This window comes from Streptomyces sp. NPDC024017 (genome assembly GCF_040638895.1).
In the GTDB taxonomy this organism is placed as follows: Bacteria; Actinomycetota; Actinomycetes; order Streptomycetales; family Streptomycetaceae; genus Streptomyces.
Map to the genome: position 1 here is coordinate 517,474 of NZ_JBEZYZ010000004.1, position 55,678 is coordinate 573,151.

51 protein-coding genes, 2 tRNA genes and 1 pseudogene (2 of these 54 running past the window's edge) are annotated in these 55,678 nt (G+C 71.4%); 27 read left to right on the forward strand and 27 right to left on the reverse strand.

The annotated features are described in order from the left end of the window. The 3 genes in view from AB0G20_RS13700 to AB0G20_RS13710 are tightly spaced (each overlapping or abutting the next) and all read left to right on the forward strand, a layout consistent with a single transcriptional unit that may run on beyond the window. Positions 1–669: the end of an amidohydrolase family protein gene (locus AB0G20_RS13700; RefSeq protein WP_361300598.1), read on the forward strand. 693 nt of this gene lie to the left of the window's left edge; the window shows 669 of its 1,362 coding nt (coding positions 694–1,362); its start codon lies off the left edge, out of view; its stop codon occupies positions 667–669. Continuing rightward, on the forward strand, positions 666–1,547 hold the full coding sequence (locus tag AB0G20_RS13705; protein WP_361300601.1) for a cupin domain-containing protein: 882 nt from the start codon (positions 666–668) through the stop codon (positions 1,545–1,547). Before AB0G20_RS13700 ends, AB0G20_RS13705 begins: the two co-directional genes overlap by 4 nt. Continuing rightward, a complete protein-coding gene (locus AB0G20_RS13710; RefSeq protein ID WP_361300604.1) occupies positions 1,544–2,233 on the forward strand; it encodes an SDR family oxidoreductase in 690 nt (229 codons plus the stop codon). The genes AB0G20_RS13705 and AB0G20_RS13710 overlap by 4 nt, the downstream gene beginning before the upstream one ends. A gap of 48 nt (positions 2,234–2,281) precedes the next feature. Here AB0G20_RS13710 and AB0G20_RS13715 read toward each other — a convergent pair whose 3' ends face one another. The 4 genes from AB0G20_RS13715 to AB0G20_RS13730 are packed head-to-tail and all read right to left on the reverse strand — an operon-like array spanning position 2,282 to position 4,061. Continuing rightward, positions 2,282–2,929, reverse strand: a complete 648-nt coding sequence (locus AB0G20_RS13715) for an endonuclease (protein ID WP_361300607.1) — start codon at positions 2,927–2,929, stop codon at positions 2,282–2,284. Between the two features lie 3 nt (positions 2,930–2,932). Beyond that, a complete protein-coding gene (locus AB0G20_RS13720; RefSeq protein WP_175436034.1) occupies positions 2,933–3,277 on the reverse strand; it encodes a DUF3140 domain-containing protein in 345 nt (114 codons plus the stop codon). Between the two features lie 53 nt (positions 3,278–3,330). Beyond that, a complete protein-coding gene (locus AB0G20_RS13725; protein ID WP_361300610.1) occupies positions 3,331–3,807 on the reverse strand; it encodes a DNA starvation/stationary phase protection protein in 477 nt (158 codons plus the stop codon). Beyond that, positions 3,804–4,061: a WhiB family transcriptional regulator gene (locus AB0G20_RS13730; protein ID WP_361300613.1), complete on the reverse strand. Its 258-nt coding sequence runs from the start codon at positions 4,059–4,061 to the stop codon at positions 3,804–3,806. Before AB0G20_RS13730 ends, AB0G20_RS13725 begins: the two co-directional genes overlap by 4 nt. 174 nt (positions 4,062–4,235) lie before the next feature. On the opposite strand from AB0G20_RS13730, the gene AB0G20_RS13735 reads away from it, so the two are divergent. Further along, positions 4,236–5,423 (forward strand): thiolase family protein, encoded by a 1,188-nt coding sequence (locus AB0G20_RS13735; RefSeq protein ID WP_361300616.1) that lies wholly within the window; start codon positions 4,236–4,238, stop codon positions 5,421–5,423. A 105-nt stretch (positions 5,424–5,528) separates the two neighbouring features. Further along, a complete protein-coding gene (locus AB0G20_RS13740; protein ID WP_361300619.1) occupies positions 5,529–6,302 on the forward strand; it encodes a sulfite exporter TauE/SafE family protein in 774 nt (257 codons plus the stop codon). Here AB0G20_RS13740 and AB0G20_RS13745 read toward each other — a convergent pair. Next, positions 6,288–7,088 carry an HAD-IIA family hydrolase gene (locus AB0G20_RS13745; RefSeq protein ID WP_361300622.1) on the reverse strand — a complete coding sequence of 267 codons (801 nt, stop codon included), beginning with the start codon at positions 7,086–7,088 and terminating at the stop codon, positions 6,288–6,290. The genes AB0G20_RS13740 and AB0G20_RS13745 overlap by 15 nt on opposite strands. Before the next feature lie 85 nt (positions 7,089–7,173). Between AB0G20_RS13745 and AB0G20_RS13750 the strand changes: the two genes are divergently transcribed. Continuing rightward, entirely contained in the window at positions 7,174–7,914 is a 741-nt protein-coding gene (locus tag AB0G20_RS13750; protein ID WP_361300625.1) for a cobalt-precorrin-6A reductase, read from the forward strand. Positions 7,915–7,973: 59 nt separating this feature from the next. Here AB0G20_RS13750 and cobF read toward each other — a convergent pair whose 3' ends face one another. Further along, positions 7,974–8,744, reverse strand: coding sequence for a precorrin-6A synthase (deacetylating) (gene cobF / locus AB0G20_RS13755; protein WP_361300628.1), 771 nt, complete (start codon positions 8,742–8,744; stop codon positions 7,974–7,976). Positions 8,745–8,837: 93 nt separating this feature from the next. Continuing rightward, complete coding sequence (locus tag AB0G20_RS13760; RefSeq protein ID WP_361300631.1) at positions 8,838–9,377, reverse strand: DUF309 domain-containing protein; 540 nt, start codon at positions 9,375–9,377, stop codon at positions 8,838–8,840. 98 nt (positions 9,378–9,475) lie between these two features. Here AB0G20_RS13760 and AB0G20_RS13765 point away from each other — a divergent pair. Then, positions 9,476–9,549 (forward strand) — tRNA-Pro (locus tag AB0G20_RS13765). A 117-nt stretch (positions 9,550–9,666) separates the two neighbouring features. On the opposite strand, the gene AB0G20_RS13770 is transcribed toward AB0G20_RS13765, so the two are convergent. Beyond that, positions 9,667–10,389 carry a TetR family transcriptional regulator gene (locus tag AB0G20_RS13770; protein ID WP_361300634.1) on the reverse strand — a complete coding sequence of 241 codons (723 nt, stop codon included), beginning with the start codon at positions 10,387–10,389 and terminating at the stop codon, positions 9,667–9,669. A 433-nt stretch (positions 10,390–10,822) separates the two neighbouring features. On the opposite strand from AB0G20_RS13770, the gene AB0G20_RS13775 reads away from it, so the two are divergent. The 4 genes from AB0G20_RS13775 to AB0G20_RS13790 are packed head-to-tail and all read left to right on the forward strand — an operon-like array spanning position 10,823 to position 15,829. Then, complete coding sequence (locus AB0G20_RS13775; protein WP_361300637.1) at positions 10,823–12,970, forward strand: glycosyltransferase; 2,148 nt, start codon at positions 10,823–10,825, stop codon at positions 12,968–12,970. Then, entirely contained in the window at positions 12,970–14,373 is a 1,404-nt protein-coding gene (locus AB0G20_RS13780) for an O-antigen ligase family protein (RefSeq protein WP_361300640.1), read from the forward strand. Before AB0G20_RS13775 ends, AB0G20_RS13780 begins: the two co-directional genes overlap by 1 nt. Before the next feature lie 11 nt (positions 14,374–14,384). Continuing rightward, entirely contained in the window at positions 14,385–15,065 is a 681-nt protein-coding gene (locus AB0G20_RS13785; RefSeq protein ID WP_361300643.1) for a hypothetical protein, read from the forward strand. Beyond that, a complete protein-coding gene (locus AB0G20_RS13790) occupies positions 15,062–15,829 on the forward strand; it encodes a polysaccharide deacetylase family protein (RefSeq protein WP_361300646.1) in 768 nt (255 codons plus the stop codon). Before AB0G20_RS13785 ends, AB0G20_RS13790 begins: the two co-directional genes overlap by 4 nt. Here the strand turns inward: AB0G20_RS13790 and AB0G20_RS13795 are convergent. Beyond that, positions 15,762–16,979: a glycosyltransferase gene (locus AB0G20_RS13795; RefSeq protein WP_361300959.1), complete on the reverse strand. Its 1,218-nt coding sequence runs from the start codon at positions 16,977–16,979 to the stop codon at positions 15,762–15,764. The genes AB0G20_RS13790 and AB0G20_RS13795 overlap by 68 nt on opposite strands. Before the next feature lie 350 nt (positions 16,980–17,329). Here AB0G20_RS13795 and AB0G20_RS13800 point away from each other — a divergent pair, with 350 nt between their 5' ends. Next, a complete protein-coding gene (locus AB0G20_RS13800) occupies positions 17,330–18,523 on the forward strand; it encodes a sugar transferase (protein WP_361300649.1) in 1,194 nt (397 codons plus the stop codon). A 59-nt stretch (positions 18,524–18,582) separates the two neighbouring features. Beyond that, positions 18,583–19,926 (forward strand): UDP-glucose/GDP-mannose dehydrogenase family protein, encoded by a 1,344-nt coding sequence (locus AB0G20_RS13805; protein ID WP_361300652.1) that lies wholly within the window; start codon positions 18,583–18,585, stop codon positions 19,924–19,926. 38 nt (positions 19,927–19,964) lie between these two features. On the opposite strand, the gene AB0G20_RS13810 is transcribed toward AB0G20_RS13805, so the two are convergent. Then, complete coding sequence (locus AB0G20_RS13810; RefSeq protein ID WP_361300655.1) at positions 19,965–21,050, reverse strand: GNAT family N-acetyltransferase; 1,086 nt, start codon at positions 21,048–21,050, stop codon at positions 19,965–19,967. A gap of 223 nt (positions 21,051–21,273) precedes the next feature. Here AB0G20_RS13810 and AB0G20_RS13815 point away from each other — a divergent pair, with 223 nt between their 5' ends. After that, complete coding sequence (locus AB0G20_RS13815; RefSeq protein WP_361300658.1) at positions 21,274–22,365, forward strand: GNAT family N-acetyltransferase; 1,092 nt, start codon at positions 21,274–21,276, stop codon at positions 22,363–22,365. Positions 22,366–22,398: 33 nt separating this feature from the next. Here AB0G20_RS13815 and AB0G20_RS13820 read toward each other — a convergent pair whose 3' ends face one another. Beyond that, positions 22,399–24,009: a flippase gene (locus AB0G20_RS13820; RefSeq protein ID WP_361300661.1), complete on the reverse strand. Its 1,611-nt coding sequence runs from the start codon at positions 24,007–24,009 to the stop codon at positions 22,399–22,401. A gap of 198 nt (positions 24,010–24,207) precedes the next feature. Here AB0G20_RS13820 and AB0G20_RS13825 point away from each other — a divergent pair, with 198 nt between their 5' ends. Next, positions 24,208–26,112: a glycoside hydrolase family 15 protein gene (locus tag AB0G20_RS13825; RefSeq protein WP_361300664.1), complete on the forward strand. Its 1,905-nt coding sequence runs from the start codon at positions 24,208–24,210 to the stop codon at positions 26,110–26,112. Between the two features lie 67 nt (positions 26,113–26,179). Here the strand turns inward: AB0G20_RS13825 and AB0G20_RS13830 are convergent, their stop codons facing one another. Together AB0G20_RS13830 and galE are read right to left on the reverse strand one after the other, a co-directional pair. Further along, positions 26,180–29,281: an EAL domain-containing protein gene (locus AB0G20_RS13830; protein ID WP_361300667.1), complete on the reverse strand. Its 3,102-nt coding sequence runs from the start codon at positions 29,279–29,281 to the stop codon at positions 26,180–26,182. A 181-nt stretch (positions 29,282–29,462) separates the two neighbouring features. Next, entirely contained in the window at positions 29,463–30,533 is a 1,071-nt protein-coding gene (gene galE / locus AB0G20_RS13835) for a UDP-glucose 4-epimerase GalE (protein ID WP_361300670.1), read from the reverse strand. A gap of 275 nt (positions 30,534–30,808) precedes the next feature. Here galE and AB0G20_RS13840 point away from each other — a divergent pair, with 275 nt between their 5' ends. Together AB0G20_RS13840 and AB0G20_RS13845 are read left to right on the forward strand one after the other, a co-directional pair. Beyond that, positions 30,809–31,792, forward strand: a complete 984-nt coding sequence (locus tag AB0G20_RS13840) for an aldo/keto reductase (RefSeq protein WP_361300673.1) — start codon at positions 30,809–30,811, stop codon at positions 31,790–31,792. A gap of 77 nt (positions 31,793–31,869) precedes the next feature. After that, the gene (locus tag AB0G20_RS13845; RefSeq protein WP_361300675.1) at positions 31,870–32,673 is read left to right on the forward strand and encodes a DUF427 domain-containing protein; all 804 of its coding nucleotides are present in this window, start codon (positions 31,870–31,872) and stop codon (positions 32,671–32,673) included. Here AB0G20_RS13845 and AB0G20_RS13850 read toward each other — a convergent pair. From AB0G20_RS13850 to iolC, 6 genes are read right to left on the reverse strand one after another with little or no spacing between them, the layout of a single operon-like run. Then, positions 32,663–33,448 (reverse strand): GntR family transcriptional regulator, encoded by a 786-nt coding sequence (locus AB0G20_RS13850; protein WP_361300678.1) that lies wholly within the window; start codon positions 33,446–33,448, stop codon positions 32,663–32,665. The genes AB0G20_RS13845 and AB0G20_RS13850 overlap by 11 nt on opposite strands. Before the next feature lie 22 nt (positions 33,449–33,470). After that, entirely contained in the window at positions 33,471–34,964 is a 1,494-nt protein-coding gene (locus AB0G20_RS13855; RefSeq protein ID WP_361300962.1) for a CoA-acylating methylmalonate-semialdehyde dehydrogenase, read from the reverse strand. Between the two features lie 55 nt (positions 34,965–35,019). Next, positions 35,020–36,891, reverse strand: coding sequence for a 3D-(3,5/4)-trihydroxycyclohexane-1,2-dione acylhydrolase (decyclizing) (gene iolD, locus AB0G20_RS13860; protein WP_361300681.1), 1,872 nt, complete (start codon positions 36,889–36,891; stop codon positions 35,020–35,022). Next, a complete protein-coding gene (gene iolB, locus AB0G20_RS13865; RefSeq protein ID WP_361300684.1) occupies positions 36,888–37,781 on the reverse strand; it encodes a 5-deoxy-glucuronate isomerase in 894 nt (297 codons plus the stop codon). The genes iolD and iolB overlap by 4 nt, the downstream gene beginning before the upstream one ends. A gap of 36 nt (positions 37,782–37,817) precedes the next feature. Beyond that, a complete protein-coding gene (locus AB0G20_RS13870; RefSeq protein WP_361300687.1) occupies positions 37,818–38,696 on the reverse strand; it encodes a deoxyribose-phosphate aldolase in 879 nt (292 codons plus the stop codon). A gap of 13 nt (positions 38,697–38,709) precedes the next feature. Beyond that, complete coding sequence (iolC, locus tag AB0G20_RS13875; RefSeq protein ID WP_361300690.1) at positions 38,710–39,687, reverse strand: 5-dehydro-2-deoxygluconokinase; 978 nt, start codon at positions 39,685–39,687, stop codon at positions 38,710–38,712. Between the two features lie 322 nt (positions 39,688–40,009). Here iolC and AB0G20_RS13880 point away from each other — a divergent pair, with 322 nt between their 5' ends. The 5 genes from AB0G20_RS13880 to AB0G20_RS13900 are packed head-to-tail and all read left to right on the forward strand — an operon-like array spanning position 40,010 to position 44,964. Further along, positions 40,010–41,029, forward strand: coding sequence for a sugar ABC transporter substrate-binding protein (locus AB0G20_RS13880; RefSeq protein ID WP_361300693.1), 1,020 nt, complete (start codon positions 40,010–40,012; stop codon positions 41,027–41,029). Continuing rightward, positions 41,029–42,105 (forward strand): ABC transporter permease, encoded by a 1,077-nt coding sequence (locus AB0G20_RS13885; protein ID WP_361300696.1) that lies wholly within the window; start codon positions 41,029–41,031, stop codon positions 42,103–42,105. Before AB0G20_RS13880 ends, AB0G20_RS13885 begins: the two co-directional genes overlap by 1 nt. Positions 42,106–42,110: 5 nt before the next feature. After that, positions 42,111–43,022: an ATP-binding cassette domain-containing protein gene (locus tag AB0G20_RS13890; protein WP_361300699.1), complete on the forward strand. Its 912-nt coding sequence runs from the start codon at positions 42,111–42,113 to the stop codon at positions 43,020–43,022. A gap of 1 nt (position 43,023) precedes the next feature. After that, positions 43,024–43,926: a sugar phosphate isomerase/epimerase gene (locus tag AB0G20_RS13895; RefSeq protein ID WP_361300702.1), complete on the forward strand. Its 903-nt coding sequence runs from the start codon at positions 43,024–43,026 to the stop codon at positions 43,924–43,926. 18 nt (positions 43,927–43,944) lie between these two features. Beyond that, positions 43,945–44,964: a Gfo/Idh/MocA family oxidoreductase gene (locus AB0G20_RS13900; protein ID WP_361300705.1), complete on the forward strand. Its 1,020-nt coding sequence runs from the start codon at positions 43,945–43,947 to the stop codon at positions 44,962–44,964. Positions 44,965–45,007: 43 nt separating this feature from the next. Here the strand turns inward: AB0G20_RS13900 and AB0G20_RS13905 are convergent, their stop codons facing one another. The 4 genes from AB0G20_RS13905 to AB0G20_RS13920 all read right to left on the reverse strand — a co-directional run bounded on the left by AB0G20_RS13905 (position 45,008) and on the right by AB0G20_RS13920 (position 49,083). Further along, positions 45,008–46,024, reverse strand: coding sequence for a Gfo/Idh/MocA family oxidoreductase (locus AB0G20_RS13905; RefSeq protein WP_361300708.1), 1,017 nt, complete (start codon positions 46,022–46,024; stop codon positions 45,008–45,010). After that, positions 46,021–47,025 carry a Gfo/Idh/MocA family oxidoreductase gene (locus AB0G20_RS13910; RefSeq protein ID WP_361300711.1) on the reverse strand — a complete coding sequence of 335 codons (1,005 nt, stop codon included), beginning with the start codon at positions 47,023–47,025 and terminating at the stop codon, positions 46,021–46,023. The genes AB0G20_RS13905 and AB0G20_RS13910 overlap by 4 nt, the downstream gene beginning before the upstream one ends. Before the next feature lie 115 nt (positions 47,026–47,140). Beyond that, positions 47,141–47,917 (reverse strand): SDR family oxidoreductase, encoded by a 777-nt coding sequence (locus tag AB0G20_RS13915; protein WP_361300714.1) that lies wholly within the window; start codon positions 47,915–47,917, stop codon positions 47,141–47,143. Between the two features lie 8 nt (positions 47,918–47,925). Next, positions 47,926–49,083, reverse strand: a complete 1,158-nt coding sequence (locus AB0G20_RS13920) for a phytanoyl-CoA dioxygenase family protein (RefSeq protein ID WP_361300717.1) — start codon at positions 49,081–49,083, stop codon at positions 47,926–47,928. Between the two features lie 108 nt (positions 49,084–49,191). On the opposite strand from AB0G20_RS13920, the gene AB0G20_RS13925 reads away from it, so the two are divergent. Further along, positions 49,192–50,223, forward strand: coding sequence for a LacI family DNA-binding transcriptional regulator (locus AB0G20_RS13925; RefSeq protein ID WP_361300720.1), 1,032 nt, complete (start codon positions 49,192–49,194; stop codon positions 50,221–50,223). Positions 50,224–50,287: 64 nt separating this feature from the next. Further along, positions 50,288–50,902, forward strand: a complete 615-nt coding sequence (locus AB0G20_RS13930; RefSeq protein ID WP_361300723.1) for a TMEM175 family protein — start codon at positions 50,288–50,290, stop codon at positions 50,900–50,902. A gap of 10 nt (positions 50,903–50,912) precedes the next feature. On the opposite strand, the gene AB0G20_RS13935 is transcribed toward AB0G20_RS13930, so the two are convergent. Beyond that, complete coding sequence (locus tag AB0G20_RS13935) at positions 50,913–52,076, reverse strand: Gfo/Idh/MocA family oxidoreductase (protein WP_361300726.1); 1,164 nt, start codon at positions 52,074–52,076, stop codon at positions 50,913–50,915. A 111-nt stretch (positions 52,077–52,187) separates the two neighbouring features. Here AB0G20_RS13935 and AB0G20_RS13940 point away from each other — a divergent pair, with 111 nt between their 5' ends. Next, positions 52,188–53,186 carry a LacI family DNA-binding transcriptional regulator gene (locus AB0G20_RS13940; protein ID WP_361300729.1) on the forward strand — a complete coding sequence of 333 codons (999 nt, stop codon included), beginning with the start codon at positions 52,188–52,190 and terminating at the stop codon, positions 53,184–53,186. Between the two features lie 13 nt (positions 53,187–53,199). Here the strand turns inward: AB0G20_RS13940 and AB0G20_RS13945 are convergent, their stop codons facing one another. After that, positions 53,200–53,544, reverse strand: coding sequence for a cupin domain-containing protein (locus AB0G20_RS13945; protein ID WP_030840645.1), 345 nt, complete (start codon positions 53,542–53,544; stop codon positions 53,200–53,202). 224 nt (positions 53,545–53,768) lie between these two features. On the opposite strand from AB0G20_RS13945, the gene AB0G20_RS13950 reads away from it, so the two are divergent. Both AB0G20_RS13950 and AB0G20_RS13955 read left to right on the forward strand, forming a co-directional pair. Continuing rightward, on the forward strand, positions 53,769–54,032 hold the full coding sequence (locus tag AB0G20_RS13950) for a hypothetical protein (protein ID WP_361300732.1): 264 nt from the start codon (positions 53,769–53,771) through the stop codon (positions 54,030–54,032). A gap of 42 nt (positions 54,033–54,074) precedes the next feature. Then, a tRNA-Pro gene (locus tag AB0G20_RS13955) sits at positions 54,075–54,148 on the forward strand. A gap of 337 nt (positions 54,149–54,485) precedes the next feature. On the opposite strand, the pseudogene AB0G20_RS13960 reads toward AB0G20_RS13955, so the two are convergent. Then, a pseudogene (locus AB0G20_RS13960) lies at positions 54,486–54,782 on the reverse strand (transposase); the annotation flags it as partial. 1 nt (position 54,783) lies between these two features. Continuing rightward, on the reverse strand, positions 54,784–55,678 hold the 3' portion of the coding sequence (locus AB0G20_RS13965; RefSeq protein ID WP_361300735.1) for an MFS transporter. It continues 341 nt past the right edge of the window; the window shows 895 of its 1,236 coding nt (coding positions 342–1,236); its start codon lies off the right edge, out of view; its stop codon occupies positions 54,784–54,786.

The following is a 55,678-nucleotide window of genomic DNA, read 5'->3' on the forward strand; positions in this document are numbered from 1 at the left end:
TTCGGCATGGTGAAGCAACTCCACGACCTGGGGCTGCTCGGCCCGGACACCACCTACGTCCACAGCTGCTACCTCAGCGGGGAGGAGTGGCGGATGGTCGCCGACAGCGGCGGCACGGTGTCGGTCGCGCCGCAGGTGGAGCTCCAGATGGGGCACGGCTGGCCGCCCGTGATGCAGGCCATCGAGCACGGTCTGCGGCCCTCGCTCAGCATCGACGTCGTCACCACGGTGCCCGGCGACATGTTCACCGAGATCCGCGCGGCCTTCGCTGCCGAGCGCGCCCGCGTGAACGCCGACTGCTGGCAGGCCAACATGCCCGTGCCCAGCACCATGCTGACAGCACGCCAGATGCTGGAGATCGCCACCGTGAACGGCGCACACGTCGCCGGGCTGGAGGACCGCACCGGCTCCCTGACCCCCGGCAAGCGCGCCGACATCGTCGCGATCGACGCCACCGCGCCGAACGTCGCCCCGGTGCACGACGCGGTGGCCGCGGTGACGCTGTGCGCCGACGTGTCCAACGTCGACACCGTCCTCGTCGACGGCGTGATCCGCAAACGCGACGGCCAGCTCCTCGGCGACACGGCACGCGCCCTGCGGCTCGTCGGCGAGTCCCGCGACCGGCTCCTCGCGGCGAAGGAGGCTAAGGCGGCGAAGGCACCGGCATGAGCCATCACCTGGTGCGCCGCGCCGCCGACCTGCCCGAGCCGCCCCACGACGGCCACGGCCACCGGCGGCGGGCGCTGGTCGGTGAGGACGACGGCAGCGTCCACACCGGTTTCGGCCTGTGCGAACTGCTCCCGGACGGCCGGGTCCCCGCCCATGTGCACTCGTACGAGGAGGGCTTCCACATCCTCGACGGGGCTGTGATCCTCGATGTGCCCGAGGGCTCGCACCTGCTGGAGGAGGGCGATTACGGTCTGCTGCCGACCGGTGTCCCGCACGCCTGGCGCGGGGCCGGGGGCACCGGCGGCCGCTGGGCGGACATGCTGGCCCCGGTGCCGCGGGCCCGCTACGGACACGACACCCAGACCGTGCCGGACCTGCCCGCGCGCGAGCCGGCCCGGGTGGACGTCCGCGACCCGCGCACCCGTTCCTTCGGCCACTTCGAGCCCGGCCAGATGGATCCCGGCAGACAGTCGCAGGACCTGCTGGCCGCCACGGCGAGCATGCGCACCGCGCTGCTGGTCTACAGCGGGATCACGGTGAAGATGATGATCGACGGCGATCTGGGCGCGGTCGCCTCGACGATGTTCATGGTGCAGTACGCGTCCGACGGGGTCATCGGCACCCACGATCACCCCTTCGAGGAGACCTACCTGATCCTGGAGGGCGTGGCCGAGGCCACCCTCGACGGCGAGCGGTACCGGCTGGAGCCCGGCGATCTGGCCTGGGCGGGCGCCGGGTGTGTGCACGGGTTCGTCAACGCGGGCCACGGGCCGCTGCGCTGGCTGGAGACACAGGCGCCGCAACCGCCGTCGCGGCACTCGTACCGGTTCACGAGGGACTGGGACTACCTGCGCGCGGCACTGGAGGAGAAGTCATGAGCAGTGTGCTCGTCGTCGGCGGCACGTCCGGAATCGGACTCGAGTTCGCCCGCACGCGGGCCGGGCGCGGGGACGACGTCGTTCTCACCAGCCGCGACCCCCAGCGGGCCGAAACGGTCGCGAAGGAGGTCGGCGCACGCGGACTCGCCCTCGACCTGACGCGGCCGCTGGAGATCGCGGCGGCCCTGGCCGGCATGGGGCGCGTCGACCATCTGGTGATCGCGGGCATCGAACGGGACGACAACAAGGTGACCGAGTACGACATCGACGCCGCCCTGCGCCTGGTCACGCTCAAGCTCGTCGGCTACACGGAGGTCGTGCACACGTTGCGGAGGAGGCTGCACGACGACAGCTCCATCGTGCTGTTCGGCGGCCAGGCCAAGGAACGCCCCTACCCGGGCGCGACGACCGTGGCGACGGTCAACGCGGGGGTGCGGGGCCTGATGAACTCCCTGGCCGTCGAGCTGGCTCCCGTCCGGGTCAACGCCGTGCATCCCGGTGTCGTCGGCGACAGCCCGTACTGGCAGGCCAAACCGGAGAGGGTGCTCGCCACGCTGCGCACCGAGACGCCCACGGGGCGGCTCGCCGCGATGACGGACGTGGTGGACGCGGTGGATTTCCTGCTGCGCAACCGGTCGGTGAACGCCGTCGAACTGACGGTGGACGGGGGCTGGTTGCTCGGGTGAGCGACTTTGTGGCGGAGGTACCGGCGGGAGTACCGGCGGAGGTACCGGTCACCCGGCACGCCGCAGTGTGTCCTCCGCGACCTCCTTGTCCACCGCCGCCCGCACCAACGCGGCGGCGAGGACGGCCGGGTCGGTGTCACCGGCCAGTTCGGTGAGGCGCTCCGGGTCCTTCGGCAGGTCCAGCCGCTCGGCGCCCTGCAGGGCCTTGGCGTCGAGGTAGGGGGCCGCCTCCGGCCAGACGCCCTGCGCCTCGCGCAGGAAGATGTCGGCACCCGCAGGCCCGATTCCGGGGAACTCCTGGAGCAGGCGGCGCAGTTCCGAGATATTGCCGTCCGCCTCCCGGCGAAGCCGCCGCAGATCGCCGCCCCACCGCTCGCTCAACAGCTCGGCGGCGTCACCGAGCTGGGTGGCCGTGCGCTCGTCGTAGCGCCGGTAGCCGCCCCGGCCCAGCGCGTCGACCCGCTGCTGCCAGGAAGCCTGAGCCATACGGCGCGGATCGCGCAGCCCCGCCTCGTGCAGGGCACGGGCGGTGGCCAGCGCGATCGAGCCGCGGATACGGGCACTGAGCAGGTGGGACAGCACCAGCAGCCGGTACAGCGGCTGCGGGGTGTCCTTCAGCCCGATGCCCGCCTCCTCGGCGTACGTCCGGCCGTGCGCGCCGACGAGTTCCCGTACGACGCGCTCCGGGCGGCTCACGGCCTACCCCTTCAGCGGATCGTGCCCGACCGTCATCAGCCGGTGCCGGCGGCGGGTGTCCTCGGCCGTCACCTCGGGCTCGGGTTCGTTCTCGAGGTCCACCTGGTCCGTGACCGTGTCCACGACCTTGCGCATCACGCGCAGGTCGTCCTCGGTCAGGTCGGTGCGCCGTTTCTGGAGGATGGCCAGGACGTGCTGCCCGGTGGCCGAGCCCGCCTGGTCCGGCAGCGGTTCGGTGGCCTCGTCGGCGTCGCGGACCCGCAGCCAGGCCGCGAGTTCCTGCGAGGTCATGTTCACCACGCGGTGGAAGTCCTCCCACAGCGCGTCGAGTTCGAGGGCGTCGGTCATCGCCTGCCCCTTTCCGTACGTCCGTCGGATGGTCTGCGCCGTTGTCTCGCAGGTCAGCGGGGGAAGTTCTCGGCGTCGAACATCCACCGCTGCTTCTCCAGCTCCGCGGTGATGCTGATCAGCAGGTCCTGGGTGACCGGATCAGCCTTCTCGGTCGCGTCGATGCGCTCGCGCAGCCGGCCGACCGCGCCTTCCAGTGCCTCCACCATCACCTGCACGGCGTCCGAGTCGCGCACCCAGCCCTCCTTCGGGGCGGGCAGCGTGAAGTCCTTGGCGATGGTCTCCGGCCGGCCGTCCGGCGGGACGCCCAGCGCCGCGGACCGCTCCGCGACCGTGTCGGCGAAGTCCCGTGCCGCCGTGACCACCTCGTCGAGCTGGAGGTGGATGGACCGGAACCGGGGTCCGACGATGTTCCAGTGCGCCTGCTTCCCGGCCAGCGAGAGCCCGAGCAGATCCACCAGGGTGTCCTGGAGTGCCTCGCAGGCGACCTTTCGGGCGTCGTCGGGCAGGGTGCTCCTCACAGCCGTCATAGGGCGCTTCTCCTCCTCGCGTCGTTCCTGGTGGTGCGGCGCAGTGCATCGCGCTCCTCCTCGCCGGTGCCGCCCCACACGCCCGTGGCCTGGCCGCTGCTCAGCGCGAAGCTCAGGCATTGGTCGGTCACCGGGCAGCGCGCGCAGACCCGCTTCGCGGCGCTCACGTCACGCAGGGCGGGGCCGGCGGTGCCGACGGGAAAGAACAGCTCGGGGTCCTCGTCCACGCAGGCGGCGCTCCGCAACCACTCCATGAACGCGCGGGTGCCCCGGGCGCACTGGTGCAAACGCGACGCATGAGGGTCGTCCGGCCTGCGATATGGCCCGTCGGGAGCCCCGGGAGGCGCAGAATCTTCACAGGCAGTGAGCCAAGGGTCTATAGTCCGAAACTAGCAGTGCTAATTAATGCGCGGTGTGAGGAGCCTCTCGTGCGTCCCGTCCACTTCGCGGCCGCCCGCCGCACCCCCATCGGCAAACTGCGGGGATCCCTCTCCTCGGTACGGCCCGACGACCTCGCCGCGACCGTCGTCCGGGCCCTGGTCACCGGCGTGCCCGCGCTGGACCCGGCCCGCATCGACGACGTCTACTGGGGCGCCGCCAACCAGGCCGGCGAGGACAACCGCAACGTCGCCCGCATGGCCGCGCTGCTCGCCGGCCTGCCCGACTCCGTGCCCGGCGCCACCGTCAACCGCCTCTGCGCCTCGGGCCTGGAGGCCGTGACCACCGCCGCCCGCACCGTCGCCGCGGGCGAGGCCGACATCGTGATCGCCGGCGGCTCCGAGTCGATGAGCCGCGCCCCCTTCGTCCTGCCCCGCCCCGACGACGCCCTGCCGCACCGCATGGAGACCGCCGACACCCGCCTCGGCTGGCGTCTGGTCAACCCGGCGATGCGCGATCTGCACGGCCTGCTGGCCATGGGCGAGACGGCCGAGGAGGTCGCCGCGCGGTACGGCATCCCGCGCGAACGCCAGGACGACTTCGCCCTGCGCAGCCACCAACGCGCCGCCCAGGCCCGCAAGAACGGCCACTTCGACGACGAGCTCCTCCCCGTGGAGCGCCCCGACGGCGTGGTCGTCGACACCGACGAGTGCGTCCGCGAGGACACCTCCTTCGAGAAGCTGTCCCGGCTGAAGCCGGTCTTCCGCGACGGCGGCACGGTCACCGCGGGCAACGCCTCACCGATGAACGACGGCGCCGCAGGACTCCTCCTCGTCAGCGAGGAGGCCCTCAACGACCTGGGCCTGGAGTCCCTGGGCCGCTACGTCGCCGGCGCCTCCGCCGGTGTCCACCCCGACGTCATGGGCATCGGCCCCGTCCCCGCCACCCGCAAGGTGCTCACCCGCGCCGGCTGGAGCGTCGCCGACCTGGAGGAGGCCGAGTTCAACGAGGCCTTCGCCGCCCAGGCCCTGGCCTGCGTGGACCAGCTCGGCATCGACCCCGACCTGGTCAACGCCAGCGGCGGCGCCATCGCCCTCGGCCACCCCCTGGGCTGCTCCGGCGCGCGCATCCTCACCACGCTGCTCCACCGGATGCGGCGTACGGGGGCGGGGCGGGGGCTCGCCACGATGTGCGTCGGGGTCGGGCAGGGCAGCGCGGTCCTCGTCGAGCGCACGTAGCGGCAGACGGGCGGCGGTCCTGGCGGCCCCGGCGGCCCTGGCGGGCCCACCAGGCGAGACAGCGCTTACGGGCACCTGTTCGTTGCACATAGCATCAGTGTTCGCATGAACACCATGACGCTCTGGCACATCACCGGCTGGGAGTTCGCCGCCCTCGCCTTCGCGGCCCTGCTCGTCGGCTTCTCGAAGACCGCCGTGAGCGGGGCCAACACGGTCAGCCTCGCCATCTTCGCGGCGGTGCTGCCCGCCCGCGCCTCCACCGGCGTGCTGCTGCCCATCCTGATCGCCGGAGACCTCCTGGCCGTCGCCACCTACCGGCGGCACGCCCACTGGCCCACCCTGTGGCGGCTGTTCCCGGCGGTCGCCGCGGGCGTCGTCGTCGGCACGGTGTTCCTGGTCTGGGCGGACGACGCGGTCGTGCGGACCTCGATCGGCGCGATCCTGCTGCTGATGGCGGCCGTGACGGTCTGGCGCCGGCGTACGGCCGAAAAGGAGGAGGAACCGGACTCGGTCACCACGCGCTCGGGCCGCCTCAAGGCCCGCTCCTACGGTGTCCTCGGCGGCTTCACCACCATGGTCGCCAACGCGGGCGGCCCCGTGATGTCGATGTACCTGCTCTCCGCGGGTTTCCGCAAGCTCGGCTTCCTCGGCACCTCGGCCTTCTTCTTCCTGATCGTCAACGTCTCCAAGCTGCCCTTCAGCGCCGGCCTCGGCCTGATCGACGACCGCTCGCTGCTCCTCGACCTGGCGCTGGTGGCGTTCGTCGTGCCCGGCGCGCTGTTCGGCAAGTGGGCCGTGCACAGGATCAACCAGCGGCTGTTCGAGCAGCTCGTCATCGCGGCGACGGTCGTGGGCGGTCTGCAGCTACTCCTGCGCTGACTCCCGCAGCAGCGCGGGAAGGTCCGCGAAGGAGTCGATCACGTGGTCGGGCGTGCCGTCGGCGTCCCGCAGCGTCTCCGGCTGGAACTTCCCGGTCCGCACGAGTACCCCGGTGACCCCGGCCCGCTGCGCCGCCAGCACGTCGGACTCGACGTCGTCCCCGACCATCACCGCCTCGTCCGCGCCGACGTCCAGCCGGGCGAGCGCCGACTCGAAGAACGCCCGCGACGGCTTGCCGGTGATCTCGGCCTCCACCCGCGCGGCCCGCTCCAGCCCGGCCAGGAACGCCCCCGCGTCCAGCCGCAGCCCCTCGGCCGTACGCCAGTACAGGTTGCGGTGCATCGCCACCAGCCGGGCCCCGCGCTGCAGATGCCCGAAGGCCCGGTCGAGCGCCGCGTAGCCGAACTCGGGGCCGGCCCCGCCGACCAGGACGACATCAGGCACGGTCCCGGTGTCACCCGCCTCGACGACCGTGACCCCGTCGAGGTCCTCCGCGATGTCACCGCTGTTCAGCAGCGCGCACCGGGCACCGGGACAGTGTTCGGCGAGATACGCGGCGGTGGCGGCGGGCGCGGTCAGGATGTCTTCGGCGGACACCGGAAACCCCGCCTCCGCCAGCGTCCCGGCGATCGACGCCCGGGTACGGGAGGTGGTGTTGGTGACCAGCAGCACGCCGAACGCGGCCTCCCGGACCTCCCGCAACGCTTCGACGGCCCCGGGCAGCGGCTGCCACGAGACGGTGAGCACACCGTCGATGTCCACGAGCACGGCACGCACGGAGTCCATGCCAGGACGATAGCCACAGGGAGCGGCGACCGCCGGTCGGCACCCGTCCCGTCGGCCACGTGCCGGACCTCGTACGCTCGACGCCGTGTCCTCTCATGTCCTGATCCTCGGCGGCACGGCCGAGGCCCGTGCTCTGGCCGCAGTGCTGGCCGCGCGTCCCGGTGTCCGGGTCACGACGTCCCTCGCGGGGCGCGTCGCCAAGCCGGGGGCGCTCGACGGGGAGGTGCGCGTCGGGGGCTTCGGCGGGGCCGAGGGGCTGGCCGGGTGGCTGCGGGAGGAGGGCGTGGACGCACTCGTCGACGCCACGCACCCGTTCGCCGAGTCGATCACGGCCAACGCGGCGCGCGCCGCGACCGAGACCGGTGTACCCGCGGTGGTGCTCCGCCGCCCCGGGTGGCGGCCCGGCCCCGGGGACCACTGGCACCCGGTCCCGTCACTGGAGGCCGCCGCGGACCTGCTTCCGCGTCTCGGCCGCCGGGTGCTGCTCACCACCGGGCGTCTCGGCCTGGCCTCCTTCGCCCACCTGACGCGACTCCACTTCGTCGTGCGGTCGGTGGATCCCCCCGAGCCGCCGATGCCGCCCGACACCCATGTGCTGCTCGCCCGCGGCCCGTTCACCGTCCCCGGCGAGACGGCCCTGCTGCGCGAGCACCGCGTCGACGTCCTGGTGACCAAGGACAGCGGGGGAGCGGCGACGGCGGCCAAACTGACCGCGGCCCGGGACCTCGGGCTGCCCGTCGTGGTCGTACGGAGGCCGCCGCTGCCGGACGGGGTGACGGCCGTACCCGACGTGGAGGGCGTGCTGGACCGGCTGGGGATGGGGTAGGGCGCTCACACCGAGCCGGTCGTGAGGGACTTCGCCGGAGACGTGCCCGCCGGTCCCCTTCAGTCGCGGGGGTGCCGGCGCAGCAGATACGTGTCCATGATCCAGCCCTTGCGCTCACGGGCCTCGGCCCGCAGCCGCTCGATGCGGGGGGCCGCCTCGGCGATCGGGCCGGAGACGAGGATCTCGTCCGGAGTGCCGATGTAGGCGCCCCAGTAGATGTCGACGTCCTCCTGCGCGTACTGCCGGAAGGTCTGGTGGGCGTCGAGCATCACCACCACGTCGTCCACGCCCTCCGGGAAGCCCTCCGCAAGCCGCCGCCCGGTGGTGATCTGCACCGGGCGGGCCACGCGGTTGAGGCCCGTGCGATGCCGGGCGACGAGCGCCGAGACGCTGCTGATGCCGGGCACGACGTCGTACTCGAACGCCACGGCGCCCCGCTCCAGCACCTCCTCCAGGATCCCCAGCGTGCTGTCGTACAGCGACGGGTCGCCCCACACCAGGAACGCGCCGGTCTGCTCCTCGCCGAGCTCCTCGGTGATGAGCCGCTCGTAGATGTCGGCACGGGCGCTGCGCCAGTCCCCGACGGCCGGGGAGTAGGCCGCGCCGCCGGCACTGCGGTCCCGTTCCGGGTCGCGCGCCTCGACGACGCGGTACGTCCCGTCAGGTACGTGCGCGTCGAGCATGTCCCGGCGCAGCCCGGTGAGATCCGCCTTCACCTCGCCCTTCTCCAGGATGAAGAACACATCCGTGCTCCGCAGCGCCCTGACGGCCTGGAGGGTGAGCTGGTCGGGGTCGCCCGCGCCGATACCGATGACATGAATCTTTCGCACGGCCCGAGTCTGCCGCACGGAGATCGGGACGGGTACACCGAGGTCGGCTCGTCGTCCTCTGGAACGGGCGAGGCGATCGTCCGTCGCCGCAGCTCAGCGCCCGGCCGCCGGGCCCCGCAGCCGAGGCGCCCGCGCCGCCGCGTCCACCGGCCGGCCGGTTCGTTCGACGTCCCCGGCCAGTTCCCGCGCCCACGCGGCCACGCTCACGACGTCGATCCCGTGCGGCAGTGCCTGCCCGGCCCCGGACACCCAGGCCTCGGCCGCGCCCGCCCCGCGCCGCAGGAGCCGGGCCCCGCCGGTCAGGTTCCCCCGGGCGGCGTGCGTGAGCCCCACGGCGAGCTGGGCGAGGCCGCGCCACAGCTCGCGCTCCTCGTCGGGCCCCGACTTCCACGCGTCCTCGAACACCTCGTGCGCGTGGAACGGCTTGCCGTCGTCCAGCAGCCGCTGCGCCTCGGTGACGGTCTCCTCCGGGGTGCGGACGACGCCCTCGGGCTGCCGGGGCACACCGTCGGTGCCGTACGGCAGGGGCCGCCCGAGACCGTCCCGGGGCCGGGCGTTGCGCGCCCGTCCCTCACTGTCGCGGTCCCGTGCGCCGCCTGTCCGGTCCGAGTGAGTCTCTCCTGTGCTGCCCATACGCCGATTGTCCCGCCCGGCCCGCTTTCGGCGCGGCCAGGGGTGTGGGGTAAAGTGCTGTTCGCGCGATCACGCGGCTCACCGCGGGTGGCGCGCACCGGGACGTGGCGCAGCTTGGTAGCGCACTTGACTGGGGGTCAAGGGGTCGCAGGTTCAAATCCTGTCGTCCCGACGGTGCGGAAGGTCCCCGCGGGCACAGAACCGCGGGGACCTTTTCCTGTCCCTGGGCCGAGGGCGATCACGGAAACCGGCCCCGACGGATCTGACTCTCCGGTCTCTGACGCGCTGGCTAGTCCGTGACGAACCGGTTGAGGAGCCCGTCGAGCCCGGCGGCCAGCGCCTCCGGCCCGCCGCGCTCGGCGAGAGCCTCGACCGTCGCCCGGAGCGTGGGCAGCTCCTGGGCCGGAAGGCGGTGCAAGCCGAGACGGAAGGCCGGCTCCGGTTCCTCGGGGTTGTCCACCATGGGCTGGAGCTCCACCGACACATAACCCAGCAGCCACGCGGTGAAGGCGCGGAAGACGGTCGATGCCGTGGCTTCGTCGAACCCCGCATCCTTCAGCAGGGCCAGCACCCGTTCGTGGTTCAGGAGGACGGCTGAGGGCCGCCGCGCCAGCGGCACCGCCAGCATGCGTGTGGCGAGCAGGGGAACGGCCCGGGGATGGGCGAGGCACACGTCGTACGTCGTCCGGGCGATGCGGTGGAGCCCGTTGCGCCATGCGGGGACGTCGGCGAGGGCGTGGGGATCCTCCCCGGTGGCAAGCCGTTCCTCCAGTTCGAGGTACAGGGCCTCCACGAGACCGTCCAGGAGGGCGTCCTTGCTGGCCGCGTAACGGTAGAGCGCCATCGCCTCCACCCCGAGCTCGGAACCCAGCCGGCGCATGCTCAGTGCCGAGAGGCCTTCGCGATCCACCAGTTCCAGGGCGGCGGCCAGTACCCGTTCCCGGTTGAGCCTGCCGTAGCGCCCGCGATCGCTGGCGCGTCGAGCCGGGCTCGCCCCTGAGCCATTCGCCATTCGCGTGCCTCCTCCATGTCGACCCGGTGACGCGGGGTCGGTATCAGTCTTCCGCAACGTAAAGATATGCGGGGGCACCGCACATGTGCGGCTCTGTCGCAGCAGCCAGGGGCTCGTACTCATGACGGCTGCCATCTGTTGGCACGCCCGAGCGGTGTGAGTAACGATTGATGAGCGCCGACCGTGTCGCTACAGGGCAGAGGTGTTCCGCATTGAGCTGCCTGAACAGGAGTTCTCGCTGCGGCTCCCCGCCGGGGAGTTCCCGCCTCACTTCCCCATTTTCCTCACGTGCTGTCGCGGAGTTCGGCGTCAGGACATTCGGATTCGGATTCGGATTCGGATTCGGTACTTCTGCATATTCGCTCGTGGCCCCTTGCGCCGGCCCGAAACAGGTGCACCCCCTGCGCGTCATCCTCATGCCGAGGAGGAGCACATGATCGAGCCGCTGCGCGTCACCGTCGTGGCCCCTGCCGGTGTCATGGGTGGTTCCGAACTCTGGCTGCTCTCCCTGCTGGACGCCACCGACCGGCTCGCGCCGGAGGTCGTGCTGCTCGCCGACGGGCCGCTGCGCGATGAGTTCACCCGCCGGGGCATTCCCTGCGTCGTACGCCCGACCGGCGCGTCCGGCGGCGCCGTGGCAGGCGCAGCCGCGTGGCTGGCGCGCCGGCTGCGGAGCAGTCGCCCCGACGTGGTCCTGGCCAACGGGGTCAAGGCCGCGGTGGTGGCCGCTCCAGCCGCGTGGCTCGCGGGAGTCCGGTGCGTCTGGGCCAAGCACGACCACTCGTTCGACGGGCCCGTCATGACATCGCTCGCCGCCCTGACCGATGCCTGTGTGGCGACCGAGGCCGCCCTGCTCGCGGATTCGCGGCACCCCCGTGCGACCCTCGTCCCTTTCCCCGCTCCGGGGCGAGACGCTCTGCCCCGAGACACCGCCCGTCAGGAACTCGCCCGGCGCGGGGTGAGGCTCCACCGGGGGGAGCTGTTGCTGGTCATGGCGGCACGATTGGTCGGATACAAAGGCCTGGACGACGCCGTCACGGCGCTCGCCCAACCGGGCGGATCCCACTGGCGGCTTGCCGTGATCGGCCCCGAAGACCCGGCCGCGCCGGACGAACACGGTCGACTCGCCACGCTGGCAGAGGACCTGGGCGTCGCCGACCGGGTGGACTTCACCGGCTGGGTGCCGGACGCGTGGCGGCTCCTCCCCGCCGCCGACGCGGTCGCCGTGCTGACCAAGCCGTACGGGAGCGGGCCGGAGCAGGAGAGCTTCGGTGCGGTCGCGCTCGAGGCGATGGTGTCCGGCGTCCCCGTGATCGCGACAGCGCCCGGCCCCGTCGCGGACCGGATAGACGGGCCGGGTGAACGCGCCGGGATCACGGTGCCACCCGCGCAACCCGCCGAGGTGGCCGACGCGTTGCATCACATGGAGGACCCCGCGGCCCGCGCTGCGATGGGCAGGGTCGGACAGTCCCGCGCCACCGCTCATCCAGGCGCGGAGCCGTGTGCCGCACTGCTCGCGCAGACTCTGTCCGAAGCTGCCCGCCTGCCCGGCGCGGGACTGACCGGCACAGCGCCGATATCCGTCCTGACGTGCTTCTGGAACGAGGGAGAGGACGTCGACCGACTCCTCGGCCTCCTCCTGCCACAACTCACCGTCGACGGCGACGAACTGGTGGTGGTGGACGACGGCTCCACGGACGACACGGCTGACCGCGTCGCCGCCCGGGCGGCCGAGGACGCGCGTGTACGCCTCCTGGCCCTTCCCCACCAGGGCCTCTCGGCCTCCCGCAACGCCGGTGTGCGCGCGGCCCGGCACTCGCTGATCGCCTGTACCGATGCGGGGTGCGACCCCGCCTCCGACTGGCTGGCCAGGCTGCGCGCGGCGTGGGCCGAGCCGAACCCCGCCGACCTCCTCGCCGGCGTCTACCGGGTGAGCGGTCACGGCACACTCGACGAGGCCATGGCACTGGTGGGGTCTCCGCTGCCCGAGGAGGCGCGTCATCCGGGGCCGTGGACCCGTGTGTACTCCCGGTTCCTCGGCCGGGCCTTCGATGCGGCAAGACCCCCGGGCCGTTCGATGGCCTTCACCCGCGAGGCATGGCGGGACGCCCGTGGATTCCGGGAAGATCTCACGTCGGCCGAGGACATAGCCTTCGGGCAGAGCGTCATCGCGGCGGGCCGTCGGGCCGTGGTCGTCGCGTCCGCCGAAGTGGTCTGGAAGCAGCATCCGACACTGCGCAAGACGGCCTGGATGTACTTCCGTTACGGCCAGGGCGGCGGGCGCTCGGCCGATCCCCGTCTGATGGCGCGTGACATCCCGAGGGCCATCGCCTACCCCGCCGCCGCGGCCGCCGTGCGAACGCCCCGTGGCCGACGCGTCACAGCGGCTGCGGCCATCGTCTACCTGTCGCTGCCGGCAGCGCGGGCCATCCGCGGACGCAACTGGGCCGCCCTGCCCGCCATACCCCTGGTCGTGGTGGTACGCGATCTCGCCAAGGCGGCCGGCACGGTACACGGTCTGGCCGGACGGCTGAGGGCCGTTCGGGCCACTGAGTCCGCTGCGGACACGGACGGCCTTTGATGGAGCAGAAGAAGGCCATCGACCTCCGGGGCGTCTTCGGTGTCCTCGCCGTGACGCTCGTGGCTGTCGGCGTCTGGGTTTCCGGCCAGAGTGTGCCCCTCCGCTTCGTTCTCCTCCTCGCGGTGCCGGTGCTCTTGACCGTGGCCGTCATCGCCGTCCACCGGCCGGTGCTGGCCCTGGCCGCCCTCGCCGTCCTTCTGGTGGCAGGGGACATCGACCTGCCTCTGGGGGTGCCGCTCGTACGGCTGCTCGTCCTGGGCGCGGTGGTGATCGTCGTGACGGCCCGGTTGTGCGGACGCGGACGGCCCATCGGCTGGTCGCCGCTGCTCGCCGTCATGGCCCTGCTGGTCACGGCCGCCCTCTTGTCCACGATGTTCGGCGTCGATCCGAGCCGTGCGCTGCGGCAGGACTTCGCATACGTCGTCGGCCTGCTGCTGGCGGCAGCCATCGTCATGGCCACGGCCGACCACTCCGACCTGCTGGTGCTCGCCATGGCCCTCTGTCTCGGAGGAGCCGTGCTGTGTGTGACGGCCCTGACCCGGATTCCCGACTTCGAGGTGGCGAGCAGTGACGCCGCGGTCGTCGGCAACCGGCCGGTGGGAGTCTTCGCACAGCCCAACGAGTTGGGTCTGTGCGCGGCGATGGTCTTCTGCTTCAGCGTCGCAATGATCACCTTGACCCATCGTCAGCGTCGTTCCTGGCTGGTCGCACTGAGCGTGGTGGCGTCGCTGCTGGCCCTGACGGCCCTGCTCCTGAGCCTGTCCCGCGGGGCCTGGATCGGCACGGTCGTGGGCCTCCTGGTCCTCGCCCTGCTGCTGCGCGAGGCGCGTCCGGCGCTGCTCTGTCTGGCCACGGTGCTCACCATCGGCTTGGCGCTGCTCGCAGTCGTACCGTCGGTGAACCCTCCTCTCATCGCCCAGCGGTTGCTGTCCGTGTTCGGCGGCCCGGGCAACCCGTACGACGAGCGGCCGGCCGCGAGAGCCGAGGCCGTGGTCCAGATGTCCGAGCGTCCGCTCCTGGGGAGCGGACCCGCCTCCTATTCGTGGGCCGCCCGGCAGGGCGTCACCCACGTACCGGCCGCCAAGGGGGAGGAGCACGCTCACAATCTGTTCCTCGCCGTGGGCGCGGAGCAGGGAGTCCTGGGCGTGACCCTGCTCGTCACCGCAGTCGGTGTCGGAGCGGCGGCGGCGCTGCGCAATCGCGGTGCGCGGGGAGATCGCGGCGGCGACCCCACCGTGCGCATGGTGTCCGCGGGCTCGGCCGCCGCGCTGGCCGCCGTCCTCGGCCACGGGGTGGTCGACTACCCCCTGCGCAATCCCATCATCGCGACCATGACGTGGCTGTTCATCGGCCTTTTGGCGGCGTGTGCACGAACGCGCCGGACGGCTACCCACACACCCTGAGGCGGGAAGAAATGAGAGCTTGGCAAGCCAGAGCATCCGGTACGGCGTCACGAGCCGGGACGGGGTCGGTCACGGCCGGCCAGGACGGAGCCACGGCCCCGGCCAAGTCCGGCCCGGCGCGCTTTCTGAGCTCCGGCAGCCCGCGTCGGCGCGGACTGGTGGCGGCGCTGCTGGCGGGCCTGATCGTGCTCGGCGTCGGTCTGGTGGTGGTCGAGCAGCTGCCCACCCGCTATTCGACGACCAGCACGATCTCCTTCGCCCCCCGCTCGCTGTCCGTCGTCGACGCGGACGTGATCGAACTGATCGCCAACAAGTACTCCGTGGTGGCAGGCTCGACGGCCACCGTGGATTCCGCCGCCGACGCGGCCGGGGTGACGCCCAAACAACTCCGTGACACGTTGTCCGCCACCGTGGAGCCGAACACCGGGAACCTCAACATCTCCGTCTCGCTCGCGAACGCCCGCCAGGCCGCCGTGGCGGCCAACTCGATCGCTGCCACGGTCAACAGAGCCGCGGGCAACGACCGGTTGATCGCGGGGGAGATCACCGCTCGGGCCGATCCCACGGCGGCACAGCTCAAGCCGTCCCGCTCGTTGCTCCGTGTCGTCGTCGTGGCCGCGGCCCTGCTGGTGGCGGGCTGGGCCGGCTTCGCCGTCCGGCAGCTCAGCCGCCGAGCGGGGAAGGAGACATGATCGCGCCGAGACGGGGCCCCCTGGTGCTGATGTACCACGGGGTAGGCCGACGCAGCGCCGAGGAGGACTTCTTCAACCTGTTCGTCTCACCGGACCGGCTCCGCAGGCAGCTCACCGCTCTGCTGCGGCGCGGCTGGACGCCGCTGACCCTCGACGCGTATCTGCACCGGACCGTCCCGCGCCGAAGCGTGCTGTTGACCTTCGACGACGGGTACCAGGCGATGGTGGACGAAGGGCTTCCGGTCCTGCGGGAGCTCAAGGTGCCCGCCACCGTCTTCGTGCTCAGTGGCCTGCTGGGCGGCAGGTCCCGCTGGATGGCGGAGATGCCCGACGAGCCACTCGTCGACGCCGAGGGCGTGGCGGCGCTGGCTCGTGCGGGGCTGGATGTGGAATGCCACGGCTGGGACCACAGCGGTCTGGCGGCGGCGGACCCCACCACCCTGTCCCGCAACGTCGAGGACGCGGCCCGGGCCCTGCGCGACCTCACTGGTCGTCGCCCTCGCGCCTTTGCCTACCCCTACGGGGAGCACGACGCCAGGGCCCGGCGAGCGGTCGCCGAGGCCGGTTTCGAGGTTGCCTTCAGCACCCATCACGGCGGTGGGCGGTACGCGGTCCCGCGCGTCGACGTCAACTCCACCGACACGGATACGACGTTCCGGATCAAGACCCTGCGGAGCTACCCGGCCATGCGCCGGATCACCGGTCGCGTTCCCGCGCTGCGCCCGGCTCTGCACGCCATGATCGGCCGCGCCGAACGGAACTGACAGAGGTCCGCCCCGCTCCGATTCCGGACGAACGTCCGCGGTCGGCGGCGAGACCCCGGGCGCGGCGGGCGGCCTCGTACGCGGCCTGGGTGCCCTCCAGCACGTGGCGCACATCGTGGTGCCGTCGCACGTGTGTACGCCCTTGTCCGCCCAGGTCGTCGCAGGCCCCGCGATCAGGCAGCAGGGCCGTCACGGCGGCGGCGAGGGCCCGGGAATCGCCACGCGGTACCAGCATGCGCCCGGCCTGGCCCGGCGGCAGCGATTCGAGCGCCCCGGGCACGTCGGTCACGACGACGGCGCGGCCGGAGGCCATGGCCTCCAGCGGGGCCAGTGCCATTCCCTCCCAACGGGAGGGCAGGACCACGAGGTCCGCCGCGAGGTACCAGTCCCGAGGATCCTCGATCTCTCCGGTGAAGACGACGTCGGGGGGCGCCCGGTGCCCGAGCAACTCGCGGTACGGCCCATCGCCGACCAGGACGAGTCGTGCCCCGGGAACCCGGTCACCGATGTCCTGCCAGGCGTTCAGCAGGATGTCCTGGCCCTTCTGCCGGCACAGTCGCCCCACGCAGACAGCCAGTGGCTCGGACGGCGCCATACCGAGCCGCAGCCTGGCTCTGTCGCGCGCGGCGGGCTCCGTGTGGCCGAAGTGGTCGAGGTCGATGCCGTTCGGGATCACCGTGTAGGGCGCCACGACTCCGGCCGCGACGCCTTGGGCGCGTTCGGCCTCGCTGACGCAGACCACCTGGTGTGCCCATCGAGCCGCCTCCTTCTCCCAGCGGATGGAGGCGATCCGCAGGCCGCCGCTGACCGCGTTGAACGACCACGCGTGGGGTTGGAAGACGGTGGGCAGCCGGCCGCGCACGGCGATGCGGCCGGCGAGACCCGCCTTGGAGCTGTGCAGGTGCACGATGTCGGGGCGGACGGACTCGATGAGCTGATACAGATCCCTCACCTCGCGGGGGAGCCCGCGGCCCGGTTGCCGAGTGGCCCGCCAGGCCAGCACCTCGGCCCCGCACTGCGTGGCCGCGGAGGAGAGTCTGCTGTCCGGCAGGCAGGCGACGACGACTCGGTCGCCCGAGGCGAGTTGGCCGGCCGCGAGGCTCGCCACCACGCGTGCCACGCCGCCTCCGCTGGACTGCGCCACGTGCAGGACGGTCGTGCGGTGCGGCCCTCGACCGTGTGCGCGGCCGAGGGGTTGACCTGATCCGAAGCGGGTCGTCGGCACGTCGCCAGAGCTCCTCGGGAAGATCCTTAAGTGTCCGTTTACTGCGTATATCTGCAGTGTAGCCATGAATGGATCGACTGGGATAGGATGTACGTATATGACGTAAACGTACGCCCCATTTCTTGTGATTCGGGACTGCGCCAGGCTCCGCAGGAGGCATGACCGCCATGTCCAGGACTGCTCTCACCGACCGGCACCCCGCCCCGCCGGAAGTCCGGCATCCCGCCCCGACCCGCCCACAGCGCGGCGGGGGCGAGGGGTCACGGGGGGCAGGCGTGAGGAGGCGCCGGCTCCTGCACGCCGCGCTGCGGGCCCTCGGCATGATCTCGATCGCGGTGGGAGCGGTCGTATGGTTCCTCGCCTCGGGGCCGCTGCTCCGTACTGTGCTCTTCGCCGCGACGATCACCGTCCTGCTGGCGTTCCTGTCCCGCGAGGGCCGGCGTGGGCGGATGCTGCCCGCCCGTGCCGGTCGGGGGCAGGCCCCGCTGATCCTGCTCGTCGGGCCCGCCGGTCCGGCGGCCGAACTGATCACCAAGCTGCACCGGGACACACCCTGCGGTCTTCGGGTCGTGGCCGCGTGCCTGACGGATCCGGCCCGAGCCGACGAGGTCACCTCGCTCGGTGTGCCGGTGTTCGGCATGGAGGACGTTCTCCGGACGGCACGCCGATGCGAACCGGACGCGGTACTGGCGCTGCCGCACCCCGACCTGGGCCCCGAGGCGTTGCGCGAGCTGGCCTGGAGCCTGCGGGGAGAAGACGTCGAGCTGTTGCTGGCCCCGGCCCTCCCCGACGTCGCTCCGGCGCGCATCAGCGTCACGGCGGTCGCGGGAATGCCGCTGTTGCGTGTGCGGGCGCCCAATCTCTCCCGGGTGGCGCGCATACCCAAAGCCCTGTCCGATCGGATCCTGGCGGGCCTGGGCCTCGTGCTCCTCGCGCCGCTCCTGGTCGCCCTCGCGATCATGGTGCGCCTGGACAGTCCGGGCCCCGCGTTCTTCCGGCAGCGCAGGCTCGGGCTCGACGGCCGGGCCTTCACGGTGATCAAGCTCCGTACGATGCAGCGGGACGCGGAGCAGCGCAAAGCGGCATTGATCGCCGTCGACCGCAGGCGTGACGGTCTGTACTTCAAGGTCGCCGACGATCCCCGGGTGACCAGGCTGGGTGCGTTTCTGCGCCGGTCCTCACTGGACGAACTTCCGCAGCTGTTCAACGTCGCGATGGGTCAGATGTCGCTCGTCGGTCCCAGGCCGCTGTCGGCGAAGCCCAGCGCCTACACCGAGATGATGAAGCGCAGATTGCTGGTGAAGCCGGGGATGACCGGACTCTGGCAGGTGAGCGGCCGCTGCAACCTCTCGCGGGAGGAGAGCCTCCGCCTGGACCTCAGCTACGTCGAGAACTGGTCACCCGCACTGGACATGCAGATCCTGCTGCGCACGGCGAGCGCCGTGGTGCGTGGCACTGGTGCCTACTGATCGCCCGCGCCCTACCGGCGCCGGCGAGTGATCCCGAACAGGGCGATGGAGGAATTCCCATGCGGCTGACAGTCATAGGCACCGGGTACGTCGGGCTCGTGCATGCCGCGTGCATGGCGGACATGGGGCACAGCGTCCTCGGCATCGACCGCGACGCCGACCGGATCGCGGCCCTGTCCAGGGGCAGAGTGCCCTTCTACGAACCGGGTCTGCACGCATTGCTCAACAGGAATCTGAAGTCGGGCCGTCTGCGCTTCACCCGGTCCCTTGCCGAGGCGGCCCGGTTCGCCCGTACGCACTTCGTCTGCGTGGGAACTCCGCAGCAGCCCGACTCCCACGCCGCCGACCTGCGTTTCGTCGACGGCGTCATGGATGAGCTGGCTCTTCACCTGCGCGATCAGCAGGGTTGGTGCCTGGTCGTGGGGAAGTCGACCGTGCCGGTGGGGACCGCGACGCGGCTGGCGGACCGGCTGGGCCGGGTCGCGCCGCAGGCCGAGGTCGCCTGGAATCCTGAGTTCCTGCGCGAGGGCTTCGCCGTGGACGACACCCTTCGGCCCGAGCGTCTGGTGGCCGGTGTCGTGTCCCCGCGGGCGGATGCGACGCTGCGGGAGATCTACGCGCCCATGGTGCACGCAGGCACACCCTTCATCAGCACCGACCTGCCCACCGCCGAACTGGTCAAGCTCGCGGCGAACTCCTTCCTCGCGACCAAGATCTCGTTCATCAACGCGATGGCGGAACTGTGCGACGCCATGGGTGCCGACGTGGTGACCCTGGCGGAGGCCATCGGCCAGGACCCGCGGATCGGACACCCGTTCCTCCAGCCGGGACTCGGGTTCGGAGGCAGTTGTCTGCCGAAGGACATCCGGGCTCTCGTCGCCCGGGCGGAGGAACTGGGGCTCGGTGCGTCGGTGGGCTTCCTGCGTGAGGTCGACGAGATCAACATGCGTCAGCGCCTGCGCACCATCACTCTGGCGGAACAGCTCGCCGGTGGATCCTTCTCCGGCCGGAATGTCGCGGTGCTGGGCGCGGCCTTCAAGCCCGGCAGCGACGACGTGCGTGACTCGCCGGCCCTCGCGGTCGCCGAGGGCATCCGCAGCCAGGGTGCGCGGGTGCGCGTGCACGACCCGGAGGCCGCCGATCGCGGCCGCGCCCTCTTCCCCGGGTTGCAGTTCACCTTGGACGTGCCCAAATCGTGCGAGGAGGCGGACGTCGTCCTGCATCTCACCGCATGGCCCGAGTACGGCGAGATCGATCCGGCCGAACTCGCCGCGGTGGTGCGCAGACCGGTGATCCTCGATGCACGCCACACCCTGGACGCGGCGCGCTGGCGGTCCTCGGGATGGGTGTTCCGGGCGTTCGGACGGCCGTCGCCGGTTGATCCACCCGAGGAAGCGTGGTGAGCACCGCTCGCAGTCCGCACTCGGGAGGTGACGGGGCGTCAGACCGCCCTGAAGCGAATCACGTGCCTGACGGCCCACCAAAGCCCCCGTCCGGGCACGGAGGTGGGAAGCCGCTCACGGAAGTACCGAGGAGACGAGGTGCTCTCCGTTCCGAAGCTGTCCTTGAATCTGCGCAGGGTCGTCTCCTCGCGCGAGGTTCCCATGTCGTACTGCAGACAGCCGGCGGCGCACGCGTCCTCGATCGCCAACCGGTGCAGCAGGTGATTGGCGCGAATCGGATGAGCCAGTTCCCGGTTCATGGCGCCGCGCCAGTACAGGGCGTGGTTGCCGTACCGCAGGACGACGATCGCCGCGGCGGGCTCCCCGGCATGCCGAGCCATGTATATCGCGCACTGTTCCCCGAGCCGGGCGGCGACCGTCTCCAGCCTCTGCGGGGGGAAGATACGCGTTCTGCGCCAGCGGGCCAGCGTCAGCGGTTCGTGCTGCTGGCCGGCCCAGCGCGGGATCGACAGCTCGAACAGGCGGTAGAAGTCCGGGGCCAGACGGCCGGTTCGGTCCACCTCGACCTCGATGTCGCAGCGCTCGGCCTGGCGGACTCCGCGCCGCACCCCTTGATGGAAGCGGCGCTCCCACACCGTGTCGAATCCACCCTCGAGGTCCAGCACATGCGCCGTGTGCGGATCGAGACGGAAGCTGTCGGACGCGGCGCGCGACCATACGTCGTCGTTCCCGGGGCGGAACCACACACTGACTCGGTTGGCCGGTCCACGCGCCAGGTCGTCGAACACCGCCTCGGCCTCTGCTGAACCGACACTTCCCGGGAACACCGGTCCCCCGATGCCCCACTCGCCCGGCCAGGACTCCTCCTCGCCCAGCCGGCGCGGGCGCATCTGCCTGCCCACCAGCGGGAGCACCAACTGCCTGCCGTCGTCGAACTCGTACAAGCGACTGGCGTCGCGGTACGGCCCGGTCGCGCAGATGCAGTCGAGCCATGCGGGAATCTGAGTGACCTGTGTCGCCGGGTCCCGCTCGGCCAGCCCCCGCCAGGTCTCACGCGGCGCCGGGGTGGTGACCCGCACAGGTCCGGCAGGCGTATCGATCAGGACTGCAGCAGATCCGCTCACAGCCTCTCCTGCCTCCCTCGCGGAGGGGACCCACCCGTACCCACCTTCCGATTTTAGGCCGTGCACCTCAGGCGGGCATCTCGGAAAAGCACCGAGAAGGATCAATGTTCGGCGTTGATCAAACGGCAGTGGACGTACCCGGATTGCGGAAGGAATCGTTGCTGAATGTCCACGTGGCTGGAAAGGGAAAAGGGTACTTAGACTGGCTACTGAGGTGATCGCGATGGACGTCACGGTCCTCCGGCCCGACGAACTGACCACCGCCGACATCAGCGCGTGGCACGCCATGCAGCGAGCCGACCTGGCGCTGGCCAACCCCTTCTTCTCGCCCGAATTCACGCGGGCGGTGGGGCACCAGCGCGCGAACGCCAGGGTGGCCCGGCTCACCGTCCCGGACCCGGAGGGCCCCCGTACCGTGGGATTCTTCCCCTTCGAACGGCATGCCCTCGGCTCCGGCAAGCCCATAGGCTCGGGATATTGCGACTGCCAGGGCCTGATTCACGAGCCGGGCCTCGCCTGGGACCCCCAGGAACTGCTCCGGGCATGCGACCTCTCGGTCTGGGAGTACGACCACCTGGCCGCGGGACAGACCCCCTTCGAAGACGCGGGCACGCCTCGCGCGCGAGTCTCCTCGCCCATCATGGAACTGAATGGCGAAGCCGGCGCGTACATCGAACGTCTGGAACGCCTTCGGAGCAAACCCCTCAAGGCGGCGCGGAGAAAGGAGCGAAAACTGAGCCGCGAAGTGGGCCCGGTCCGTCTGGTCTTCCATACGCCCGACCCCGCCCTCCTCGACATCCTGATCCGTTGGAAGTCCGCCCAGTTGCGGGCGAAGGGGCTACGCCGGGACCTTCTCTCCCAGGAGTGGTTCCGGGCGATTCTCCGGGAACTCTTCGACCTGCCCTCCGACTTCTGCTCGGGCACTCTGTCCGCGCTCTACGCGGGCGAGGAACTCGTCGCCATGCGCTACGAGTTGCGGTCGCGCCACGTGCTCGCCTGCTGGTTCCCCGCCTACGACACGCGGTTCGCCTGGTACTCGCCCGGAGTCCTGCTGTCCGTCAAGGTCGCCGAGGCCGCCGCGGATCTGGGCATCGCGCATATCGACCTGGGCAAGGGGGCCGAGCTCCACAAGCAGGAACTCAAGACGGCGGATCTGACCCTGACCGAGGGGTATGTGGCCCGGCACACCCCCAGGGCGGCGCTGTGGCGGGCGTGGACGGCGTCGGACCGTACCGCTCGCGCCGCGGTCCGTTCCCACCCGAGGGTCCGCCGCGTCGCCGTCAAAGCGGTCAGCGCGGTGGAGCGGCTCCGCTGACCGTCGGCCGCCGGATCCCTCGCCCGGTATCGGTCATGCGCTCCTGCGCCTCTTGAACATCTCGCGAAGCACCTGGATCTGTTCCGGATCGAGGCGACGTGCGATGACCGCCCAGCAGGACACGTAGACCACCGCGGCGGCGAGCAGGGCCGGTGCGAGGGGCCATGGAGCCAGCAGTGGCCCGGCCGCGAGGCCGGAGGCCACGACCGCGGGCAGGACGGTTCGCGACAGCCGGGGCCGTCCGATCCTCGCGCGGCCGAGAAGGACCAGCATGACGGCTGCGACGGCGTACGAGCACGACGTCGTGAACGCCGCGGCGACCCCGCCGTAGTGGGGGATGAGTGACAGATTGAGCACCACGTTGACCACCAGGGCCGTCACCGCGCCGGTGAGCGCACGCAGGGTCGGACCGGCCGCGGTCAGGGCGTCGCTGAGCAGATAGGCGACGCCGAACAACAGGGGTGCCGGCGCCAGCCAGCGCAGCGTGTCCGTGCCGGCGTCGGCGAACGGCTCGCCGAAGAGAAGCAGGAGCACGTCGTGTCCCCGGCACAGCAGCACCGTCATGTACGGGATGAACACGGCTGCCAGGACACCGATGCCGCGCTCGGTGTGACGGCGAACACGATGGGGCCTCGGATCGGAGGCCATCAGAGGGAACACCGCCCGGCTCACGACCCAGCAGACGAACACGGCCGTCTCGAGCAGACGATAGGGCGCGGCGTAGATGCCGACCGCCCGGTTGCCCGCGAGCCAGCCGAGGAACAGCGTGTCCAGCCTGAACAGGGCCATCGCGACGATGGATTCCAGGCCGATCATCCAGGTTCCGCGGTTGAGTCGGACGAGTGACCCGACCGATACGGCGCCCCAGTCGGCGTGCGTCCCCTGCCGTCGGGTCAGCAGCACGGCGGCCACCGGGCCGACGGCCGTCCCGGCGAAATAGGCGAGGGCCAGTCCCAGGAGCCCGGTGTCCAGCAGCAACGCGGTCAGTACCCAGGCCGCGGTCAGCAGGCGCTGCAGCAGGTGAACGACGGCGATGGTGTTCTGCCGCTGCCTGGCCGCCGCGGCGGACCGGTACGCCTCCGTGAAGGTGTCCAGCAGGACGGCGGCGACCACGATCAGTCCCGCCAGGGCCGTATCGGTGTCAGAGGGCCGGGAGAGTGCCAGCGCCCCGCAGATGATCGCGAAGACCAGCACGACCAGGCCGGTCCGCATGACCAGGAGCTGGGCGAGCAGCGCCCGCAGCCGCTCGGGTGCGGCGCTGGCCCGCTGCACCACGATCGTGTCGTAGCCCCACAGGGGGACGGTCGTGGCCAGCGCGCCCACGGCCAGGGCGTAGGCGAAGACGCCGAAGTCCGCTACCCCGAGCAGCCGCGCCGCGCCGATGACCACCAGCACCATGGACAGCTTGCCGATGACCTCGGTGACGCCGAGCACCACGATGGTGCGTGCGGTGCGTACCGTCCGGTCGCTGGTGGGTGCGGCCCGGCCGGCACGGTCGCCCGGCTCCACCGGAGGCGCGGTTTCCTTCCGCTTGCGGAGCCTGCCGAAACGGTAACGGACCGGGCGGTGCCGGGTCTTCACGAGGGCGTCGCCGCCGACCGAGGATCCGTTCGGCGTACGTGCAAGCAGCTCAAAGTGCAGCACCCCTGCCATGTCCCTGAAGGGCTGATCCTTTTCATCGTCACTCACACCGCGCGGGCCTGCCAATGGACGAAGGACGTCGCCCGAACGGGGTTGACCTCGATCGACGACGGGAGGAAGATTGTAAATATACGACGTAAACATACGTCTTCTGTAACGCGAGTCCCTGCGGGCAGGTCCCCGGGGACGGAGGCAGCGATCATGAGCGCACGGATCGAGGACTACGCCCTCCTCAGTGATCTGGAGGCCGCTGCCATGGTCGGCCGGGACGGTGCGATCGACTGGCTGTGTCTGCCGCGCTTCGACTCACCGGCCTGTCTGGCCGCACTTCTCGGCACCGAGAACAACGGGTTCTGGCGGATCGCCCCCGTCTCGGGCGGCTCCTGCACCCGACGCGCCTACCGTCCCGACACACTGATTCTGGACTCCGAATGGCAGACGGCCACAGGGACCGTGCGGGTCACGGACTTCATGCCGCCCCGGGCGGGCCTGCCGTGTCTGGTGCGGGTCATCGAGGGCCTGTCGGGGAGCGTGACCGTGCGCAGCGAACTGTGCCTGCGCTTCCACCAGGGCCGCGTGGTGCCCTGGGTGCGCGACGTCGGAGACTGCACCGTCGCGGTCGCCGGACCGGACGCCGTATGGCTGGGGGGAGACACTCCGGAGCGGGTCGAAGGCGGCGAAGAGGCCACGATCCGGTACTTCACCGTCCCGGCGGGCCGGCGTATGGCGCTGACGCTGGTGTGGTCGCCTTCCCACCGGCCCAGCCCGCCCGAGCCCCTGTCCGTCCCGGCTGAGACCGCGCTCAAGCAGACCGGCGACTTCTGGCGGCGCTGGAGCGGCCAGTGCCAGTACGAGGGGCCCTGGCGGGACGCCGTGGTGCGTTCCCTCATCACACTCAAGGCGCTCACCTACGCCCCCACGGGCGGCATCGTGGCCGCGCCGACCACCTCACTCCCCGGAACCATCGGAGGGGAGCGCAACTGGGACGACCGGTTCTGCCGGCTGCGCGACTCCACACGGACCCTGTCGTGCCTGCTGCGCAGTGGTTACCGGGAGGAGGCCACGGCCTGGCTGGACTGGCTGGTGCGCGCCCTCGCGGGTGACCCCGCCGATCTGCAGAGCGTGTACGGCGTCAAGGGACAGCGGCTGCTGCCGGAGACCGAGGCGCCGTGGCTGCCGGGCTACGAGGGCTCCCAGCCGGTGCGGTTCGGGGTCTCCGGGGTGCGCTCTTTCCAGCTGGACGTGTACGGCGAGGTCATCGACACGCTGTGGCACTCGCTGCGCGCCGGGATAGCGATGCCGGCTCATGTGTGGGACCTGGTCGAGGCGCTGATGGGGTTCCTGCAGCGGCACTGGCGCCAACCCGATCTCGGGCCGTGGCAGGTACGGGGACCGCGGAAACAGTTCGTGCACTCCAAGGTGATGGCGTGGGTGGCCGCGGACCGCGCCCTGCGCATGGGTGAACTGCTCGGCCGCAACGGCTCCTCCGGAGAGTGGCGGGCCATGCGAGAAGAGGCGCACCGGCAAGTCTGCCGGGAGGGCTGGGACACCGCTCAGGGGTCCTTCGTACAGTCGTACGGCTCGTCGGCCCTGGACGCCTCCGCCCTGCTGATACCCCGGCTCGGTTTCCTCCCGGCCCGGGACGAGCGGGTGCGCGGCACCGTCCGTGCCATGCGCGGGCTGGGCCACGGAGGATTCATGCGCCGGTACGGCCAGGGCCGCCGGAGGGCGTCGGACGGCATGCCCGGCCACGAGGGGACATTCGTCTCGTGCTCCCTGTGGTACGCCGACGCTCTCGCCGCGACCGGTCGTCCGCAGGAGGCTCGCGACGCCTTCGAGCGCGTCCTCGCCGTTCGCAACGACGTGGGGCTGCTCGCCGAGCAGTGGGACCCGGACGCGGGCCGGCAGTTGGGGAATGCGCCGAAGGCGCTCAGCCATATCGCCCTGGTGGAGACGGCGTTCGCCCTGTCACCGGCATCAGGTGAGATCCGGCCCGGCGTGACGGCCCCGCGCAACGGGCGCGGCTCCGCGCAACGGGCGCTCAGCGTGCGACGCCGAGCCTCTCGCGGCCTTTCGCACGGTGCGGCGGTGCCGGTCGGCGGGTGAGCGGCTCGTCGAGTGGGCGCCGTCCGTTCAGGGACGGCGCCTTTCGTTCAGCGGCGGCGCCTTTCGCTCAGCCGCGTGGGGGAAACCGGTCGGCGGCCCGCCGCCGCAGGGCCACCTCACTCTGCTCCACCGTCATCGGCCGGGCGAAGAGGTACCCCTGCCCGTACCGGCAGCCGATCCTCTCCAGCAGCTCCCGCTGCGCCGGCTGCTCGATTCCCTCGGCGATCACCTGGAGCTCCAGCGCGTCGGCGAGGTGGACGATGCCCTCGACGAGAGCGATCTGCCGGGGATCGGCCGGGATGTCGTCGATGAACGACTTGTCGATCTTCAGGACGTCGATCGGGAAGTCCCGCAGATAGCGCACCGAGGAGTAGCCGGTGCCGAAGTCGTCGACGGCGATGCGCACGCCGCGGTCCTTCAGTGCCCGCAGGAGCCTGTCGATCTGCTCGGTGCGCCGCATGAGCACCGACTCGGTGAGCTCCAGCTGCAGCGTGCCCGGAACCAGCCCGGCGTCGTCGAGGGCGTGGCACACCTGCTCCAGGAAGTCCGTGTCGTGCCACTGCCGGGCGGAGACGTTGACACTGAGGTACGGCGGCGTGAGCCCCGGCATGCGGCGCTGCAGCCGGGCCATGTCGGCAGCGGCGCTGTGCAGCACCCAGGCACCCAGGGCCGAGATGTGCCCGGTCTCCTCGGCGAGCGGGATGAACTGCGTCGGCGGGACCGGCTCGTGGTGCAGCCGAGGCCAGCGCGCCAGGGCCTCGAAGCCCACCACCTCGTCCGCGGCCATGTCCACGACCGGCTGGTACCGCAGATCGAACTCCTGCCGGGCCACCGCGCTGTCCAGCCGCGCCCTGAGGTCGTGCCGTTCCGCCATGCGCACGCGCTGGTGTTGCTGGAAGCGGCGCCACTGCCGCTTCCCGGCGGCCTTCGCCGCGTACAGCGCGACGTCGGCGAGGGCCAGCAGCTCCTGGGCGTCGGTGCTGTCCCTGGCCGTGGCGATGCCCACGCTGGCCGACACCCGCACCGACGCGCCGGCCAGCTGGAACGGCCTGCTCAGTGTCTGGATCAGCTGTGCGGCCAGGAGTTCGCCGTCCAGGGGCTCCTTGGCGTCCTCCATCAGGACGGCGAACTCGTCCCCGCCGAGGCGGGCGGCCGTGTCGGTACGGCGTAGCACCGCCGCCAGCCGCTCCGCCACCGCGCGCAGCAGGTGGTCTCCGACCGAGTGGCCCAGCGTGTCGTTGACGGTCTTGAAGTCGTCCAGGTCGACGAAGAGCAGACAGGTGACGGTCGACTCCCGGCGGCCGCGGAGCAGCGCGCGTTCGGTGCGCTCCAGCAACAGCGTCCGGTTGGGCAGACCGGTCAGCGAGTCGTGGAAGGCCCGCTGGGTGAGGTCGTGTTCCAGCTGCCGCTGCTCGGTGACGTCCCGGAGCGTGACGACCAGGCCGCTGACTGTCCGGTCCTCCCGCAGGTCACGGCAGCGCACTTCCACTTCGATCCGTCTGGTGCCCCGCGCCACCCACCAGTGGTCGCGCGTCTCCTGCCGCCCGGTGTTCCGGAGCGCGGTGAGGGTCTGCACCACGCGGCCGCTGTCCTCGGAGTTCACCAGGTCCGGCAGCAGGGCCCCGGTCAGCTCGGCGCTGCCGAACACGGTGAGGGAGGAGGGGCTGGCGTAACGGACGGTCATGTCGTCGTCGACGATCAGAATGACGTCCGAGGCGTTGTGCACGAGGGTGCGGAAGTACGCTTCGCTCTCCTTGCGGACGACCTCCTGCCGCAGCGCGACGCGTTCCGTCGCCAGCCCGGCGTGCCAGGCGAGGATCTCCAGCGAGTCGCGCACCTCGGCGAGGCGCTGCTCGGGGCCGGCCGCCACCAGCACGCCCGGAAGCTCGCCGTCCGCCGGGCGGCCGGGCTGGATCATGGGGCAGACCAGAGCGGTCGGCAGCCCTCCGAGCCGGGCGGCGACGACCGGCCCGCAGACGGCGGTGGGGACCATGAGGGCGCGCCGGCCGGCGGGCTCGGGGGGCCTCTCGCCGCGGTCGGCGCCGAAGCCGCCGCGTGCGGGCACGGTCCGTTCCCCGCCTGCGATGCCGTCACTCCGGTCGGGGCGACTCGCCAGGCGTGCGTACAGGTCGCGGGCGTCCTGGACCGGCAGAACAATCGTGGCGTGCCGGACCTTCCCGCCGATGAGGCCGGTGACCGCCGCCTCGCAGGTCCGCGCGATCTCATGGGGCCAGAACGCCGCGACCAGCGCGGTGGCGGCGGAGCGCAGGGCTCGTTCCCGCGCCGCTGCCGCGCGGTACCCCAGGACCATCACGGCGAGCCGCAGGTTCACCAGCAGGAACAGCGTGCCGGAGAACGCGGCGAGCGCCGTCGCGTCCCGCATACGGCCCGTGGCCTCCTCGTGGATGAGGATCACGAGTGGCACCAGCGTGACGGCCCCGAGCATCAGGAGCCGCCGCCACGGTGGCAGCAGCGAGCGTGGCGGGGACTGAGCGGCGGTGAGCTCCGCCATGGAAGGGTGCAGGGCGGCCAGTCCCCATGCCGCGTAGAAGACGATCCAGCCGGAGTCCAGCAGCGTGCCCGCCTGCCATGTGCCATGGAGCTGAAGGACGCCATAGGCGATGTCGAAGCAGAGCAGCGTGAGTGTCCCCAGCACGAGGAGCTGTACGGCACGGTTCATGCCGGACGCGTGGGTGGGGGAGCGCAGGCGGACCAGGAGCGCCAGCACGAGCACGTCCCCGAGCGGACAGGCGATGCTGAACGCGCGTTCCTGCCAGGTCAGACCCTCCAGCCAGGTGAGTGGCTGGACCAGATGGACCCAGACCGGAAGGCCGATGCCAGTGGTCACGATCAGGGCGTCGAGCAGGCTGGGCAGCTCGCGGCCCGCACAGCGGTACCGCACCAGACCGAACAGGCCCGCGGCGAACAGGGGATAGACCGCCAGGTAGCAGGCGCCCGACAGGGACGGGAAGGGGCTGGCCGCGGCGAAGGACGCCTCCTGGACGCTGTAGTACGTGTCCCCCGCGGTGAAGGCGACCAGGCCGGCGGCGAGCGTCCACCAGGGCCAGCGGTGGGCGGGCCGGTGGAGGTGCACACCGCAGAGGACGGCGCCGGCACTCGCCAGCCCGATGACGGCCCACAGGGGCGTGCGCAGATCCGGCACGGTCATGTAGAGCACGGTCAGCGTGCCGACCAGAACGAGGAGGGCTGCCCTGAGCCGGTGACTGACAGATGTCCCACCGCGCCCGCGCAGGCGGCCCGACGGGCGTTCGCGCGGAGCCGGCGGACCCGGTCGAGTGATCGGGTCCGCCCGGTGTGCCGTGCGCAGGGCCGGGGGCGACATGAGGGCCCTACTCGTGACGGTCCGGCTGGCGCGGGCCGTCCGCGTAGCCGTACGGGTTGAGCCGCTGGAAGTGCCACGCGTCCTGACACACGTCGGTGAGACCCCGGGTGGGGCGCCACCCCCAGGCGAGACTGACGGCGGACGAGTCCGTGACGCGTTCGGGGACGTCACTCGGGCGGCGGGGCAGGATGTCGTAGGGGATGGGGCGGCCACTCGCCCGGGAGAAGGCGGCGACGACGTCGAGGACCGTACTGCCCTGCCCGGCGCCGATGTTGTACACGCGCATGCCCGGCCCGTCCGTGAGATGGTCGAGCGCCATGCGGTGTGCCTCGACGACGTCCATGACGTGCAGGTAGTCCCGGACCGTGGTTCCGTCACGGGTGGGGTAGTCGTCGCCGTAGACGCGCAGCCGCCCGCGTCTGCCGTCGGCCACCTGGGCGACGTACGACATCAGGGTGTCCGACGCGTCCCGCGCGTCCTCGCCGAGCAGCCCGCTGGGGTGCGCCCCGGCGGGGGTGGAGTAGCGCAGGCACAGCACGGTGCACTCGGGGCAGTGTCGGCACACGTCCGCGAGGATCTGCTCGCAGATCCACTTCGAGGACGCGTAGGGGTTGGCGGGCCGGGCGGGGGTCTTCTCATCGAGCGGGCCGGGTCCGGCGTCGCCGTAGACCGAGCAGGTCGACGGGTACACGAGGTGATGCACCCCGTGGTCGTGCATGGTCCGCAGCAGGGACGTCATGCCGCCGACGTTGGCGTCGTAGTAGTGCACGGGCATCCGCTTCGACCGCTCCGCCGTCTTGTACGCGGCGAAGTGCACGACGGCGTCGATGGAGTGCCGGTCGAAGACGGCCGACAGGGCGCGCCGGTCGCGGATGTCGAGCTCGTAGACGGCGCCGACGAAGCGGCCCGCTATCCGCTCCACCCGGGCGAAGACCTGGGGGGAGCTGTTGGAGTAGTCGTCGACCACGATCACCTCGTAGCCGTGATCGAGGAGTTCGACGCAGGTGTGGCTGCCGATGAAACCGGCTCCACCGGTCACCAGGACGGTCGACGGCGCCCAGGGGGCTCCGGCGGGCATGCTCGCTCCGGGGCGGGTATCCGCCCCGGGAGGATCGGCCGTGACCGGCCCGTTGCGCACCATGGGGGACCCATCCTGCGTGCGATCGGAGGTGCCGTATGTTTACGGTGTATATGTACAACTTTGCGGCATAGGTCCCGCCTGAGTCAAGGCGCGTCCGCCACTCCCGGCGAGCCGCGCCGTTCTCCTCACCGGCCCTTGACGTGGAGCGCACTTCAAGTTGAAGACTCCCCTTCGAGCACCCCGGAGCGGGGTGTGCGAGGGAGGGAACAGCCATGAAGTACCGCACCATCGGCACCGATCCGCGGACCCGCCGCCGGGTGAGCGTGCTCGCGCTCGGCGCGATGCTGTTCGGCTCCGTGACCGACGAGAAGACGTCTTTCGCCATCCTCGACCGCTACGTCGAGGCGGGCGGCAGCTTCATCGACACGTCCGACAACTACGCCTTCTGGGCCGACGGGGGGCAGGGCGGGCAGAGCGAGGAGTTGCTGGGACGGTGGCGGCGCAACCGGGGGATCGGCGACGAGGTCGTCATCGCGACCAAGCTCGGTGCCCGTCCCCTCGCCCCGGGCACGAGCTACGTCGACAACGCCGAGGGCCTGTCGGCGAAGGTGATCCGGGAGTCCGCCGAACGCAGCCGGGAGCGCCTGGGCGTGGACCGCCTGGACGTGCTGTACGCGCACATCGAGGACCCGAGGGTGCCGCTGCGCGAAACCGTCGAAGGCTTCGCCGCCCTGGTCGCCGAGGGCACGGTGGGCGTGCTCGGGGTGAGCAACCACGCCGTCTGGCGCGTGGAGCGGGCCCGGGCCGTCGCGGCGGCGGCCGGGCTCCCCGGCTACGAGGTGCTCCAGTACGCCCACAGCCACCTGCGTCCCCGCACCGACGTGCCGAGCGACCTCTTCCCCGACGGCAGCCTCGGCCATGCCGGCCCCGACCTCCTCGGCTATCTGCGGGACGAGCCGGGGCTCACGCTGGTCGCCTACTCGCCCCTGTTGAAGGGCGCCTACACCCGGCCGGAGCGGCTGCCTTCGGACTACGACCACCCGGGCACCCCGGCCCGCCTGAAGGTCCTGCACGAGGTGGCCCGGGAGACCGGCGCGACCGTCAACCAGGTCGTGCTCGCCCGGCAGCTCGGCGGGGCGCTGCCCGTCGTCCCCCTGGCCGGCGTGTCGTCGGTGGCCCAGCTGGAGGAGAACCTGGCCGCCGTGGACCTGGAGCTGACGCCGGAACAGCATGCCCGGCTGGAGGCGGCGCACTGAACCCTGGGCGAGGGCCCGGGCGGCCCGATGGTGGCATCGTGGAGGAGTACCGGAACATCCGGAGGGAGCACGCGGCCATGACCACCCACCCCGCCGCCCGATCCGTGCGCACCACCCCGGAAGGCCTCATGTGGGAGCCCAGCGAGCGCTGGGTGCGCGGCCGCAAGGGCGACGTCACCGTCGTCGACAGCCGGCACCCGGTCCTCGTCTGGGAGCCCCACCTGCCCGTACCGCAGTACGCCTTCCCCCGGGAGGATGTCCGAACCGACCTCCTGCGCCCCGCCGAGCACCCGCCCACGGGTACGCACACCGGATCACAGATCTTCTACGACCTGAACGCCGGCGGCGAGCCCGTGGCGAACGCGGCCTGGACGTTCCCCGCGGACGACCTGGCCGGGCACATCGTCTTCGAGTGGTTCCGGCGCTGGGACAGCGGCCTGGACCACTGGTACGAGGAGGAGGAAGAGATCTTCGTCCATCCGCGCGACCCGCACAAACGGGTCGATGCGCTGTCCAGCAGCCGGCACGTCCAGGTGGGCATCGGCGGCACCCTCGTGGCGGACACCGTGCGTCCCGTGCTGCTCTTCGAGACCGGCCTGCCGACCCGCTACTACATCCCCGGCGACGACATCCGCTTCGACCTGTTCGAGCCGACGGACCACCGCACCGCGTGCCCGTACAAGGGACAGGCCCGGTACTGGACCTGGCGCGGCGAGGGCGACGTGCCCCGGAACATCCTCTGGAGTTATCCGGGCCCGCTGCCGGCCGTCGCCGACGTGCAGGGGCTGTACGCCTTCTACAACGAAGCCGTCGACATCACGGTGGACGGCGAAGGCCTGGAGCGCCCGGTCACGCCGTTCACCGCGAGTCTCACGTCCTGACCAGCAACTGAAAGTCGAATGTGTAGAGCGAGGCCCGGTAGATGTGCGTTCCGTACTCGACCGGGCGCCCCGTGTCGTCGTACGCCGTGCGCTGCATGGTGAGCAGCGCCACCCCCTCCCGCTCGTCCAGGCGGGACGCCTCCTCGGCGGTCGCCGCGCGGGCGCCGATGGTCTGGCGGGCGCTGTGCAGGGTGATGCCCGCCGAGCGCATCATGCGGTACAGGCCGGTCGACTCCAGGCGGGCGCCGTCGAGGTCCAGCAGGGGCACCGGCAGGTGGTTGCGGAGCAGCGCCACCGGCCGGCCGTGCGTACGGCGCAGCCGGTCCAGGACGGTCACCTCGCCACCCTCCGGCACACCGAGGGCGGCGGCCACGTCGCCGGAGGCCGGGACGACCTCGTGGCGCACGACCTCGGTGGTCGGCGCCTGCCCGGCCGCCTCCAGGTCGTCGTAGAGGCTGCTCAGTTCCAGCGGGCGTCTGACCTGGCTGTGCACCACCTGCGTGCCCACCCCGCGCCGCCGGACCACCAGCCCCTTGTCGACGAGGGACTGGATGGCCTGGCGGACGGTGGGGCGGGACAGGCCGAGGCGCACGGACAGGTCGACCTCGTTGCCCAGGAGGTTCCCCGGGGCGAGGACCCCCTGCTCGATCGCCGCCTCCAGCTGCTGTGCGAGCTGGTGGTAGAGCGGCACGGGACTGCCCCGGTCCAGGGCGAAGTCCAGCGAACCGAGCGCAGGGGCCGCCGTCGTCCGGGCCCGGCCACCGGGCTTCGCCATGGATGAACCCCCCTTACGGGTGTCAGGAGTTGCTGGGGAAGCCGAGGTTGATGCCGCCGTCGGACGGGTCCGGCCAGCGCGTGGTGATGACCTTGCCCTGCGTGTAGAAGGCGATGCCGTCGTTGCCGTAGACGTGCAGGTCTCCGAAGAGGGAGTCCTTCCAGCCGCCGAAGGAGTGGTAGCCGACGGGGACCGGGATCGGGACGTTGACGCCGACCATGCCCGCCTTGACCTCCAGCTGGAAGCGGCGTGCGGCGCCGCCGTCCCGGGTGAAGATCGCGGTGCCGTTGCCCCAGCGGGAGGAGTTGATCAGCCGGATGGCCTCTTCGTACGTCTCCGCGCGGACGACCGCCAGCACCGGGCCGAAGATCTCGTCCTTGTACGCGTCCGCCGTCAGCGGCACCCGGTCCAGCAGGGAGACGCCGAGGAAGAAGCCGTTCTCGTGGCCGTCCACCGAGAAGCCCGTGCCGTCGACGACGACCTCCGCGCCCTGCTCGGCGGCCGACGCCACGTACGACGCCACCTTGTCGCGGTGCTCGCGGGTGATCAGCGGGCCCATCTCGGACGCCGGGTCGTCGCCGGGGCCGATCTTGAGGTTCTTCGCGCGCTCGGCGATCTTGCCGACCAGCTCGTCACCGATGTCACCCACGGCCACGACCACCGACACGGCCATGCAGCGTTCGCCGGCCGAGCCGTACGCCGCGTTGATCGCCTGGTCGGCGGCGAGCTCCAGGTCGGCGTCGGGCAGGACCAGCATGTGGTTCTTGGCGCCGCCCAGGGCCTGCACCCGCTTGCCGTGCTCGACGGCCGCTCGCTGGATGTACTTGGCGATCGGCGTCGAGCCGACGAAGGACACCGCCTCGATGTCCGGGTGCTCCAGGATGCGGTCCACGGCCGTCTTGTCGCCCTGCACGATGTTCAGGACGCCCTCCGGCAGACCCGCCTCGGTGGCCAGCTCGGCCAGGCGGAAGGAGGCCGACGGGTCCTTCTCCGACGGCTTCAGCACGAACGTGTTGCCGCAGGCGATCGCCAGCGGGAACATCCACATCGGCACCATCGCCGGGAAGTTGAACGGCGTGATGCCCGCGACCACGCCCAGCGGCTGGCGGATCGAGGCGACGTCGACCCGGGTCGAGACCTGGGTGGACAGCTCGCCCTTGAGCTGGACGGAGATGCCGCACGCGAGTTCCACGATCTCCATGCCGCGCGCGACCTCGCCGAGCGCGTCGGAGTGCACCTTGCCGTGCTCGGCGGTGATCAGCTCGGCGATCTCGTCGCGGTGGGCGTCCAGCAGCTCGCGGTACTTGAACAGGATCGCCGTGCGCCTGGCCAGGGAGGATTCGCCCCAGCTCTCGAAGGCGGTCTTGGCGGAGGCGACCGCGGCATCCACCTCGTCGACGGACGCGAACGCGACCTGCTTCTCCTGGGCGCCGGTCGCCGGGTTGTAGACGGGGCCGAACCGGCCGGAGGTGCTCTCGACGGGCTTGCCGTCGATCCAGTGGGTGATGGTCTTCATGGTGCGCAAGGGCCTTTCGTGGAGCCTGAAGTCAGCGGGGGAGTTCGGCGGGCGTTCAGAGGTGACGGCGGCGTCCGGCCACCTGGCGGTCGTAGCGCTCGCGGGCCTCGACGGCCGCCTCGCGGGAGGCGGTCTCGGCCACCGGCACGTCCCACCAGGCCTCGGCCGGGGGAGCGGTCGGGGCCGGGTCGGTCTCGACGTACACGCACGTCGGCCGGTCGGAGGCGCGGGCCGCGGTGAGCGCCTCGCGCAGCTCGCGCACGGTCTTGGCGCGCAGCACGTCCATGCCGAGGCTGGCGGCGTTGGCGGCGAGGTCGACCGGGAGCGGGGCGCCGGTGAAGGTGCCGTCGGCGGCCCGGAAGCGGTAGGCGGTGCCGAACCGCTCGCCGCCGGTCTCCTCCGACAGGCCGCCGATGGAGGCGTAGCCGTGGTTCTGGAGGAGGACGATGTTGACCGGCAGGCCCTCCTGGACGGCGGTGACGATCTCCGTCGGCATCATCAGATAGGTGCCGTCGCCCACCAGCGCCCAGACGGGGGTGCCCGGGGCGGCCTGCTGGACGCCGATGCCGGCCGGGATCTCGTAGCCCATGCAGGAGTAGCCGTACTCCAGGTGGTACTGGCGCGGGCTGCGGGAGCGCCACAGCTTGTGCAGGTCGCCGGGGAGCGAACCGGCCGCGTTGATGACCACGTCGTCGTCGCCGACGGCCGCGTCCAACGCGCCCAGCACCTGCGTCTGGGTCGGGACCGCGTTCTCGTCGTCGGCCCGGTAGGCGGCCTCGACGACCTCGTCCCAGCGCTCCTTGCCGGCGCGGTACTCGGCCTCGTACGCCTCGGACACGCGGTGCCCGGCCAGCCCCTCGGCCAGCTTCTCCAGACCGGACCGCGCGTCGCACACCAGCGTCCGCGCGGCCAGCTTGTGCGCGTCGAAGCCGGTGATGTTGAGGTTGAGGAAGCGTACGCCCGGGTTCTGGAAGAGCGTGCCGGAGGCGGTGGTGAAGTCGGTGTAGCGGGTGCCGACACCGATCACCAGGTCGGCGGTGCGGGCGAGTGCGTCGCTGACCGCCGTGCCGGTGTGGCCGATGCCGCCGAGGTCGGCGGGGTGGTCGTGGCGCAGCGAGCCCTTGCCGGCCTGGGTGGAGGCGACCGGGATGCCGGTGGCGTCCACGAACGCCTTGAGCGCCGTCTCGGCCTCGCTGTGGTGCACACCGCCGCCCGCCACGATCAGCGGCCGTTCGGCCGACCGGATCGCCTCGACGGCGGCGGTCAGCTCGACCTGGTCGGGCGCGGGACGCCGTACGTACCAGACGCGCTCGGCGAAGAACTCCTCCGGCCAGTCGTACGCCTCCGCCTGCACGTCCTGCGGCAGGGCGAGGGTGACGGCACCGGTCTCCGCCGGGTCGGCCAGCACCCGCATCGCCTGGAGCGCCGAGGGGATCAGCGCCTCGGGGCGGGTGATCCGGTCGAAGTACCTCGACACCGGGCGCAGGGTGTCGTTGACCGACACGTCGGCCTCGACCGGGTGCTCCAGCTGCTGGAGCAGCGGGTCGGGGGCGTGCGAGGCGAAGTAGTCGCCGGGCAGCAGCAGCACCGGCAGCCGGTTGATCGTCGCCAGGGCCGCGCCGGTGACCAGGTTGGTGGCGCCCGGGCCGATCGAGGTCGTCACCGCCTGCGCGGACAGGCGGTTCAGCTGCCGGGCGTAGCCGACGGCCGCGTGCACCATGGACTGCTCGTTGCGGCCCTGGTGGAACGGCATCACATCGGCGTACTCGACCAGCGCCTGGCCGACCCCGGCAACGTTGCCATGGCCGAAGATGCCCCAGGTCCCGGCGATCAGCCGGCGGCGCACGCCGTCCCGCTCGGTGTACTGGGCGGACAGGAACCGCACCAGGGCCTGGGCGGTCGTCAGTCGGCGGGTGGGGGCGCTCATGCGGGGGTCTCCGGGGCGGTGTAGAGGGGGAGGCGGGGGTCGACCGGCTGGTCCGGCCAGGTGTCGCGGACCCAGGCGTGGTCGGGGTGGTCGCAGATCAGCCAGGCACGCTCGTCCTCCGGGCCCGCCATGACGTTGAGGTAGTACATGTGGTGGCCGGGCGTGGCCATCGACGGGCCGTGCCAGCCGTCCGGGATGAGGACGACGTCGCCGTCGCGGACCTCGGCGAGGACGTCGGTGTCCCGGCCCGGGCCGGAGGGGGAGACGCGCTGGTAGCCGAGTCCGGGGATGCCGTCGTGGCCGGCGAACTCGAAGTAGTAGATCTCCTCCAGCACGGACTCCTCGCCCGGCCGGTGCTCGTCGTGCTTGTGCGGCGGGAACGACGACCAGTTGCCGCCCGGGGTGATCACCTCGACCGCGATGAGCTTGTCGCACTCGAAGACCCCGGCCGCGCCGAAGTTGTTGACCTGCCGGGAGCAGTTCCCGGTGCCCCGCAGCTCCACGGGCACCTCGGAGGCCGGGCCGTAACGGGCGGGCAGCCGGCGGGTGCAGCGCGCGCCGGTCAGCGCGAACCGGCCGCCGCCGGCGGACGTCACCCTCGCGCGGGCGTCGCGCGGGACGTACGCGAAGTCGCTGACGCCGCTGAACACGTCGGCGCGGCCCTGGAGTTCGAAGGTGTCCTGACCGAAGTCGTCCACCGCGGCGACCGTGCAGCCGCCGCTGAGCGGGACGACGAGCCACTCGCTGTCACCGGTGTCGAAGGAGTGCTCGCCGCCCGGCGGCAGCTCCAGGATCCGCAGGCTGGAATGGCCCCAGCCGGCCTTCTCGGGAGTGATGTCGACGGTGTAGGGGCCGCCGAGGGCCTTACCCGCGGGAAGGTGATACGTCATCGTGTGCCTTTCGGATCACAGCAGGTCCCTCTTGCATCAGAGCAGGCCGACGGCCGTGTCCACCGCTTCTTCCACGCTGCCCTCGGCCGGGTAGAGCAGCGACCGCCCGACGACCATGCCCTGGACGGTGGGCAGCCGCAGGGCCTTGCGCCAGCGTTCGTAGGCGCCCTCCTGGTCGTCGCCGACCTCGCCGCCGAGCAGGACGACGGGCAGCGTGGAGGTCTCCAGGACCTCGGCCATGTCGTCCGGGTCGTCGGTGACGGGCAGCTTCAGCCAGGTGTAGGCGGAGGTGCCGCCCAGCCCGGAGGCGATGGCGACGGACCGGGTGACGGCCTTGGCGGACAGGTCGTTGCGGACCCTGCCGTCGACCCGCCGGGAGATGAACGGCTCGACGAACAGGGGCAGCCGGTGGGCCGCCATGGCGTCGATCGCCCGCGCGGTGGACTCCAGGGTGGTCAGCGAGCCCGGGTCGTCGTAGTCGATGCGGACCAGGAGCTTGCCCGCGTCGAAGCGGAGCCGGGCGATGTCCTCGGCGCGGTGGCCGGTGAAGCGGTCGTCCATCTCGAAGGAGGCGCCGGCGAGTCCGCCGCGGTTCATCGAGCCCATGACGACCTTGTTCTCCAGCACCCCGAGCAGGAGCAGGTCCTCCAGGATGTCGGCGGTGGCGAGCACCCCGTCGACGCCGGGCCGCGACAGCGCGGTGCACAGCCGCTGCAGCAGGTCCGCGCGGTTGGCCATGGCCATGCGCCGGTCGCCGACCCCGAGAGCGCCGCGCGCCGGGTGGTCGGCTGCCACGATCATCAGCCGGCCGCTGTCGCCGATCAACGGCCGGCGCGTCCGGCGGGCCGCCGCCTCCGCGACGGCCTCGGGATTGCGTGCTCGGACCGTGGCGAGGTCCGGGATGCCGATGTTCAAGGAAGACTCCGTTTCAGTGGCTCGTGCTCGGCGACGGCACCCCGGCGAGGAGGTCCTCGACCTCGGACTCGGTGGGCATCGCGGAGGAGCAGGCGAGGCGCGAGGCGACGAGGGCGCCGGCGGCGTTGGCGTGGCGCATGGTCTTCTCCAGGTCCCAGCCGGCGAGCAGGCCGTGGCAGAGCGAGCCGCCGAAGGCGTCGCCCGCACCCAGGCCGTTGACCACCTCGACGGGCACCGGCGGCACCTCGGCCCGGCTGCCGTCGCGGTGCACGGCGAGCACGCCCTTGGGGCCCTGCTTGACGACGGCCAGCTCGACGCCCGCCTCCAGCAGCGCGTCCGCGCAGGCCTGCGGCTCGCGCACGCCGGTGGCGATCTCGCACTCGTCCAGGTTGCCGACGGCGACCGTGGCGTGCTGCAGCGCCTCGCGGTAGTACGGGCGGGCTTCTGCGGGGTCGCGCCAGAACATCGGGCGCCAGTCGAGGTCGAAGACGGTGATCTCCGACTTGTCGCGGGCCTTGAGGGCCGCGAGTGTGGCCGAGCGGCTCGGCTCCTCACTCAGGCCGGTGCCGGTGATCCAGAAGATCCGGGCCCCGCGGATCGCGAAGAAGTCCAGCTCGTCGGTGTGGATCTCCAGGTCCGGGGCCTTGGGGCGGCGGTAGAAGTACAGCGGGAAGTCGTCCGGCGGGAAGATCTCGCAGAAGGTGATCGGCGTCGGGTACGCGCCGACCGGGGTGACCCAGCGGTCGTCGACGCCGAATCCCTTCAGCTCCTCGTGCAGGTAGGTGCCGAAGGGGTCGTCGCCGGTGCGTGTGATCACCGCCGTCCGGCGTCCGAGGCGGGCCGCGGCGACCGCCACGTTGGCCGCCGAACCTCCCAGGAACTTCCCGAAGGTCTCCACTTCGGCCAAGGGGACGCCGGTCTGCAGGGGATAGAGGTCGACCCCGATGCGGCCCATCGTGATCACATCGAAATACTGGGCTGGCTCGGCCATGCGCGACCTCCTCGGGAAGCTGGGGATGCGGGTCCTGGGGCGCCCTGACACGGTGGGGGCGTGGATCCACGGGACCTGCCGCCTCACAGGTGTAGGTCTCGGAGGGTGGCGCTGTCAATAGTTTGTACTTACATTCGGACCTGCTCGTGAAATGATGTCTTAACAAAGTATTGACAGCGGGCGCGGCAGGGACTTGTATCCCGTGCCATCGCAACAGTCGGTTTGCGGCATCATGATCCGGACTCCGTAAGGCTCCGGGACCACGGATCCCTTCGTGATCCCTTCCTTTCCCCCGCAGTAGCACAGTGAGGTGCCAGGAAAGATGGACCGCTCTTCTCACCCCCGCTCTCGCAGGTTCGCGCCCGTCGTCGCCGTGGCCGCGGCAGCGGCCCTGACCCTCGCAGGCTGCTCCAGCAGTTCCGGAGGCAAGAAGTCCGAGGAAGGCGCCGCGAACGCCTCCGCAGGCAAGGCGACCACGCCCCGCATGACGGTCGCCCTGGTGACTCACCAGGCGCCCGGCGACACCTTCTGGGACACCGTCCGCAAGGGCGCCGAGGCCGCCGCCGCCAAGGACAACATCAAGCTCATCTACTCCGCCGACCCGAACGCGGGCAACCAGGCCAACCTGGTCCAGAACGCCATCGACCAGAAGGTCGACGGCATCGCCGTCACCCTGGCCAAGCCGGACGCTCTCAAGGGCGTCATAGGCAAGGCCGAGAGCGCCGGCATACCCGTCGTCGGCCTCAACTCCGGCCTCAGCGACTGGAAGAAGCTCAACCTCCTGGAGTTCTTCGGCCAGGACGAGTCGGTGGCCGGCGAGGCCTTCGGCAAGAAGCTCAACGAGGTCGGCGCCAAGAAGGTCCTCTGCGTCATGCAGGAGCAGGGCAACGTCGGCCTGACGCAGCGGTGTGACGGCGTGGCGAAGACCTTCGAGGGCAAGGTCGACCCGCAGAACGTCAACGGCACGGACATGCCGGCCGTGAAGTCGACGATCACCGCCAAGCTGAAGCAGGACCCGTCCATCGACTACGTCGTCACCCTCGGCGCCCCCTTCGCCCTGACGGCCGTGCAGTCGGTCGGCGACGCCGGCAGCAAGGCGAAGGTCGCCACCTTCGACCTCAACAAGGACCTGATCAAGTCCATCAAGGCCGGCGACATCCAGTTCGCCGTCGACCAGCAGCCCTACCTCCAGGGCTACCTGGCCGTCGACGGCCTGTGGCTCTACAAGAACAACGGCAACTACAGCGGTGGCGGTGAGCAGCCCGTGCTGACCGGTCCGGCCTTCGTCGACAAGTCCAACGTCGACAAGATCGGGGAGTTCGCCGCGAAGGGCACCCGGTGATGAGCATGACCCAGCAGGCTGAGCCGGCGGTGGACACGCCGCCGGCCCCCGGCCGGAAGCAGTCCGACGGCCGGACGCGGCAGCGGCCGCTGGCGCTGCGGCTGCTCGCCCGGCCCGAGGTCGGTGTGTTCCTCGGCGCCGTCGCCGTGCTCGTGTTCTTCCTGTTCGCGGCGCCGCCGGTGCGCGACGGCAGCTCGATGGCCAACATCCTGTACCAGTCGTCGACCATCGGGATCATGGCGCTGCCCGTGGCCCTGCTGATGATCGGCGGCGAGTTCGACCTGTCCGCCGGTGTCGCCGTGATCACCTCGGCGCTGACCGCGTCGATGCTCAGCTACCAGCTGACCATGAACGTCTGGGTCGGCGTGATCGTCGCCCTGCTCGTGTCGCTCGCGATCGGCGCGTTCAACGGCTGGCTGCTGGTCAAGACCGGCCTGCCGAGCTTCCTGGTCACTCTGGGCACCTTCCTGATCCTCCAGGGCGTGAACCTCGCGATCACGAAGCTGGTCACGGGCAACGTGGCCACCGACGACATCAGCGACATGGACGGCTTCACCCAGGCGCAGAACATCTTCGCCTCGACGTTCGAGGTCGGCGGGGTCAACGTCAAGATCACCGTGGTGTGGTGGCTGGTCTTCGCTGCCCTGGCCACCTGGGTGCTGCTGCGCACCAAGTACGGCAACTGGATCTTCGCCGTCGGCGGCAACAAGGACTCCGCGCGGGCCGTCGGTGTGCCCGTGACCTTCACCAAGATCTCACTGTTCATGCTGGTCGGCTTCGGCGCCTGGTTCGTCGGCATGCACCAGCTGTTCTCCTTCAACACCGTGCAGTCCGGCGAGGGCGTGGGCCAGGAGCTCATCTACATCGCCGCGGCCGTCATCGGCGGCTGTCTGCTGACCGGTGGCTACGGCTCCGCGATCGGCCCGGTCTTCGGCGCCTTCATGTTCGGCATGGTGCAGCAGGGCATCGTCTACGCCGGCTGGAACCCCGACTGGTTCAAGGCCTTCCTCGGCGTGATGCTCCTCGGCGCCGTTCTCATCAATCTGTGGGTCCAGCGCACGGCGACCCGGAGGTGACCGCGATGACCAGCAAAGAAACGGGCACCCACGGTGCCGTCCTCAAGGACACCCCGCCCGCCGGCGAGCGTCCGCTCGTCGAACTCCGCGGCGCCGGCAAGTCCTACGGCAACATCCGCGCCCTGCACGGCGTGAGCCTCGAAGTCCACCCCGGCAGAGTGACCTGCGTCCTCGGCGACAACGGCGCCGGCAAGTCCACCCTCATCAAGATCATCTCGGGGCTGCACCAGCACACCGAGGGCGAGTTCCTCGTCGACGGCGAACCGGTGCGCTTCTCCACCCCGCGCGAGGCCCTCGACAAGGGCATCGCCACGGTCTACCAGGACCTCGCCGTCGTCCCGCTGATGCCGGTGTGGCGCAACTTCTTCCTCGGCTCCGAGATGACCAAGGGCCCCTGGCCGCTGCGCCGTCTCGACATCGAGAAGATGAAGAAGACCGCGGACGAAGAGCTGCGCAACATGGGCATCGTCCTGGACGACATGGAGCAGCCCATCGGCACGCTCTCCGGCGGCCAGCGCCAGTGCGTCGCCATCGCCCGCGCCGTCTACTTCGGCGCCCGCGTCCTCATCCTGGACGAGCCGACCGCCGCCCTCGGCGTCAAGCAGTCCGGTGTGGTGCTGAAGTACATCGCCGCCGCCCGCGAGAAGGGCCTGGGCGTCATCTTCATCACCCACAACCCGCACCACGCCTACATGGTCGGCGACCACTTCAGCGTGCTGCGCCTCGGCACCATGGAACTGTCCGCCTCCCGCAGCGAGGTCAGCCTCGAAGAGCTGACCAACCACATGGCCGGCGGTACCGAACTCGCCTCCCTCAAGCACGAGTTGGCGCAGGTTCGCGGCGTCGACGTCGAGGAGCTCCCCGAGGAGGGGGACCTCACCGCTCCCGTAGCCACGTCTTCGGAAGGAAAGTCCTGACATGGCCTTCGCGCTCGACCGCATCCGGGTCGGCTCCGCCCCCGACTCCTGGGGTGTCTGGTTCCCCGACGACCCCCAGCAGGTGCCCTGGGAACGCTTCCTCGACGAGGTCGCCGAAGCCGGCTACTCCTGGATCGAACTCGGCCCGTACGGCTACCTGCCGACCGACCCGGCCCGGCTCACCGACGAGGTGACCAAGCGGAACCTGAAGGTCTCCGCGGGCACGATCTTCTGCGGACTGCACCGCGGCCCCTCCGAGTGGGACTCCACCTGGGAGCAGGTCAGCCGGGTCGCCGCCCTCACCCAGGCCATGGACGCGAAGCACCTGGTCGTCATCCCGTCGTTCTGGCGCGACGACAAGACCGCCGAGATCCTGGAGGCCCCGGAGCTCACCACCGAGCAGTGGCGCAACCTCACCACGGGCATGGAGCGCCTCGGCCGCGAGGTGAAGGACCGCTACGGCCTGGACATCGTCGTCCACCCGCACGCCGACACCCACATCGACACCGAGGCGCACGTCGAGCAGTTCCTCGACTCGACCGACTCCGACGCGGTCAACCTCTGCCTGGACACCGGCCACTACGCCTACTGCGGCGGCGACAGCGTCAAGCTGATCGAGACGTACGGCGAGCGCATCGGCTATCTGCACCTCAAGCAGGTCGACCCGGAGATCCTCGCCGACGTCGTCAAGAACGAGATCCCGTTCGGCCCGGCCGTCGCACGCGGTGTGATGTGCGAACCGCCCGCCGGTGTCCCGGAGCTGGGCCCCGTCCTGACGGCCGCGCAGAAGCTGGGCGTGGACCTCTTCGCCATCGTCGAACAGGACATGTACCCCTGCGAGCCGGACAAGCCGCTGCCGATCGCGGTGCGCACCCGCAAGTTCCTGAGGTCCTGCGGCGCCTGACGACCCGAAAGGACGGCCATGACGGAGCGCGCTTCCCTCGGAGTCGCGGTCATCGGTACCGGAAGGATGGGCGCCGACCATGTGCGCCGCATCCATGAAGTCACCAGCGGGGCGCGGGTGGCAGCCGTCGTGGACGTCGACGCGGAGCGCGCGAAGGCCGTCGCCGCCCGTGTCGACGGCTGCACCGCCCACACCGACCCGGCGGCCGCGATGGCGGCATCCGACGTCGACGCCGTCCTGATCGCCTCACCGGGCTCGGCCCACGAGGCCGCACTCCTCGCCGCCTTCGAGCACGATCTGCCCGTCCTGTGCGAGAAGCCGCTCACCCCCGACGCGGCCTCCGCCCTGCGCGTCCTCGAAGCCGAACAACGACTCGGCCACCGCCGGGTCCAGGTCGGCTTCATGCGCCGCTACGACCCCGAGTACGCGAAGCTGAAGGCCCTGCTGGCAACGGGCCAGCTGGGCCGCCCGCTCATGGTGCACAACCGGCACCGCAACGTGGCCAGCCCGCCCTTCTTCACCAGCTCCATGCTCATCAGCGACTCCGTCGCCCACGAGGCCGACGCGACCCGCTGGCTCCTGGGCCACGAGATCACGGCGGTCACGGTGCTGCGCCCCACCCCGTCGGCCAACGCCCCGGACGCCCTGCAGGACCCCCAGTTCGTCGTCTTCGAGACCGACGGCGGCGCCCTCAGCGACGTCGAGATCTTCGTCAACTGCGGCTTCGGCTACCAGGTCCAGGCCGAGGTGGTCTGCGAACGCGGCACCGCCCGCATCGGCGACGGCCACGCCCTGGTCACCCACATGGCCGGCCGCTGGGGCGGCACCATCGCCCAGGACTGGACCGAGCGCTTCGAAACGGCCTACGACCACGAGATCCAGGCCTGGATCGACGCCACCCGCCGCGGCGAGGTGACCGGCCCGAGCGTGTGGGACGGTTATGCCGCGGCGGCGGTGTGCGAGGCGGGGGTCCGGGCACTGGAGGACGGCGGCCGGGTCGAGGTCGAACTCGTGGAGAAGCCCGCGTTGTACGCGTGAACAGGGCCCGGGGTCACCCCCGGGCCCTGTTCACGCGTGTGGGTCAGATCCTGGTCCGCGGCCTGGGCTCGAACCCGGCCTTCCGGTAGCACGCGTCGATGAGTTCCATCGTCGTCACCGCGTCGTCCGCGTCCAGCGGCAGCGGCGCACCGCCGCGCACCCGGGCCGCGAACGCCTCCAACTGGTACGTGTACGACGAGCGCGTGCCGAGGTGCTCCGTGCGCTCGCCCTCCGGGGTGCGGACCACGATCCGGTCGTCCATCTGGGGCAGCACGAAGTTCGGGGCCGTCGCCTCGCCCCGGGAGCCGACGAGCCGGATGCTCATGTCCAGGCCGTCGTACGCCATGTGGCAGCGGGCCGCGCCCGTCGCGCCGCCCGGGTACTCCAGGTCGGCGTCCAGCCACTCGTCGACCCCGGGGGCGCCCGCGCGCTCACCGCCCCGGGCTTCGGTCAGGCGCGGGGCGCCGCCCGCCCAGGGGGCGAGCATCCGCAGCGCGTGCAGGCTGTAGCAGCCGAGGTCCATCAGGGCGCCGCCGGCCAGCGGCAGCGACCAGCGTGGGTCGGTGTCCGGCGGCGCGGCGATGGCGACCATGGCCTCGACGTGCCGCAGGTCGCCGAGTTCGCCCGAGGCCAGCAGCTCGTGGAGGCGCCTGGTGACGGGGTGGAAGAGGTAGTGGAAGGCCTCCATGAAGACCGCCCCCGACTTCTCGGCGGCCTGCCGTACGTCCGCCGCCTCCGCGGCGTTGCTCGCCGACGGCTTCTCCGACAGCACGTGCTTGCCGGCCGCGAGGGCGGCCAGGTTCCACGGGCCGTGCAGGCCGTTGGCGAGCGGGTTGTAGACGACGTCGACTTCGGGATCGGCGATGAGCTCGGCGTACGAGCCGGCCGCCCGCTCCACACCGTGCCCGGCGGCGAACGCCTCGGCGCGGGCACGGTCGCGGGCGGCCACCGCGACGAGGCGGTGGCCGGTCGCCCGGGCCGGGTCGATCAGGGAGCGTTCGGTGATCCGCGCGGCTCCCAGCACACCTATGCGCAGGGGTTCCCGGCCCTTCTCGCTCATGCCTGCCGTACCTCCTCGATCGTCACGGGACGGTGCTCGTGCAGGGACAGTGTGCACGCGTCCGCGATCCAGCCCGCCTCCAGGGCGTCCTCGATCGTGCAGGGAGAGGGGCGGGTGCCGGCCACGACCTCGGTGAACGCGGTCAGTTCGGCACGGTAGGCCGCGGTGAAGCGGTCCATGAAGAAGTCGTGCGGGGTGCCCGCGGGGAAGGTCACGCCCGGCTCGACCGAGCGCAGCGGCAGCTTGTCCTCCAGGCCGACGGCGATGGAGTCCGTGAAGCCGTGGATCTCCATGCGGACGTCGTAACCGCGGGCGTTGTGGCGGGAGTTGGACACGACCGCGATGGTGCCGTCGTCGAGGGTGAGGATCGCGCCGGTGGTGTCGGCGTCGCCGGCCTCCTTGATGAAGTCGGCACCCCGGTTGCCGCCGACGGCGTAGACCTCCCTGACCTCGCGGCCGGTCACCCAGCGGATGATGTCGAAATCGTGCACCGAGCAGTCGCGGAAGATGCCGCCGGAGGCGGCGATGTACGCGGCGGGCGGGGGCGCCGGGTCCAGCGTGGTCGAGCGGACCGTGTGCAGCGTGCCGAGCTCACCGCTCTGCACGGCGGCCCGGGCATTGACGAACCCGGCGTCGAAACGGCGGTTGTAGCCGATCTGGATCGGCACGTCCCGGCCGCGCACGGCCTTGAGCACCTCGACACCCTCGGCCATGGTCCTGGCGACGGGCTTCTCGCAGAAGACGGGGACGCCGGCCTCGACACCGGCCAGGATCAGCGCCGGGTGGGCGTCCGTCGCCGCCGCGACGACGATGCCGTCCACGCCTGCGGCCAGCAGCGCCTCCGGCGAGTCCACGACGTCGGCCCCGAACCGCTCGGCGGCGGCCTTGGCGGCGTCCGCGAACGGGTCGGTGACGACGAGGGAGTCGACGGCGTCGAGTCCGGAGAGGGTCTCGGCGTGGAAGGCGCCGATGCGGCCGAGGCCGAGGATTCCGATACGCATGAGTGTTGCTCCTAGCTGCAAACGGGGAGTGGTTCTATGCCCTTAGGGGCGCGGGGAACTGCGCGACCAGCCACAACGGGGCCTCACACAACCGACGGCAATGCGCGGCACATCCTTAGTCGAGTCCGCCCAACACGTTCTGATCCCAATCGATGACCGACCCCGTAACCACCCCGGACCGCTCCGACAGCAGGAACACAACAAAGTCGGCGATCTCGTCCGGCTGGCCGAGCTTGCCCATGGGCAGCTTCGCGGCGGCTTGCTCGCGCCAGTCGTCCCCGGCGCCGTGGAAGGCCTTCTGGGTGGCGTCCTCGCCCTCCGTCGCCGTCCAGCCGATGTTGAGCCCGTTGATCCGGACCCGGTCCCACCGGTGCGCGTGCGCGGCGTTGCGGGTCAGGCCGATCAACCCGGCCTTGGCGGCGACGTACGGCGCCAGGAACGGCTGTCCGCCGTGCGCCGACGACGTGATGATGTTGACGATCGTGCCGGGCTCCTCGCGCCCCACCATGTCCGCCACCGCCGCCTGCATCGCGAAGAACGGGCCCTTGAGGTTGATCCCGATGTGCTGGTCGAACAGCTCGGGCGTGGTGTCCAGCAACGTCCCCCGGGACGTCAGACCGGCGGAGTTCACGAGGCAGTCGACCCGGCCGTACGTCTCCACGACCCGCGCCACGGAGGCCTTCGCCTGCCCGGCGTCCGACAGGTCGGCCTGTACGTACAGGGCCTTGCCGCCCGCGGCGGTCAGTTCCTCCACCAGCGCCTCGCCGGGCCCGGCGCGCCGCCCGGTGACGGCCACGACCGCCCCCTCGCGGACCGCGGCCCGGGCGATGGCCGCGCCGACCCCCTGGCTGCCGCCGTTGACCAGCACGACCTTGTCGTCGAGAAGTCCCATCGAGTTCCTCAGCTCTCTCGTCGTTCGGCACCGGCCCGCAGCTCCGCCCGGAGCGCCTCCGGCGTCCACTCCTCGCGCAGCGCCCGCCGCACCAGATCCGCCTGCGAGGGCGGGGCCAGACCGTCCACCGGCGGGTCGCTGTCCAGGTTGGTGGGGAAGGGGTAGCCCTCGGCGCTCGCCGCGACCACCTGGTCCAGCCACGCCTGGTCGGCACCCTCGGCCTTGCGCTTGAGGAGAACCGGGTACACCGCGTTGGACACCGCCTCCCGGTCCACCGTCTCCATCGCACGCCCGAAGGCGGACGACACCTGCAGCAGGTTGGCCATGCGCCGGATGTCCGCCGAGCGGTTGGTGCCGGCCGCGTGGAAGAGGGCCGGGTTGAAGAACACGGCGTCGCCCTTGGCGAGCGGCAGCTGCACCTGGTGCGCCTCGAAGTACGCCCTGAACTCCGGGAGCCGCCAGGCGAGATAGCCCGGCTCGTACTTCTGCGAATGCGGCAGGTACATCGTCGGTCCGGACTCCACCGGCATGTCGCAGTGCGCGACCGCGCCCTGGAGCGTCAGCACGGGGGAGAGGCGGTGCACCTGCGCCGGATAGGCCGCTGCGGCGTCGTTCGACAGGAAGCCCAGGTGGTAGTCGCGGTGCGCGGTCTGGGCGGCGCCGCCCGGGTTGACCACGTTGAGCTGGGAGGTGACCTGGTAACCGGGGCCCAGCCAGGCCGTGGCCACGAGGGCCAGGACGTCGTTCGCGTAGTAGTCGGCGAAGGCCTCCGGGTCGTAGAGGGCCGCCTTCTCCAGCGCGTTCCAGACCCGGTCGTTGGCACCCGGCTTGGCGAAGTGGTCACCGGCCGCCGCGCCCGAGGCGCGCTGCTCGGCGATCAGCGCCTCGAACACCTCGGTGGCCCGGTCCACGACCTCCGGGTCGGGGAAGGCACCGCGGAAGACGACGATCCCGGGCCCGTCGGCGAGCGCCCGCACCAGCTCGGCCTGGACCACCCGGTCGCCTTCGAGCAGGCCGCAGTCGTAGACGGGCACGTTCCGCTCGACGGCGGAGGCGTGCGGATAGTCGACCGGGTCGGTCGCCTGCTCGACCAGCGCGCGGAACGCGTCGAGATCGCAGTCCTGCTCGGACAGCCAGGCGCGGCGGTGTACGGAAGTGAAGGACATCGTCGTCCCTTCGGGGTCACGGAGCGACGCAGCCCTGTCATTCTTGTCAGTACAAACCCCTCGAACAACCAGCAGCGAGCCATCAAAAACCCCTCAAGGAGCCGACGCATGGGCCACCCGTTCCCGATCCGGGAGATCGCACGACAGGCGGGCCTGAGCGAGGCGACCGTCGACCGGGTGCTGAACGGCAGGGGAGGCGTGCGCGAGAGCACCGCACGGGAGGTCCGCCAGGCCATCGCCGACCTCGACCGGCAGCGCACGCAGGTGCGGCTCGTCGGCCGGACGTTCATGGTCGACATCGTGATGCAGGCACCCGAGCGGTTCACCACGGCGATCCGCGCCGCCCTGGAGGCCGAGCTGCCGGCCCTGCGTCCGGCGGTGCTGCGCTCCCGCTTCCACTTCCGCGAGACCGGCCCGGCCGGGGAACTGGTGCGGATCCTGGACCGGATCGCCCGGCGCGGCTCGCAGGGCGTGATCCTCAAGGCCCCGGACGTCCCCGAGGTCACCGCCGCTGTCGGCCGGCTCGAAGCCGCCGGCGTCCCGGTCGTGACGCTGGTGACCGATCTGCCCGCCAGTGCCCGCCTCGCCTACGTCGGCATAGACGACCGGGCGGCCGGCGCGACGGCCGCGTACCTGATGGGCCAGTGGCTGGGGGAGCGCCCGGGCAACATCCTCACCAGCCTCAGCAGCGGCTTCTTCCGCAACGAGGAGGAGCGCGAGATGGGCTTCCGCAGCGTCATGCGCGCCCGGCATCCCGAGCGCACGCTGGTCGAGATCGCCGAGGGGCAGGGCCTGGACGCCACCCAGTACGACCTCGTCCGGGCCGCGCTGGAACGCGACCCGGACATCCGCGCGGTCTACTCGATCGGCGGCGGCAACATCGCCACGCTGCGGGCCTTCGACGACCTCGGCCGCGACTGCGCGGTGTTCGTCGCGCACGACCTCGACCACGACAACACCCGTCTGCTGCGCGAGCACCGCCTGTCCGCCGTGCTCCACCACGACCTCCGCCAGGACGTCCGCGAGGCCTGCCACACCGTCATGCGCGCCCATGACGCGCTGCCGCCGGCGAGACCGACCCTGCCGTCGGCGATCCAGGTGGTGACGCCGTACAACATGCCGCCGCAGGCGGCCGTGTGATCCCTGGGCGCTTCCGGGCGTGTGTCCGGGAGGAGACCCGCCCGCGCCCCATACCGTCGGGCCCATGTGGACCTCGCGCCCGGACGGCGGCCCCGAGCGGTTGGTGACCCTGGTCGACGGCGTGTTCGCCATCGCCATCACCCTGCTCGTCCTGGATCTCTCCGTGGCCAGGGAACTCGATCCCGCGGCCTACCGCGCGGCCCTGCGCGAGCTGCTCCCGGAGCTCGGGGCCTACGCGCTGAGCGTCTGGGTGCTGGGGAGCTACTGGCGCGACCACCGCCGGATCTTCCAGGACGTCCGGGAGATCGACGGTCAGGTGATCAGCATCTCCATGGTCGGCCTCGGCGTCGCGGCGCTCGTCCCGTTCCCGACCCGGCTGCTCGCCGAGTACGGGGACCAGCCCGTGTCGGTCGCCGTCTACGCGGGGGCGGTGGCCGCGCTCGGCGCCTCCCACCTGGCGGTGGCCGCCGTGCTGGCCAAGCGTCCCTGGCTGCGGCACGGCAGGCCCTCCCAGGCGGCGAGCACGCTCTATCTCCTCGACAGCGCCACGATCGTGGTGGTCTTCCTCGCCACCGTCCCGCTGGTGTTCGCGACCGGCCCCGGGATCATGTGGCTGTGGCTCGTCCTCGTCCCGACGAAGGTCTACCTCGGCCGGCGGCTCCAGACCTCGACGAGCTGAGGAAACCGCATCAGGCCTTCCCGGCCACGTCCGCCCACGTACCGCTGCGCGCCGAGCGCGCCATCGCGTCCAGTGCGGCCGCGCTGCGCACGGCATCCGTGAGCGTCGCTCCGTGCGCGGTGCCCTCGGCGACCGACCTCAGGAAGCGGTACGCCTCGATGACCTTCAGGTCGTCGTAGCCCATGGCGTTCGCGGCGCCCGGCTGGAACGCGGCGAACTCGCCGTGGCCCGGGCCGACGTACACCGTGGTGACGGACTGGTCCTGGTACGTCGTGCCGCGGCTGACGCCCAGCTCGTTCATGCGGCGGAAGTCCCAGAACACGGCGCCCTTGGTGCCGTGCACCTCGAAGCCGTAGTTGTTCTGCTCGCCGACGGAGACCCGGCAGGCCTCCAGGACGCCGCGCGCCCCGGAGGAGAAGCGCAGCAGGCAGCTGACGTAGTCCTCGTTCTCGACCGGGCCGAGTTCACCTCCGGCGGCGCGGCTGTGGCCCGCCGTGGCGCTCGTCGGACGGGCCCGCTCCGGGAGGAAGACCGCCGTGTCGGCCGTCAGGGACGTGATGTCGCCGAGCAGATGACGGGCCAGGTCCACGCCGTGCGACGCCAGGTCGCCCAGCACCCCGCTGCCGCCCCGCTCCCGCTCGTAGCGCCACGTCAGCGCGCCCTCGGGATGGGCCGCGTAGTCGCTGAACAGCCGGACGCGGGCATGGGTGACGGTGCCGATCTCCCCGGAGGCGATCAGCTCGCGGGCCGCCTCGACGGCGGGCGCGTTGCGGTAGTTGAAGCCGACGGCGCCCTGCACGCCCGCCCTGGCCACCGCGTCCGCGACCGCGCCGGCGTCCTCGGCGGTCAGGCCCACCGGCTTCTCGATCCAGATGTGCTTGCCCGCCTCGGCCATGGCGACACCGATCTCGCGGTGCAGGAAGTTCGGCGCGGTGATGCTGACCGCCTGGACCCGCGGGTCGGCGGCCACTTCGCGCCAGTCGCGCGTCGTCGAGGCGAACCCGAACTGCGCGGCGGCCTCCTCCGCCCGGCCGGGGACCTCCTCCGCGACCGTCACCAGCTCCGGGACGAGGGGCAGGTGCGGATAGTGGTGCCGCACGCGCGCGTAGGCCTGGGTGTGCACCCGCCCCATCCAGCCGAATCCGATGACGGCGACGCCGAGCGTGTCCACCATGAGAGCCCCTCTTTGGACCGTTCCAGAACTTGTCCAGGCCACCCTGAGCGGGGTTTGTCGACGCTGTCAACCCTTTGACAAGCCGTGGCGCCGCATGGAACGGTCCATCCCATGAGACCGCCGACGATCCGAGACGTGGCCGAGCGGGCCGGTGTCTCCAAGTCGCTGGTCTCCCTCGTCCTGCGCGGCTCCGACCAGGTGCGCCCGGAGAAGCGGGACGCCGTGCTCCGGGCCGCCCGGGAGCTCGGCTACCGGCCCAACGCCGCCGCCCGCAGTCTCAGCGAGCAGCGCACCCGCACGGTCGGCGTCCTCCTGAACGATCTGCGCAACCCCTGGTTCGTCGACCTCCTCGACGGCCTGAACTCCCTGCTGCACGCCAACGGCCTGCAGATGCTGCTGGCCGACGCCCGCCTCAACCGCCGCACCGGCCAGGACCCGGCCGACCCGCTGCTGGAGCTGCGCGTCGACGGACTGGTCGTGGTCGGCACCCTGCCCGACCCGGCCGCCCTCGGCGGGGTCGCCGAGCGGATCCCGGTCGTGCTGGCCGGCTCCCGCGAACCGGCGCCGCCGGGCGTCGACGTCGTGGCGGGCGACGACGAGCGGGGTGCCCGGCTGGTCACCGAGCATCTGATCGGCCTCGGGCACCGCCGTATCGCCCACATCGCTGGATACGGCGCGGTGGGCGAGCTGCGGCGCCGGAGCTTCGAGGCGACGATGCGCCGGCACGGCCTCGCGGAGCAGGTGGTGGTCGAGCCGAGCGACATGACCGAGGAGGGCGGCTACCGCACGACGGTCCGGCTGCTCAGCCGCCCCGAGCGGCCCACGGCCGTCTTCGCCGTCAACGACATCGCCGCCATCGGCGTGCTCTCGGCGGCCGAGGAACTGGGGCTGCGCGTGCCGCGCGACGTGTCCGTCGTCGGCTACGACAACACGAGCATCGCCCGGCTGCGGCACGTGTGGCTCACGACGGTCGACAACACGAGCCACGAGGTCGGCCGCCGGGCGGCGCGCTGCCTCCTGGAGCGCTTCGAGGGCGCTGGTGGAGCCGGTCGCGTCCAACTGGCCACGCCCACCCTGGAGATCAGGGGGTCGACCGCGCCGGCGCCCTGATCGCCCACCTCGCTCAGAGGTTGATCGCGTACGCCTTGCGCAGGGTCTCGTGCACCGTCCACGTCGTACGGTCGCCCTCGCGCAGGACGGCCATGTCGCCGGGCCCGACCGTCAGCGTCGGGCCGCCCTCGACCTCGATCGTCGCCGACCCGCTGATCACGACGAACAGTTCGTCGGCCTCGGTGTCGGTGACCACGCCGGGCGTGATCTGCCAGACGCCCCGCACCTGACGGCCGTCCTCCGACTCCCAGACCACCTTCCCGGTCACCTCGGGCGTCCCGGAGACGATCTGCTCGGGCGCGAGGGGCTCGGGTTCGAGCTCGGCGTCGGGGATGTGCAGTACGAAGCTGTGCGTCATGCGGCGACCCTAGCCGCGCTGAGCGGGGGAGCGGCCTCGACAGAGTGTGGGGTGCCGGGCGGGCCGGGCGGACATTCCGTCGTCCCTGTTTCCGGGGCCGCGGGGCGCGGCCGGGACCGGAGCGGCACCCCATCCCACCGCCTATGCCCGGCTCAACCCCTATGCCCTGGTCGGGAGTTCCCGCCGACTCGCGTATTGTTTGCGGCATATGCCCAGGAGTTGAGATGTCCGGGATGCGCGAGTGTGCGGTGAAGGGGGAGCAGGACGTGGACGAGACGCGGCAAGGGCCCGCCCGGCGGCCCGGTCTGGCCGGAGGTGCCGTCACGGCACTCCTGGCCGTGGCCGCCTGCGCGGGGCACGCGACCAAGGCGGGCCTCCCCTGGTGGGCCGTCCTCGCCGTCGCCGTCTCGACGGTGGGTCTCGCCGGCTGGACCCGGCGCCCGGACCGGCCGTCGGCACGGGCCGGGGGGCGGCTCCCCATGCGGTAGGGTTGACCTGCGTGATCACGCGGTCAACCGCGCAATACGCAACGGGACGTGGCGCAGCTTGGTAGCGCACTTGACTGGGGGTCAAGGGGTCGCAGGTTCAAATCCTGTCGTCCCGACTGGAGACGGTCGCAGGTCAGGGCCGGTTTCGGAGGTGTCCGAAACCGGCCCTTGATCATTCTTGGGGACCAGTTGGGGACCGGCGCCCTTGACCGGGGTCAGCGGGTCACGACGATCGGGCTCGGCAGCGAGCGAGGTGCGCAGCACGCTGAGGTGTGCGGAGAGCGCCGCCCCGGCGGCCGTGATCTTGTGTACGTCGGGGTGTAGATAGCGCTGGGTGGTGGTCAGGGAGCCGTGGCCGGCGATCCGGCGGAGGACGTGTACCTGGACTCCGGCGTCGGCGAAACCGGTCCATCAGTCACCCGGGAACCAGAAGGCGGGCATCCGTCCGGTCGCCCAACGCAAGACGCCCAGGCCAGAGCCGCGTTCCTGGCCTCGTTCGGCGATCAACGGGGTGATGCCTCTCACCCGGACAAGGCGCCGGTACTTGTCGTGGTCGTAGCCCCGGTCAGCGAGCAGGGCGCCGGCGCGGGCGGCCGACGACACCGGCGACTGCCGGGACCCTGTCGAGCAAGGGCAGCAGCTGGGTGCCGTCGTTGCGGTTGCCGCCGGTCGGCGACACCGCGAGCGGGATGCCCTGGCCGTCGGTGAGGGATGCTTGCTGCCCGGACGTGCGCGGTCGACCGGGCTGGGATCATGGATTCAAGGAGGCGCTGGAGTCGCGGCTCGACTTCGGTTCGGTGGGCATGATCCGTTCGACCTGTCGCGCGCTGCGGCGGAGCAGTGCCAACGAGGCAAGGACAGCGAGCAGTTCGACAGCCGCCGCTGTCCAGCCGACCGCCGCGGCGCCCCCTTCGGCGAGTGCCGCGGAACCGAGGAAGCCCCCGGCGGAAATGCCGATGTAGATGGCGCTGCTGTTCAGGGAGAGGACGACGCTCGCCGACTCCGGGGCCAACTGTACGAGGCGGTGCGACTGGATGGGTGCGAACGCCCAGCCGAAGATGCCCCAGGTGACCAGGCCGACGATGGCCCAGCCTGCTCCTGTGGCGCCGCCCACGCCCAGTGAGCCCAGAAGGCCGAAGGAGGCGAGCGCGACCAGGAGGCCGGTCGTGGTGACCACGGTGAGCCTCTGTGCGGGAAAGCGATCGGCGCCCCGGCCGCCCAGGTGATTGCCGGTGACGGCTGCCAGACCGTAGATGGCCAGCCAGATGCTCAGCATGGTGCCGTGCACGTTTCCCACCTCGTCGAGCACGGGGCTGAGGTACGTCAGCAGGGTGAACGCGCCGGCGATCCACAGGACTGTGACGCACAGTGCGCTGGGCACTCCCGCGGTTCGTGAGGCTGCCACACGGGTGCGCAGGTCTGCGGGCGGGTTCGGCGGCAGTGGCGGGAGCAACAACACCAGTCCCAGGCAGGCCAGAGCACCGAGAGCCGCGACCACCAGGAAGGTGGTGCGCCAGCCGAACGCGTTGCCGATCAGGGTGCCCAGCGGCACACCCACGGCGGTAGAGACGGCGATGCCAGCGCTGACCGTGCTCAGCGCACGACCCCGCTGCTCGGCAGGGACCAGTGAGGGCACGACGGCCACT

Bases quoted from the DNA above. Each gene is read 5' to 3' on its own strand.
- AB0G20_RS13705 (WP_361300601.1), top strand. From the start codon at position 666: ATGAGCCATCACCTGGTGCGCCGCGCCGCCGACCTGCCCGAGCCGCCC.
- AB0G20_RS13850 (WP_361300678.1), bottom strand. From the start codon at position 33,448: ATGGCGAAGCCCGGTGGCCGGGCCCGGACGACGGCGGCCCCTGCGCTC.
- AB0G20_RS13945 (WP_030840645.1), bottom strand. From the start codon at position 53,544: ATGACGCACAGCTTCGTACTGCACATCCCCGACGCCGAGCTCGAACCC.
- iolC (WP_361300690.1), bottom strand. From the start codon at position 39,687: ATGGCCGAGCCAGCCCAGTATTTCGATGTGATCACGATGGGCCGCATC.
- AB0G20_RS13725 (WP_361300610.1), bottom strand. From the start codon at position 3,807: ATGACGGCTGTGAGGAGCACCCTGCCCGACGACGCCCGAAAGGTCGCC.
- AB0G20_RS13745 (WP_361300622.1), bottom strand. From the start codon at position 7,088: ATGGACTCCGTGCGTGCCGTGCTCGTGGACATCGACGGTGTGCTCACC.
- AB0G20_RS13775 (WP_361300637.1), top strand. From the start codon at position 10,823: ATGATCGAGCCGCTGCGCGTCACCGTCGTGGCCCCTGCCGGTGTCATG.
- galE (WP_361300670.1), bottom strand. From the start codon at position 30,533: ATGCCCGCCGGAGCCCCCTGGGCGCCGTCGACCGTCCTGGTGACCGGT.
- iolD (WP_361300681.1), bottom strand. From the start codon at position 36,891: ATGAGCGCCCCCACCCGCCGACTGACGACCGCCCAGGCCCTGGTGCGG.
- AB0G20_RS13925 (WP_361300720.1), top strand. From the start codon at position 49,192: ATGGGCCACCCGTTCCCGATCCGGGAGATCGCACGACAGGCGGGCCTG.
- AB0G20_RS13895 (WP_361300702.1), top strand. From the start codon at position 43,024: ATGGCCTTCGCGCTCGACCGCATCCGGGTCGGCTCCGCCCCCGACTCC.
- AB0G20_RS13950 (WP_361300732.1), top strand. From the start codon at position 53,769: ATGTCCGGGATGCGCGAGTGTGCGGTGAAGGGGGAGCAGGACGTGGAC.
- AB0G20_RS13935 (WP_361300726.1), bottom strand. From the start codon at position 52,076: ATGGTGGACACGCTCGGCGTCGCCGTCATCGGATTCGGCTGGATGGGG.
- AB0G20_RS13940 (WP_361300729.1), top strand. From the start codon at position 52,188: ATGAGACCGCCGACGATCCGAGACGTGGCCGAGCGGGCCGGTGTCTCC.
- AB0G20_RS13710 (WP_361300604.1), top strand. From the start codon at position 1,544: ATGAGCAGTGTGCTCGTCGTCGGCGGCACGTCCGGAATCGGACTCGAG.
- AB0G20_RS13840 (WP_361300673.1), top strand. From the start codon at position 30,809: ATGAAGTACCGCACCATCGGCACCGATCCGCGGACCCGCCGCCGGGTG.
- AB0G20_RS13830 (WP_361300667.1), bottom strand. From the start codon at position 29,281: ATGACCGTGCCGGATCTGCGCACGCCCCTGTGGGCCGTCATCGGGCTG.
- AB0G20_RS13790 (WP_361300646.1), top strand. From the start codon at position 15,062: ATGATCGCGCCGAGACGGGGCCCCCTGGTGCTGATGTACCACGGGGTA.
- AB0G20_RS13885 (WP_361300696.1), top strand. From the start codon at position 41,029: ATGAGCATGACCCAGCAGGCTGAGCCGGCGGTGGACACGCCGCCGGCC.
- AB0G20_RS13855 (WP_361300962.1), bottom strand. From the start codon at position 34,964: ATGAAGACCATCACCCACTGGATCGACGGCAAGCCCGTCGAGAGCACC.
- AB0G20_RS13905 (WP_361300708.1), bottom strand. From the start codon at position 46,024: ATGAGCGAGAAGGGCCGGGAACCCCTGCGCATAGGTGTGCTGGGAGCC.
- AB0G20_RS13805 (WP_361300652.1), top strand. From the start codon at position 18,583: ATGCGGCTGACAGTCATAGGCACCGGGTACGTCGGGCTCGTGCATGCC.
- AB0G20_RS13915 (WP_361300714.1), bottom strand. From the start codon at position 47,917: ATGGGACTTCTCGACGACAAGGTCGTGCTGGTCAACGGCGGCAGCCAG.
- AB0G20_RS13760 (WP_361300631.1), bottom strand. From the start codon at position 9,377: ATGGGCAGCACAGGAGAGACTCACTCGGACCGGACAGGCGGCGCACGG.
- AB0G20_RS13920 (WP_361300717.1), bottom strand. From the start codon at position 49,083: ATGTCCTTCACTTCCGTACACCGCCGCGCCTGGCTGTCCGAGCAGGAC.
- AB0G20_RS13900 (WP_361300705.1), top strand. From the start codon at position 43,945: ATGACGGAGCGCGCTTCCCTCGGAGTCGCGGTCATCGGTACCGGAAGG.
- AB0G20_RS13770 (WP_361300634.1), bottom strand. From the start codon at position 10,389: ATGGCGAATGGCTCAGGGGCGAGCCCGGCTCGACGCGCCAGCGATCGC.
- AB0G20_RS13815 (WP_361300658.1), top strand. From the start codon at position 21,274: ATGGACGTCACGGTCCTCCGGCCCGACGAACTGACCACCGCCGACATC.
- AB0G20_RS13785 (WP_361300643.1), top strand. From the start codon at position 14,385: ATGAGAGCTTGGCAAGCCAGAGCATCCGGTACGGCGTCACGAGCCGGG.
- iolB (WP_361300684.1), bottom strand. From the start codon at position 37,781: ATGACGTATCACCTTCCCGCGGGTAAGGCCCTCGGCGGCCCCTACACC.
- AB0G20_RS13845 (WP_361300675.1), top strand. From the start codon at position 31,870: ATGACCACCCACCCCGCCGCCCGATCCGTGCGCACCACCCCGGAAGGC.
- AB0G20_RS13825 (WP_361300664.1), top strand. From the start codon at position 24,208: ATGAGCGCACGGATCGAGGACTACGCCCTCCTCAGTGATCTGGAGGCC.
- AB0G20_RS13880 (WP_361300693.1), top strand. From the start codon at position 40,010: ATGGACCGCTCTTCTCACCCCCGCTCTCGCAGGTTCGCGCCCGTCGTC.
- AB0G20_RS13890 (WP_361300699.1), top strand. From the start codon at position 42,111: ATGACCAGCAAAGAAACGGGCACCCACGGTGCCGTCCTCAAGGACACC.
- AB0G20_RS13740 (WP_361300619.1), top strand. From the start codon at position 5,529: ATGAACACCATGACGCTCTGGCACATCACCGGCTGGGAGTTCGCCGCC.
- AB0G20_RS13930 (WP_361300723.1), top strand. From the start codon at position 50,288: ATGTGGACCTCGCGCCCGGACGGCGGCCCCGAGCGGTTGGTGACCCTG.
- AB0G20_RS13720 (WP_175436034.1), bottom strand. From the start codon at position 3,277: ATGACCGACGCCCTCGAACTCGACGCGCTGTGGGAGGACTTCCACCGC.
- AB0G20_RS13780 (WP_361300640.1), top strand. From the start codon at position 12,970: ATGGAGCAGAAGAAGGCCATCGACCTCCGGGGCGTCTTCGGTGTCCTC.
- AB0G20_RS13730 (WP_361300613.1), bottom strand. From the start codon at position 4,061: ATGGAGTGGTTGCGGAGCGCCGCCTGCGTGGACGAGGACCCCGAGCTG.
- AB0G20_RS13910 (WP_361300711.1), bottom strand. From the start codon at position 47,025: ATGCGTATCGGAATCCTCGGCCTCGGCCGCATCGGCGCCTTCCACGCC.